At 68.9% G+C, this 57671-nt stretch carries 52 protein-coding genes (2 of these 52 only partly in view); 19 read left to right on the top strand and 33 right to left on the bottom strand.

Going from position 1 to position 57671, the window contains the following annotated elements:
* Together ACYQ5L_RS03815 and ACYQ5L_RS03820 are read right to left on the bottom strand one after the other, a co-directional pair.
* Window positions 1-869 carry the 5' portion of an oxidoreductase gene (locus tag ACYQ5L_RS03815; protein ID WP_459955505.1) on the bottom strand. It extends 13 nt beyond the left edge of the window, so only the first 869 of its 882 coding nucleotides appear in the window; its start codon is at window positions 867-869; its stop codon lies beyond the left edge, outside the window.
* A 91-nt stretch (window positions 870-960) separates the two neighbouring features.
* Window positions 961-2577, bottom strand: a complete 1617-nt coding sequence (locus ACYQ5L_RS03820) for a (2,3-dihydroxybenzoyl)adenylate synthase (RefSeq protein ID WP_459955508.1) — start codon at window positions 2575-2577, stop codon at window positions 961-963.
* 142 nt (window positions 2578-2719) lie between these two features.
* On the opposite strand from ACYQ5L_RS03820, the gene ACYQ5L_RS03825 reads away from it, so the two are divergent.
* On the top strand, window positions 2720-6460 hold the full coding sequence (locus tag ACYQ5L_RS03825) for a non-ribosomal peptide synthetase (RefSeq protein ID WP_459955509.1): 3741 nt from the start codon (window positions 2720-2722) through the stop codon (window positions 6458-6460).
* Between the two features lie 69 nt (window positions 6461-6529).
* Here the strand turns inward: ACYQ5L_RS03825 and ACYQ5L_RS03830 are convergent, their stop codons facing one another.
* Window positions 6530-7198, bottom strand: a complete 669-nt coding sequence (locus tag ACYQ5L_RS03830) for a disulfide bond formation protein B (protein ID WP_459955510.1) — start codon at window positions 7196-7198, stop codon at window positions 6530-6532.
* Window positions 7192-7356 carry a DUF5993 family protein gene (locus ACYQ5L_RS03835; protein WP_459955512.1) on the bottom strand — a complete coding sequence of 55 codons (165 nt, stop codon included), beginning with the start codon at window positions 7354-7356 and terminating at the stop codon, window positions 7192-7194. Before ACYQ5L_RS03835 ends, ACYQ5L_RS03830 begins: the two co-directional genes overlap by 7 nt.
* A 159-nt stretch (window positions 7357-7515) precedes the next feature.
* On the opposite strand from ACYQ5L_RS03835, the gene ACYQ5L_RS03840 reads away from it, so the two are divergent.
* On the top strand, window positions 7516-8400 hold the full coding sequence (locus ACYQ5L_RS03840; RefSeq protein WP_459955513.1) for an oxidoreductase: 885 nt from the start codon (window positions 7516-7518) through the stop codon (window positions 8398-8400).
* 9 nt (window positions 8401-8409) lie between these two features.
* Here the strand turns inward: ACYQ5L_RS03840 and ACYQ5L_RS03845 are convergent, their stop codons facing one another.
* Window positions 8410-9459, bottom strand: a complete 1050-nt coding sequence (locus tag ACYQ5L_RS03845) for a WD40 repeat domain-containing protein (protein WP_459955514.1) — start codon at window positions 9457-9459, stop codon at window positions 8410-8412.
* 405 nt (window positions 9460-9864) lie between these two features.
* Between ACYQ5L_RS03845 and ACYQ5L_RS03850 the strand changes: the two genes are divergently transcribed.
* Window positions 9865-10959: a 3-deoxy-7-phosphoheptulonate synthase gene (locus tag ACYQ5L_RS03850; protein ID WP_459955516.1), complete on the top strand. Its 1095-nt coding sequence runs from the start codon at window positions 9865-9867 to the stop codon at window positions 10957-10959.
* Between the two features lie 159 nt (window positions 10960-11118).
* Here ACYQ5L_RS03850 and ACYQ5L_RS03855 read toward each other — a convergent pair whose 3' ends face one another.
* Complete coding sequence (locus ACYQ5L_RS03855; RefSeq protein WP_459955519.1) at window positions 11119-11676, bottom strand: SAM-dependent methyltransferase; 558 nt, start codon at window positions 11674-11676, stop codon at window positions 11119-11121.
* 11 nt (window positions 11677-11687) lie between these two features.
* Window positions 11688-12269, bottom strand: a complete 582-nt coding sequence (locus tag ACYQ5L_RS03860; RefSeq protein ID WP_459955520.1) for a GNAT family N-acetyltransferase — start codon at window positions 12267-12269, stop codon at window positions 11688-11690.
* Window positions 12270-12361: 92 nt separating this feature from the next.
* On the opposite strand from ACYQ5L_RS03860, the gene sigJ reads away from it, so the two are divergent.
* Entirely contained in the window at window positions 12362-13282 is a 921-nt protein-coding gene (gene sigJ / locus ACYQ5L_RS03865; RefSeq protein ID WP_459955522.1) for an RNA polymerase sigma factor SigJ, read from the top strand.
* Between the two features lie 18 nt (window positions 13283-13300).
* Here sigJ and ACYQ5L_RS03870 read toward each other — a convergent pair whose 3' ends face one another.
* Entirely contained in the window at window positions 13301-13519 is a 219-nt protein-coding gene (locus ACYQ5L_RS03870) for a hypothetical protein (protein WP_459955523.1), read from the bottom strand.
* 172 nt (window positions 13520-13691) lie between these two features.
* Between ACYQ5L_RS03870 and ACYQ5L_RS03875 the strand changes: the two genes are divergently transcribed.
* On the top strand, window positions 13692-14879 hold the full coding sequence (locus tag ACYQ5L_RS03875; protein ID WP_459955525.1) for a pyridoxal phosphate-dependent aminotransferase: 1188 nt from the start codon (window positions 13692-13694) through the stop codon (window positions 14877-14879).
* Window positions 14880-15081: 202 nt separating this feature from the next.
* Window positions 15082-15726: a LysE family translocator gene (locus tag ACYQ5L_RS03880; RefSeq protein WP_459955527.1), complete on the top strand. Its 645-nt coding sequence runs from the start codon at window positions 15082-15084 to the stop codon at window positions 15724-15726.
* A gap of 4 nt (window positions 15727-15730) precedes the next feature.
* Here the strand turns inward: ACYQ5L_RS03880 and ACYQ5L_RS03885 are convergent, their stop codons facing one another.
* From ACYQ5L_RS03885 to ACYQ5L_RS03900, 4 genes are all read right to left on the bottom strand, one after another.
* Complete coding sequence (locus tag ACYQ5L_RS03885; protein WP_459955529.1) at window positions 15731-17110, bottom strand: M1 family metallopeptidase; 1380 nt, start codon at window positions 17108-17110, stop codon at window positions 15731-15733.
* A gap of 88 nt (window positions 17111-17198) precedes the next feature.
* Window positions 17199-17837: a LysE family translocator gene (locus tag ACYQ5L_RS03890; protein ID WP_459955530.1), complete on the bottom strand. Its 639-nt coding sequence runs from the start codon at window positions 17835-17837 to the stop codon at window positions 17199-17201.
* A 55-nt stretch (window positions 17838-17892) separates the two neighbouring features.
* Entirely contained in the window at window positions 17893-18570 is a 678-nt protein-coding gene (locus ACYQ5L_RS03895) for a DUF3239 domain-containing protein (protein ID WP_459955532.1), read from the bottom strand.
* 41 nt (window positions 18571-18611) lie between these two features.
* On the bottom strand, window positions 18612-20270 hold the full coding sequence (locus ACYQ5L_RS03900) for a DNA repair helicase XPB (protein WP_459955534.1): 1659 nt from the start codon (window positions 20268-20270) through the stop codon (window positions 18612-18614).
* Between the two features lie 263 nt (window positions 20271-20533).
* Here ACYQ5L_RS03900 and ACYQ5L_RS03905 point away from each other — a divergent pair, with 263 nt between their 5' ends.
* Window positions 20534-21895, top strand: coding sequence for an endoglycoceramidase I (locus tag ACYQ5L_RS03905; protein WP_459955536.1), 1362 nt, complete (start codon window positions 20534-20536; stop codon window positions 21893-21895).
* A 303-nt stretch (window positions 21896-22198) separates the two neighbouring features.
* Window positions 22199-22729, top strand: a complete 531-nt coding sequence (locus ACYQ5L_RS03910; RefSeq protein WP_459955537.1) for an LppU/SCO3897 family protein — start codon at window positions 22199-22201, stop codon at window positions 22727-22729.
* An 83-nt stretch (window positions 22730-22812) separates the two neighbouring features.
* Here ACYQ5L_RS03910 and ACYQ5L_RS03915 read toward each other — a convergent pair whose 3' ends face one another.
* The 4 genes from ACYQ5L_RS03915 to ACYQ5L_RS03930 form a co-directional block, all read right to left on the bottom strand.
* Window positions 22813-25161 carry a helicase-associated domain-containing protein gene (locus ACYQ5L_RS03915; protein ID WP_459955538.1) on the bottom strand — a complete coding sequence of 783 codons (2349 nt, stop codon included), beginning with the start codon at window positions 25159-25161 and terminating at the stop codon, window positions 22813-22815.
* A gap of 184 nt (window positions 25162-25345) precedes the next feature.
* Window positions 25346-25534 (bottom strand): hypothetical protein, encoded by a 189-nt coding sequence (locus tag ACYQ5L_RS03920; RefSeq protein WP_379192734.1) that lies wholly within the window; start codon window positions 25532-25534, stop codon window positions 25346-25348.
* A gap of 158 nt (window positions 25535-25692) precedes the next feature.
* Window positions 25693-26313, bottom strand: coding sequence for a transglycosylase family protein (locus ACYQ5L_RS03925; protein ID WP_459955540.1), 621 nt, complete (start codon window positions 26311-26313; stop codon window positions 25693-25695).
* A gap of 399 nt (window positions 26314-26712) precedes the next feature.
* Complete coding sequence (locus ACYQ5L_RS03930; RefSeq protein WP_379192738.1) at window positions 26713-26943, bottom strand: hypothetical protein; 231 nt, start codon at window positions 26941-26943, stop codon at window positions 26713-26715.
* A 187-nt stretch (window positions 26944-27130) separates the two neighbouring features.
* On the opposite strand from ACYQ5L_RS03930, the gene ACYQ5L_RS03935 reads away from it, so the two are divergent.
* Window positions 27131-27556, top strand: coding sequence for a cold-shock protein (locus tag ACYQ5L_RS03935; RefSeq protein ID WP_459963317.1), 426 nt, complete (start codon window positions 27131-27133; stop codon window positions 27554-27556).
* A 178-nt stretch (window positions 27557-27734) separates the two neighbouring features.
* Here ACYQ5L_RS03935 and ACYQ5L_RS03940 read toward each other — a convergent pair whose 3' ends face one another.
* The 3 genes from ACYQ5L_RS03940 to ACYQ5L_RS03950 all read right to left on the bottom strand — a co-directional run bounded on the left by ACYQ5L_RS03940 (window position 27735) and on the right by ACYQ5L_RS03950 (window position 31159).
* Window positions 27735-28304 (bottom strand): DUF2771 domain-containing protein, encoded by a 570-nt coding sequence (locus ACYQ5L_RS03940; protein WP_459955541.1) that lies wholly within the window; start codon window positions 28302-28304, stop codon window positions 27735-27737.
* Between the two features lie 20 nt (window positions 28305-28324).
* Window positions 28325-30262 (bottom strand): MFS transporter, encoded by a 1938-nt coding sequence (locus ACYQ5L_RS03945; protein WP_459955542.1) that lies wholly within the window; start codon window positions 30260-30262, stop codon window positions 28325-28327.
* Between the two features lie 102 nt (window positions 30263-30364).
* The gene (locus ACYQ5L_RS03950) at window positions 30365-31159 is read right to left on the bottom strand and encodes a glutaminyl-peptide cyclotransferase (protein ID WP_459955544.1); all 795 of its coding nucleotides are present in this window, start codon (window positions 31157-31159) and stop codon (window positions 30365-30367) included.
* Window positions 31160-31176: 17 nt separating this feature from the next.
* On the opposite strand from ACYQ5L_RS03950, the gene ACYQ5L_RS03955 reads away from it, so the two are divergent.
* Complete coding sequence (locus tag ACYQ5L_RS03955) at window positions 31177-32460, top strand: DUF3027 domain-containing protein (RefSeq protein ID WP_459955546.1); 1284 nt, start codon at window positions 31177-31179, stop codon at window positions 32458-32460.
* Window positions 32461-33155: 695 nt separating this feature from the next.
* The gene (locus tag ACYQ5L_RS03960; protein WP_459963318.1) at window positions 33156-36263 is read left to right on the top strand and encodes a sacsin N-terminal ATP-binding-like domain-containing protein; all 3108 of its coding nucleotides are present in this window, start codon (window positions 33156-33158) and stop codon (window positions 36261-36263) included.
* A 175-nt stretch (window positions 36264-36438) separates the two neighbouring features.
* On the opposite strand, the gene ACYQ5L_RS03965 is transcribed toward ACYQ5L_RS03960, so the two are convergent.
* On the bottom strand, window positions 36439-37053 hold the full coding sequence (locus ACYQ5L_RS03965) for a TetR/AcrR family transcriptional regulator (RefSeq protein ID WP_379192748.1): 615 nt from the start codon (window positions 37051-37053) through the stop codon (window positions 36439-36441).
* A 127-nt stretch (window positions 37054-37180) separates the two neighbouring features.
* On the opposite strand from ACYQ5L_RS03965, the gene ACYQ5L_RS03970 reads away from it, so the two are divergent.
* On the top strand, window positions 37181-39256 hold the full coding sequence (locus tag ACYQ5L_RS03970; RefSeq protein WP_459955548.1) for a neutral/alkaline ceramidase: 2076 nt from the start codon (window positions 37181-37183) through the stop codon (window positions 39254-39256).
* A 20-nt stretch (window positions 39257-39276) separates the two neighbouring features.
* Here the strand turns inward: ACYQ5L_RS03970 and ACYQ5L_RS03975 are convergent, their stop codons facing one another.
* Complete coding sequence (locus ACYQ5L_RS03975; protein ID WP_459955550.1) at window positions 39277-39516, bottom strand: DUF2530 domain-containing protein; 240 nt, start codon at window positions 39514-39516, stop codon at window positions 39277-39279.
* Between the two features lie 122 nt (window positions 39517-39638).
* On the opposite strand from ACYQ5L_RS03975, the gene ACYQ5L_RS03980 reads away from it, so the two are divergent.
* On the top strand, window positions 39639-40076 hold the full coding sequence (locus ACYQ5L_RS03980) for a MarR family winged helix-turn-helix transcriptional regulator (RefSeq protein WP_379192754.1): 438 nt from the start codon (window positions 39639-39641) through the stop codon (window positions 40074-40076).
* A 90-nt stretch (window positions 40077-40166) separates the two neighbouring features.
* On the opposite strand, the gene ACYQ5L_RS03985 is transcribed toward ACYQ5L_RS03980, so the two are convergent.
* The 5 genes from ACYQ5L_RS03985 to pdxH all read right to left on the bottom strand — a co-directional run bounded on the left by ACYQ5L_RS03985 (window position 40167) and on the right by pdxH (window position 45852).
* Entirely contained in the window at window positions 40167-40556 is a 390-nt protein-coding gene (locus tag ACYQ5L_RS03985; RefSeq protein WP_459963319.1) for a YccF domain-containing protein, read from the bottom strand.
* Between the two features lie 72 nt (window positions 40557-40628).
* Window positions 40629-41828 carry a GNAT family N-acetyltransferase gene (locus tag ACYQ5L_RS03990; RefSeq protein ID WP_459955551.1) on the bottom strand — a complete coding sequence of 400 codons (1200 nt, stop codon included), beginning with the start codon at window positions 41826-41828 and terminating at the stop codon, window positions 40629-40631.
* Window positions 41829-42175: 347 nt separating this feature from the next.
* Window positions 42176-43489, bottom strand: a complete 1314-nt coding sequence (locus ACYQ5L_RS03995) for a citrate synthase (protein ID WP_459955552.1) — start codon at window positions 43487-43489, stop codon at window positions 42176-42178.
* A gap of 157 nt (window positions 43490-43646) precedes the next feature.
* Window positions 43647-44948 carry an MFS transporter gene (locus ACYQ5L_RS04000; protein ID WP_459955554.1) on the bottom strand — a complete coding sequence of 434 codons (1302 nt, stop codon included), beginning with the start codon at window positions 44946-44948 and terminating at the stop codon, window positions 43647-43649.
* 178 nt (window positions 44949-45126) lie between these two features.
* Entirely contained in the window at window positions 45127-45852 is a 726-nt protein-coding gene (gene pdxH, locus ACYQ5L_RS04005) for a pyridoxamine 5'-phosphate oxidase (RefSeq protein WP_459955556.1), read from the bottom strand.
* A 101-nt stretch (window positions 45853-45953) separates the two neighbouring features.
* Here pdxH and ACYQ5L_RS04010 point away from each other — a divergent pair, with 101 nt between their 5' ends.
* On the top strand, window positions 45954-47096 hold the full coding sequence (locus tag ACYQ5L_RS04010; RefSeq protein WP_379192764.1) for a citrate synthase 2: 1143 nt from the start codon (window positions 45954-45956) through the stop codon (window positions 47094-47096).
* 107 nt (window positions 47097-47203) lie between these two features.
* Here the strand turns inward: ACYQ5L_RS04010 and ACYQ5L_RS04015 are convergent, their stop codons facing one another.
* Window positions 47204-47983: an RDD family protein gene (locus tag ACYQ5L_RS04015; RefSeq protein ID WP_459955558.1), complete on the bottom strand. Its 780-nt coding sequence runs from the start codon at window positions 47981-47983 to the stop codon at window positions 47204-47206.
* Between the two features lie 165 nt (window positions 47984-48148).
* Here ACYQ5L_RS04015 and ACYQ5L_RS04020 point away from each other — a divergent pair, with 165 nt between their 5' ends.
* On the top strand, window positions 48149-48322 hold the full coding sequence (locus tag ACYQ5L_RS04020; RefSeq protein ID WP_459963320.1) for a DUF1272 domain-containing protein: 174 nt from the start codon (window positions 48149-48151) through the stop codon (window positions 48320-48322).
* A gap of 15 nt (window positions 48323-48337) precedes the next feature.
* On the opposite strand, the gene ACYQ5L_RS04025 is transcribed toward ACYQ5L_RS04020, so the two are convergent.
* On the bottom strand, window positions 48338-49111 hold the full coding sequence (locus tag ACYQ5L_RS04025; RefSeq protein WP_459955559.1) for a hypothetical protein: 774 nt from the start codon (window positions 49109-49111) through the stop codon (window positions 48338-48340).
* A gap of 176 nt (window positions 49112-49287) precedes the next feature.
* Between ACYQ5L_RS04025 and serC the strand changes: the two genes are divergently transcribed.
* The 3 genes from serC (at window position 49288) to ACYQ5L_RS04040 (ending at window position 52852) form a co-directional block, all read left to right on the top strand.
* Entirely contained in the window at window positions 49288-50412 is a 1125-nt protein-coding gene (gene serC, locus ACYQ5L_RS04030) for a phosphoserine transaminase (RefSeq protein ID WP_459955560.1), read from the top strand.
* Window positions 50413-50613: 201 nt separating this feature from the next.
* Window positions 50614-51672 carry a septation protein SepH gene (gene sepH, locus ACYQ5L_RS04035; RefSeq protein WP_459955563.1) on the top strand — a complete coding sequence of 353 codons (1059 nt, stop codon included), beginning with the start codon at window positions 50614-50616 and terminating at the stop codon, window positions 51670-51672.
* Between the two features lie 355 nt (window positions 51673-52027).
* Window positions 52028-52852, top strand: a complete 825-nt coding sequence (locus ACYQ5L_RS04040; protein WP_459955565.1) for a DUF6928 family protein — start codon at window positions 52028-52030, stop codon at window positions 52850-52852.
* An 18-nt stretch (window positions 52853-52870) separates the two neighbouring features.
* On the opposite strand, the gene ACYQ5L_RS04045 is transcribed toward ACYQ5L_RS04040, so the two are convergent.
* Together ACYQ5L_RS04045 and ACYQ5L_RS04050 are read right to left on the bottom strand one after the other, a co-directional pair.
* Window positions 52871-53164 (bottom strand): DUF2537 domain-containing protein, encoded by a 294-nt coding sequence (locus ACYQ5L_RS04045; RefSeq protein ID WP_459955566.1) that lies wholly within the window; start codon window positions 53162-53164, stop codon window positions 52871-52873.
* On the bottom strand, window positions 53161-53964 hold the full coding sequence (locus tag ACYQ5L_RS04050) for a TrmH family RNA methyltransferase (protein ID WP_459955567.1): 804 nt from the start codon (window positions 53962-53964) through the stop codon (window positions 53161-53163). The genes ACYQ5L_RS04045 and ACYQ5L_RS04050 overlap by 4 nt, the downstream gene beginning before the upstream one ends.
* Before the next feature lie 47 nt (window positions 53965-54011).
* Here ACYQ5L_RS04050 and ACYQ5L_RS04055 point away from each other — a divergent pair, with 47 nt between their 5' ends.
* On the top strand, window positions 54012-54374 hold the full coding sequence (locus ACYQ5L_RS04055) for an FKBP-type peptidyl-prolyl cis-trans isomerase (protein ID WP_459955568.1): 363 nt from the start codon (window positions 54012-54014) through the stop codon (window positions 54372-54374).
* Window positions 54375-54786: 412 nt separating this feature from the next.
* Here ACYQ5L_RS04055 and ACYQ5L_RS04060 read toward each other — a convergent pair whose 3' ends face one another.
* The 3 genes from ACYQ5L_RS04060 to ACYQ5L_RS04070 form a co-directional block, all read right to left on the bottom strand.
* Entirely contained in the window at window positions 54787-55074 is a 288-nt protein-coding gene (locus ACYQ5L_RS04060) for a hypothetical protein (RefSeq protein WP_459963321.1), read from the bottom strand.
* 126 nt (window positions 55075-55200) lie between these two features.
* Window positions 55201-56361 carry a YhgE/Pip domain-containing protein gene (locus ACYQ5L_RS04065; RefSeq protein WP_459955569.1) on the bottom strand — a complete coding sequence of 387 codons (1161 nt, stop codon included), beginning with the start codon at window positions 56359-56361 and terminating at the stop codon, window positions 55201-55203.
* Window positions 56362-56387: 26 nt separating this feature from the next.
* On the bottom strand, window positions 56388-57671 hold the 3' portion of the coding sequence (locus ACYQ5L_RS04070) for a HAMP domain-containing sensor histidine kinase (RefSeq protein WP_459955571.1). 102 nt of this gene lie beyond the right edge of the window; 1284 of the gene's 1386 nt are visible here — the last part of the coding sequence; the start codon falls outside the window, past its right edge; the stop codon is at window positions 56388-56390.

The raw sequence follows: 57671 nt of genomic DNA on the forward strand, positions 1-57671 counted from the left end.
AAACGGAATTCGACGCCGGTCAGCTGTTCGGCGCGCTCCCACAATCGCTGTGCGGTCTTCTCGTCGTGGGAGGCCGCGCTGGAATCGACCCGCACCGGATGCCCGCGGAAGCCGAACCACTCGTCCGGGCCGTAGTAGCCGCCCGCCTCGACCTCGGCGGTCGCCGCGAAGAGCGTTGGCAGGGCGCCCATCTCGGCGCTCTGCGCGACCAGGCGGTTGCCCAGGCCGATGAACTGCTCGAACAGGTTCTGGGTCTTGGAGTTGATCTCGGTGGCCGCGTATCCCGGATGCGCGGCCAGCGCCAGCTTGCCCGATCCGGCGGTGAGCAGTCGCCGTTGCAGTTCGTAGGTGAACAGCAGCAGCGCCAGTTTGGTCTGCGCGTAGGCGCCGATTCCGGTGTAGGCGCGGCGTTCCCAGTGCAGATCGTCCAGATCGATGCGGCCGATGTAGTGCGTGTGGCTGGACACGTTCACCACCCGCTCGGAAATGCGGTCCAGCAGGAGGCCGGTCAGGGCGAAGTGGCCGAGAAAATTGGTGCCGATATGCGATTCGAAGCCGTCGGCGGTGACGCCCTTGGGCACCGCCATGACGCCGGCATTGTTGATCAGCCCGTCGGCCCGGTCCACGGTATCGGCGAAGGCGCGCACCGAGGACAGGTCCGCCAGATCGAGCGGGCGCACGTGCACGCGTCCGCCGATGCTCTTGGCGACGGCCTGCCCCTTGATCTCGTTGCGGCAGGCCATGATCACGTGTGCGCCCGCTCCGGCCAGCCGACGCGCGGTGGCCGCGCCCAGGCCGCTGGTCGCGCCGGTGACGATGAACGTCTTGCCGGTCTGGTCGGGAATATTCGATTCGTTCCACCCACCCATAGAAGAACTCTATGATGTGTGCGCCGCGGCGTCGCGCGGGAGAGCGGTGAGGAAACCCACACCCGCGCAAGGAGAATTGACGCGCGGCCGGTCAGGAATCGCGCAGGGCCTTCTTGTCGATCTTGCCGACGGCGGTGATGGGCAGCGCATCGGCCCGGCGCAGCACATCCGGCAGCTTGTAGGTGGCCAGCCCGCGCGCGGTGAGGAAGGTCTTGATCTCCGCGAGGGCCGGCATCTCGCCGTCGACAACCAGTACGGCGCAGACCTTTTCGCCCAGGGCCGCATCGGGCAGGCCGACCGCTGCCGCGTGCCGCACGGCCGGATGCGCCAGCAGGTGCTCCTCGAGCTCGTCGCAGGAGATGTTCTCGCCGCCGCGGTTGATCACGTCCTTGATGCGGCCGGAGACCATGAGGTGCCCGCTGGGCAGCCGGCGCACCAGATCGCCGCTGCGATAGAAGCCGTCCGGGGTGAAGGCGCGCGCATTGTGCTCGGGGGCGCGGTAGTAGCCGCGGATGGTGTACGGGCCGCGGGTGAGCAACTCGCCCTCCGCGCCCTCGGGGACCTCGTTGCCGTCGGCGTCGACGACCCGCACCTCGTCGGCGGGGGAGAGCGGGCGGCCCTGGGTGGTGCAGACGATATCGGCGGAATCCTCGCCGCGGGTGTAGTTGAGCAGGCCCTCGGCCATGCCGAAGACCTGCTGCAGGCGCACCTTCAGCGCGGGCTCCACCTCGCGGGCATTGACCTCGGCCAGGCGCGCGCCACCCACCTGGAGCAGGCGCAGCGTGGACAGGTCGGCCTCCTCCCATTCGACCGCGGCGCACCAGAGCTGGGCCAGCGGCGGGACGACGGCGGTGACGGTCACGCCGTGCCGTTCGATGGCGGCGAAGGCGTTCTCCGGGCTGGGATCGGTGGTGAAGGCCATGCCGCCGCCGGTGGCGATGGTGCCCAGAATGCCGGGGCAGGCGAGCGGGAAGTTGTGCGCGACGGGCAATGTCGCGAGATAGACGTCCTCGGGCCCGAGCTCGCAGACCGCGGCGCTGGCCTTGGCGTTGTAGGCGTAGTCGTCGTGGGTGCGGGCGATCAGCTTGGGCAGGCCGGTGGTGCCGCCCGAGACCAGCATGAGGGCGATATCGGCGGCGTCCGGTGCGGGCAGCGAAGTGCCGTCGGCGGGAACGGAATTCAGGGCGGTGTGGCGGCCGGGCTCGCCGAGCACCAGGATGTGGCGCAGCGTGGGCGCGGCGGCCGCGACCTCATCGGCCAGCACGCGATAGTCGAAATCGCCGACCCGGTCGGCGATCACGTACGCCACCGCGCCGGAAAGCGTGGTGAGGTGCTCGATTTCGGCCCGCCGGTGCGCGGGCAGGGTCAGGACCGGAATGATCCCGGCGCGCAGCAGGCCGAACAGCACCGCCGGGAATTCGGGCACGTTCGGCAACTGGACGACGACCCGATCGCCGGGGGCGATGCCGAGCGCCAGGAAGCCGTGCGCCATCCGATCCGCCGCCGCGTCCAGTTCGGCGTAGCTGGTGTGCTCCCAGTCGGTCAGCACCGCCGGGCGATCCGGCCACTGCCGGGCGGCGTCGCGCAGCAGGTCCCCGAGCGGGCGGCCCGCCCAGTACCCCGCCCGCCGGTAGCTCTCGGCGAGGTCGGCGGGGAAGGGCACGAAGCCGTCGCGGTGGCCCGCGGCGGCGGTACGGATCGAATTCACAGCTCTGGCCTCTGATGACTAAGGATGCAGTTACATAGGTTAGGCAACCCTATCTCAATCCAGTACGCTGCTGCCAAAGACTTCCGGAAATCCGGAAACCCAGCGGCGTGCCCGCCGCCCCGAACAAGGAGTACCAGCGGAAATGGAGTCAGCCCAGGCATCCGGATCGCCCATTGCCCTAGCGGAGATCCGCACCGCCGTCGCCGGTCACCTCGGCCTCGCCCCGGACGAGATCGCCGACCACGCCGACCTCATCCAGCTCGGCCTGGACTCCATCCGCACCATGAAGCTCGCCGGCTCCTGGCGCAAACGCGGCCTCGCCGTGAACTTCGCCCAACTCGCCGCCGAACCCACCATCGCCGCCTGGCACCGCCTGCTCGGCGGAACCACCGATGCGGGCAGCTCCGGCGTCGCGCGCGGGGAGGGACCCGCCGCGCCGGCTGCCGCCGCGGGCGTGGCGGAGAGCGCCGGGGCGGCCACCGCTGCGGCCGATGCCGCGGCCGACGGCCGAGCGGCCGCCAATGCGAGCGGCGTGGAGACCATTGCGGCGGCGGCCATTTCGTGCGACTCCGAGCCGCGCCCGGTGGACGGTTCGCCCATCCTCGTCGACGATGGCAGCCCGTTCGGGCTCGCACCGATGCAGCACGCATACTGGATCGGGCGTTCCGAAGGGCAGGAACTCGGTGCGGTCGCGGCCCACCTGTACGTCGAATTCGACGGTGCGGGCGTGGATCCGGACCGGCTGGGCACGGCTGTCGAGGCGCTGGTGCGGCGGCACCCCATGCTGCGCACCCGATTCCTGCCGGACGGCACCCAGCAGACCCTCGAACGGCCCGGCCGCCCGGTGTGGAGCGTCACCGATCTACGCGCCGCCGAGCCCGCCGCGGCCGAGCGAGCCCTGGAAGAGCTGCGGGACAAGCGCACTCACCAGCTGATGGCGGTGCAGGACGGCCAAGTCGTCGACATCGCCCTCACCCTGCTGCCGGAGGACCGCACCCGGCTGCATCTGGACGTGGACATGCTCGCCGCCGACGCCATGAGCTACCGCATCCTGGTCGCCGACCTCGCCCGGCTCTACCACGGCGAGCAACTGCCGCCGCAGACCTACACCTTCCGGCAGTACCTCGCCGAGCACGCCGCACCCGCTTCCGAGCACGAGGCCGACCATGCCTGGTGGCAGCAGCGACTGCCGGAACTGCCCGGCGCACCCGAACTTCCGCGCGCGAGCGCGCTCGCCACCGACGCCGCGGGAAATGCCGCGCGGACAGTTCGCTTCCACCGCTGGCTGTCGCCGGAGGCGAAGGGGCGCATGTTCGCCGCCGCGCATTCGCGGGGCATCACGCCCGCCATGGCGCTGGCTTCGGTGTTCGCCGAGACCATCGGCGGGTGGTCGGCGCAGCGGCGGTTCCTGCTGAATCTGCCGCTGTTCCATCGGGAACCGGTGCATCCGCAGGTGGACGGGGTGGTCGGCGACTTCACCTCTTCGGTGTTGCTGGAGGTCGATGTGACCGAGCCGGCCACCGTGACCGAGCGGGCCCAGGCGCTGCAGCGCGAATTGCATGCCGCCGGTGCGCATTCCGGCTATTCAGGGCTGGAAGTGCTACGCGATCTGGGTCGTCGGCGCGGGGAGCCGGTGCTCGCGCCGATCGTCTACACCAGCGCCATCAACCTCGGCGAGCTGTTCGCCGAGCAGGTCACCGACACCTTCGGCGATCCGGTGTGGATCATCTCGCAGGGCCCGCAGGTGCTCCTCGACGCGCAGGTCACCGAGGTGCGCGGCGGGCTGCTGCTGAACTGGGACGTGCGGGAGAACGCCTTCCCGGCGGGCATGGTGGAGACCATGTTCGCCCGCTACATCGACGCCGTGCTGCGGCTGGCGGGCACCGAGGAGACCGGCGCCGGTCGCGGCGGCGCGCGCGATGCGGGCTGGGATGCCGATGCCGCCGTGCGGATTCCGGTGGAGCAGGCCGTGATTCGCGCCCGCGCCAATGCCACCGACGGGCCGGTGACCGGACGCACCCTGCACGCCGGGCTGTTCGCCCACGCCGCCGCGAACCCTGATGCACCAGCGGTGATCTGGGAGCACGACGTGGAGGGGTACGGCTCGGGCGCTGCCGGAACGGGCGCGGTCACCCGTGTGCTGACCTACGGGCAGCTCGCCGCGGAGGCGCTGGCGGTGGCCGGTGCGCTGCGGGCGGCGGGGGTGCGGCCGGGTGATGCGGTGGCCGTGCAGTTGCCGAAGGGCCCGGATCAGATTGTGGCTACCGCCGGTGCGCTGGCGGCCGGTGCGGTGTATGTGCCGATCGGATTCGATCAGCCCGCGGCGCGGCGGGCCGAGATCGTGCGGACCGGTGGCGTGGTGGCGGCCTTGACGGCCGGGACCGAGGTGCCGGAGGTGCGCACGCTCGCGCTGGCAGAGGCCCGGGTGTATCCGGAACCGCTGCCGGAGCCGGTGTTCCCGGATCCGGAGGCCATTGCCTATGTGCTGTTCACCTCCGGATCGACCGGCAAGCCCAAGGGTGTGGAGGTGCCGCATCGGGCGGCCATGAACACCATCGACGATCTCAACGAGCGGTTCGACATCGGTGCGGCCGATCGCGCGCTCGCCTTGTCGGCGCTGGAGTTCGACCTGTCGGTGTACGACATCTTCGGACTGCTGAGTGCCGGCGGCGCTGTGGTCGCCCTGGACGAGGCGCAGCGCGGTGAGCCCGCCCGCTGGCTGGAACTGGTGCGGCAGCATCGGGTTTCGGTCCTGAACTGTGTGCCGAGCCTGCTGGACATGCTGCTGGCCGCCGCGGCCGGACAGGCCCTGGCGAGCCTGCGCATGGTGATCCTGGGCGGCGACTGGGTGGATGTGGCGCTGCCGAGCCGCGTGGCGGCGGTGGCCCCCGGGTGCCGGTTCGCGGGCTTGGGCGGGGCCACCGAGACGGCCATCCACTCCACCATCTGTGAAGTGGTGAATGCCGAAGTGCCGCAGGAATGGTCGGCCGTGCCGTACGGCACGCCGCTGCGGAATGTGCGCTGCCGGGTGGTCGGTCCCGCCGGGCACGACTGCCCGGATTTCGTCTCCGGGGAACTGTGGATCGGCGGTGCCGGAGTGGCCGCCGGATACCGCGGCGACGCCGAGCGCACCGCCGACCGATTCGTCACCCACGAGGGCGTGAACTGGTACCGCACCGGCGATCTCGCGCGCTACCTGCCCGACGGCGCCCTGGAGTTCCTGGGCCGCGCCGACCATCAGGTCAAGATTCGCGGCTACCGGGTGGAACTCGGCGAGGTGGAGAGCGCGCTGCGCGCCCTGCCGGGCGTCCGGCACGCCATTGCCGCCGTGATCGGTTCGGCCGCACCGAAACTCACCGCCGTGGTGGTGCCGGTGGACGGCGTCGCCCTCGACGTGGACGCGCTGCTGACCGCCGCCGCGGACCTGCTGCCCGCCTACATGATTCCCGCCCGGGTCGAGCCGCTGGCCGAACTGCCCTTCACCTCGAACGGCAAACCGGATCGCAAGGCCATCGCCGCGCTGCTGTCCGCGGGCGATCAGGCCGGTGAATTCATCGCCCCCCGAACCGATCTGGAGCGCGCGCTCGCCGATATCGTCGCCCTCGTCCTGGAGCGCGAGCAGGTCGGCGTGACCGACGACTTCTTCGCCCTGGGCGGCGATTCGGTGCTGGCCACCGCCGTCATCGCCCGGGTCCGGGACTGGCTGGATTCCCCCGACGCCGTGGTATCGGACTTCTTCGCCGCCCGCACCGTGGCGGGCCTGGCGCAGCGCCTGCTCGATCGCGAGCGGCGGGCGGGCGCGACCGGCCGCCTGGACGCGGTCGCGACCCTCTACCTGGAGGTGGCGGCCATGTCCGACGACGAGGTGCTCGCACACTCCTGAGCTCTGGAAAATGCGATCCCCGTGCCCTTTTCGCCGGGCACGGGGATCCGGGTGGCGCGGCGATCCGCCTCAGTGATCCTTGGGCAGCACGCAGCCGCCATCGAGAATGCCGAGATCGTGCGGCAGGCGATAGCAGGCCGGGTCGTCGGGCAGCACCCAGTGGAAGCCCTCCAGGAAGAACACCGCGACCAGGTTCACCACGAGGATCACCGCGCAGAACCCGATCGCCAGCTTGCCGATCAGGCGATGCGGCGACGCGGGAATCGTGGTGTGTGCGGTCGGGTACGAGAACACCTGCACCACACCGATTGTCGTGATGGCCGCCACGAACAGGATCAGCGCCCACACGTACAGGTGCAGGCCGAGCACGGCCCCGCCGTAGCCGGGATCGCCGGGCAGGATGTGCAGCATGGTCTGCCGCCACGCCGTGAATCCGCCGCCGAAGCAGCCCACGATCGCCAGGCCCCAGCCGACCGCGTAATCACGCGGCGCGATGGTCCCGGTCATGCCCTTGCGCACGATGTAGGCGCCGCCGAACGCGGCCAGGAACATGAAGTAGCGCTGGATCATGCACAGCGGGCACGGATAGTCCCAGGTGAGGAATTGCACGCCGAGCCCGCCGCAGACGACCCCGGTCCAGCCGAGGACGAAGATGACGGCGAGCCAGTACTGCAACCGGCCGAGGACCCCGCCGCCGTCCTCGACGCCCGCGCTCTCGTCCTTCGTGGCGCTCACCATGTCAGCCCCAATCCGAGGCCGCTGGTGATGTGGTACTTCAGCAGCGCGCACACGGCGAAGAACACGATCCACCAGCCCCACAGAATGGTTCGGCGGGGGCTCGGTTTGTAGATGAGGTACAGAACGCACAGCAAACCCGCGAGTATGAGCGTGTCCATAGCCGCGGACGCTACAGCTTGACCTGGTCAAAGCCATTGAAACCAGGTTTGACACGCCGTCGGGCCCGTGGTCCGTCGGCTCGGTCGGCAAGCCATTGGCAATCGAGGGTTTGGCGAGAGGCTCAGCGGTCGGCCGCATCCGCCCCTAGACTCGATCGCGTGAGCGGTTGGGACATCTCGGACATCCCCGATCAGAGCGGCCGGACGTTCGTCGTCACCGGCGCCAACAGCGGCCTCGGTGCGGTCACCGCACGGGCATTGGCCGGCAAGGGCGCCCAGGTGATCATGGCCTGCCGCAACGAGGTGAAGGCGCGGTCGGTGGCCGATGCCATCGGCGCGGGCGCGCAGGTGCGCCGCCTGGATCTCGCCGATCTGGCCTCGGTGCACGAATTCGCCGACTCCATCGACTCCGTCGACGTGCTGATCAATAACGCGGGCGTCATGGCGGTGCCGCTCAAGCGCACCGCCGACGGCTTCGAAATGCAGATCGGCACAAACCATCTCGGCCATTTCGCGCTGACCGGCCTGCTGCTGCCCAAGGTCCGCGAGCGCATCGTCACGCTGTCCAGCGGCCTGCACTCCATCGGCAAGATCGACCTGCACGACCTGAACTGGGAGCGCCGCCGCTACCAGCGCTGGGCCGCCTACGGCCAGTCCAAACTGGCCAACCTCATGTTCGCCTACGAACTGCAGCGCCGCCTGACCGCCTCCGGCTCGGACAAGCTGTCCCTGGCCGCCCACCCCGGCTACGCCGCCACCGACCTGCAATCGCACACCGAGTCCATCCAGGACAGGCTGATGGCCATCGGCAACAAGGTCTTCGCCCAGAGTGCCGAAATGGGCGCCCTGCCAACCCTTTACGCCGCCATCTCCCCCGACGTGCAGCCCGGCCGCTTCTACGGCCCCACCGGCTTCATGGGCCAGCGCGGCTATCCGGGCCCCAGCGGCTCCACCGCCGCCTCTCGCGACGAGGTGACCGCCCGCCGCCTGTGGGAACTGTCGGAGCAGCTGACCAAGGTCAGCTACTCCTTCAACCGCCGCTAGCAGCGGCCGTCAGCCGACGCGCCACACCTGAACAGTGTGGTCGTATCCGCTCGACGCCACATGCACACCGTCCGGTGCCCAAGCCAGAGAGTTCGGCAATCGCTGGCCGGTATAGGTGAAGATCTTCTCGCCGGTCACGCCGAACACCTCGACACCGTCGCGGCCGGCCGCCGCGATGCGCGTGCCGTCCGGGGACCAGGCGAGGGCGCGCGTTTCGGAGATGTCCGGCTCGTAGGTCGACGTCACCTCGCCCGCCGCGACATCGATGAATTGAATGCTGCCGTTGGGGCCGCTGTCGGCGGCCACTCGCGTGCCGTCGGGCGACCATGCCACCGTGTTCACCTCGAGTGCGCCGTTGTACACGGCCGCCGGAGCCGAGGGATCGGTCGCGTCCCAGATCTGTACCGAGCTGGCCGCGAACCCCTTCCCGCCGCCACCGCCGGAGGCTATCCGGGTGCCGTCGGGCGACCATGCCACCGCCGACACCAGATTCTCGTGCCCTCTGTAGACCCCGCCCAGCTCCAGGGTGGCGGCGTCGAGCAGCAGCACTATGCCGGCGGAGGTGCCGACCGCCAGCCGCTTGCCATCCGGAGACCAGTCGATCGACCACACGGACATGTCGGATGAGTCAGGCGTTACCGTGGTCTTTCCGGAGGCGGCATCGCAAATATGGAGCGTTCCTTTGGTATCCGCGCCCGCCACCCGGGTGCTGTCGGGCGACCAGGCCAGCGCGTTCACGAATGCCGGGAACTTTTCACACTCGACCACCTGCTCACCGTTGGTCGCGTCGTAGACGTGCAATGTGCCGTTCTGTCCGCTGGACGCGATGCGCTTGCCGTCCGGTGACCAGCGCACGGACAACGCCACGGCACCATGGCCGCGATAGGTGAACGGGGCGAATGCCGGAAGTTCATCGGCCTTGTCATCGTTTCGGAGCAAGACGACGGCAGCGACGGCCGCCACGATCAGGATCAGGGCGAATGCGCCGATGATCAGCGCCGGTTTCCCGCGCCGGCGTGAAACCGGTTCGGTGTCTTGCTCATTGGTATCGGTACTCATGCGAAATGATCGTGTCCGGACCCGGGAACGCAACCGCGGGGGTGTGATCTAGGTCTATCGCGCGGACTTGCGAACCCATCCGGGCGCGCTGCCGCAGTAGCGTGAATTTCGTGGACGCGACGGTGTTTCCGGGCAGTGCGCGAGTGTCCGATGAATGGACCTCTATCCCGGATAGTGAGACGACATTCCAAAATGTGTCGGCGCCCACACGCACGATTCGTCATTTCTGGTACTGTCCCGGGCATGCAGCGCGCGTATTTCTGGTTTAGCCAGCCGGCCCCGGGTGGGTCGAGCGGCGTGAACCTGCGCTGACTTCTTCCACCCCGAGCCGGACTACAAGACCGGCTCCGAGGGGTTTGTGAAGCTCTCATCCGTGGGCCGGCCTGAGAAAAGGAACCCACGATCATGACCCTCGCCGCCGATCTCGACTCGCATGCCGACCTCGACGACCAGCGCACTCTCAGCGTGAGCCCATTGCGCTCGCCGCGTGAGGTGCGCGCCTCCCATCCGATCAACGATCTGCTCGCCGAGACCGTGCGCGCCGGGCGCAAGGCCACCGTCGACGTGCTCAATGGCGATGACGACCGCCTCATGGTGATCGTCGGGCCGTGCTCGGTGCACGACACCGAGGCCGCCATGGAGTACGCGCGCCGGCTCGCGGTCAAGGCCGCCGAGGTCTCCGATCGGCTGCATGTGGTCATGCGTGTCTACTTCGAGAAGCCGCGCACCACGCTGGGGTGGAAGGGCCTGATCAACGACCCGCACCTGGACGGCAGCTTCGACATCAACACCGGTCTGGACCTCGGACGCCGGCTGCTGGTCGACATCACCGGGCTGGGTCTGCCGGTGGCGTGCGAGTTCCTCGATCCGATCACCCCGCAGTACATCGCGGACCTGGTCTCCTACGGCGCCATCGGCGCGCGGACCGCGGCCAGCCAGGTGCATCGCCAGCTGTCCTCGGCGCTGTCCATGCCGGTGGGCATCAAGAACGGCACCGACGGCGATGTGCAGGTCGCGGTGGACGGCGTGCGCGCCGCGGCGGCCAGCCACGTGTTCCCCGGCACCGATCTCGACGGGCGCTCGGCGCTCATCCGCACCGCGGGCAACCCGGACTGCCACGTGATCCTGCGCGGCGGCAGCAATGGCACCAACTACGACGCCGCCTCCTGCGCGGAAGCCCTGCTCCGCCTGGAGAAGTCGGCGCTGGCGCAGCGCCTGGTGGTGGACGCCAGTCACGGCAACTCCAACAAGGACCACACCAAGCAGGCCCTGGTGGTGACCGATATCGCCGAGCGCATCGCGCAGGGCGAGAACACGGTGGTCGGGCTCATGATGGAGAGCTTCCTGGTCGGCGGACGCCAGGATCTGACCCTCGGCCACCCGGAGGACCTGACCTACGGGCAGTCCATCACCGACGCCTGCCTGGACTGGGACACCACCGCCGCACAGCTCGACCGGCTGGCCGACGCCGTCGCCCGCCGTCGCGCCGGCAGCAACTGAAACCGGCAGCAACTGAAAGCAGAGGAACCGCAAGGCTCCCCCGCCTCCCCGGGACCTCAGCGCCCGGCGGGGAGCCGTCGACCGTCGGGAAGGCGTGCCGGCGGTTGGGAGCCGAGCCGATTTCGGGCGTACCCGACGAGTTACCCGGCCCGCACGAAATCAGTTGTCGCCTTTGGCTGCCTCGGCGCGCGGGGTGGCGATGACGCACAGCAGGTCGCCGGAGGAGACGGCGCGGGCGTCGAATCCGGCGGCTAGCAGGTGGCCGGACAGTTTGCCCGGCAAGGGTTTCGGGCTGGTGTCCGCGCCGTCCGGATCGCCGTAGCCGTAGGTGAGGTAGAGGGAACCGCCGGGGGAGAGCAGCTGCCGGATCAGGGCGAGTTCGGTTGCCGGGCTGCGGGTCCAGAAGAGATTCACATTGACGGCCAGGATCTTGTCGAAGGCCGGGACGGCCCCGCTCAGCACGTCCTCGGGGCGCAGGTCTTCCAGCGCGATCGGGAGCAGTCGCAGCCTGCCCGAATCGATCAGGGCGGCATGGCGTTTCGCGGAGCGGGTGACGGCGGTGACGGAGCGGTCGATGGCGGTGACCTGCCCGCTGGTGAGCGCCGCCGCGAGATGGGCCACGGAAGGGCTGGTGCCCGCGCCGATTTCGAGGATGCGGTCGGCGGGGCGCACCTGCATGGTCGCCACGATCCAGTCGAAGCGGGCTTCGCTTGCCATGCGTCCCTTCCTTACCCGCCGGCGGGCCAGTCCGTGGCGGGTCCCGGCGGATCGGTGAACAGGCGACCGGCGATCCAGCTGTCGCGGCGCACGCCGCGCTGCACGCAGCCGCCGCGGAGCAGGCCCTCGTAGTGGAATCCGGCCCGGCGGGCCACCGCGGCCGAGGCGTGATTGCCGACGATGGCGCGCCATTCGATGCGTTCCAGGCCCAGCCACCGGGGATCGAAGGCGGCCCGGCAGACCAGGTTCACCGCATGGGTCATGAGGCCGCGGCCGCGCACGGCGGGCGACATCCAGAATCCGATCTCGGACGATGCGTCGTCGCGGCGGGTTTCACTGGGGCCCAGGCCGATCATGCCGACCACCGGCGCGCCTTCACCCAGGCGCAGGGCCCAGGTGGGGCTGCGCCCGGCCCAGCCGGCGGTGACGATGTCGTAGACGAATTTCTCGGCGTCGGCGCGCTGATAGGGGACCGGCATGGTGGTCCACTGCCCGATCGACGGTTCCTGGCAGCACGCGGTAATGGTGTCGATATCGTGCACCGTCGGCGGCGACAGCCGGATCGCGTCGTTCCAGAGCGCTTGCGGGTCCATCGAGTCATGCTGTCACGGAACGGTGCGGCGGCGCATCGTGTTTGTCCGGGTCCGGTGCGGGCGGTCCGGGGCTCGGCCGTAGGATCGATCCGATGGTTGCCGCTCTTCTCGCCGACTTGTTCGAATCACATCGGCCGCATCTGCTCTCCGTGGCCTATCGGCTGACCGGCAGCGTGACCGATGCCGAGGACGCGGTCCAGGAGAGCTGGCTGCGCCTGGCCGTGGCGCGCCAGCACGAGATCGAGGATCTGCGCGCCTGGCTCACCACCGTGGTCGGCCGCATCTGCCTGGACCGGCTGCGCAGCGCCGCGGTGCGGCGGGAAAAGTATGTGGGGCAATGGCTCCCGGAACCGATCGTCACCTCGGCCCTGCCGTCCAGCAGCCCGGATCCGCTGGCGGCGGTGGTGCGCAAGCAGGACGCCCGCTTCGCGGCCCTGGTCGTGCTGGACACGCTCACTCCGCCACAGCGTGTTGCCTTCGTGCTGCACGAGGGTTTCGCCGTGCCCTACGACGAGATCGCCGAAATTCTGGACATCTCCACCGAGGCGGCCCGTCAGCTGGCCGCGCGGGCGCGCAAGGCCTTCGCCCGGACGCCGGACCCGGTGCCGGACGAGGAGCACGCCGCCGTGGTGGGGCAGTTGCTGGCGGCGCTGAACTCCGGTGATGTGGATGCCGTTGTGGCGCTGCTGCATCCGGAGGTGCACACGGTCGGCGATGCCAATGGCACCACGTCCACGGCCATCAATGTGGTGTCCGGGCCGGAGAAGAACGCCCGGCTGTGGCTGGGGCTGCGGACCAAACTGGGCTTCGATGTGCCGGAGCGCGCGTCCGGATTCGAATTCGTGCTCGTCAACGGGCAATTGGGGGTGCTGGTGCACGAACGTGCCCCCGAGCACGGCTATCCCGGCAATCCGATGCGGGTGTACGGGTTCACCGTGCACGAGGGCAAGGTCTGGGGCATCTACGATCTGGTCAATCCGGCGAAGCTGAGTGGAATCCGGTTGCCGCACTGACCATCTCGCTCGGAAGGGTCAGGGGTAGGTGACGCCGGAACCGGTTCCGCACTCCATGCCGCCGGAGAAGCTGACCGAACCGGTCGGCGTGCAGTTGCCGATGCCCGAGCCGGTGCCCGAACCCGAGGGCGGGAAGCTGGAGCCGAAGCCGGTGTCGCCGACGAACTGCACGATGACTTGGTGAACGAAATCGACCGCGAGAGCCGGATGCAGCAACAGGTCTATGAACGAGGGCATTTTTCGCCCCTTTCGCGAAAACCGCGGATAACGGTGTGAGATAAAACACCGGCAGGCTAGCTGCCTGCCGGGTAATGCGCAATTGGCCTGGTAGAGCGGGTAATTCAAATGTGAAACATAGATGTTCGCTATGATGGCGCAACCATTTCCGCCGGTGGACTATCCTCCGGACATGCCGTCGCACATCCCCACCGTCGCCCGCCTGCGCCCCTTCGCGTCGACGATCTTCGCGGAAATGACCGAACTCGCCGTCCGTCACGGCGCGGTCAATCTCGGTCAGGGCTTCCCGGACTCCGATGGCCCCGCCGGCATGCTCGAGGTGGCCCGGCAGGCCATTGCCGACGGCCTCAACCAGTACCCGCCCGGCCGCGGCATGCCGGTGCTGCGCCAGGCCATCGCCGCTGACCGCGCCCGCCGCTACGGCGTCACCTACGACCCCGACAGCCAGGTGCTGGTCACCGTGGGCGCCACCGAGGCCATCGCCGCCACCATCCTCGGCCTCGCCGAACCCGGCGACGAGGTGGTCCTCATCGAGCCCTACTACGACTCCTACGCCGCCGCCATCGCCCTCGCCGGCGCGCAGCGCCGCACCGCCCGCCTGGTCCCCGACGGCGACGGCTTCGCCCTCGACCTGGACAGCCTGCGCGCCGCCATCACCCCCAGAACCCGCCTGCTGCTGGTGAACTCGCCGCACAACCCCACCGGCGCCGTGCTCTCCCGCGCCGACCTCACCGCCATCGCCGAACTCGCCATCGAACACGACCTGTACGTCATGGCCGACGAGGCCTACGAGCACCTCGCCTTCGACGGCCACGAACACATCAGCCTGTCCACCCTGCCGGGCATGTTCGAACGCACCGTCACCATCTCCAGCGCCGCCAAAACCTTCAGCGTCACCGGCTGGAAAATCGGCTGGGCCTGCGCCCCCGCGCCCCTGCTGGACGCCGTTCTCGCCGCCAAACAGTTCCTCACCTTCGTGGGTGGCGGCCCCTTCCAGCCCGCCGTAGCCCATGCTCTCGACTACGAGCAGCAATGGGTGCAAGCCCTCCGAGACACCCTCTCCGAAAAACGCCTCCGCCTCTCCGCCGCCCTCACCGACGCGGGTTTCGCCGTAAAGCGCAGCGACGGCACCTATTTCGTCTGCGCCGACATCACCCCCCTCGGCGCCACCGACGCCTACGCCTTCTGCCGCGAACTCCCCGAACGCCTCGGCGTGGCCGCCGTCCCGGTCAGCGTCTTCGCCGACGACAAAGCCGCCTGGAACCGCCTGGTCCGCTTCACCTTCTGCAAGAAGGAAGAAACCATCGCCGAGGGCGTCCGCCGCCTGCGCGCCGGCCAGGTCGCCGCCTCCCCGCACTGAAACCGGCACTCGCGGCCCTCGAGGTGAGGACCGCAGTTGGACAGTCGATCACCGGGAATTGGTGGCGGCATTTCGCGAGTAGCCGCCGCCACCAGTTCCCGGTCGATGTCGTTTCGGACTACGGGCTGGATGCGAGGTGGCAGGCCAGCCGCTGTCGACTGGACCGCGACAGGGATGTGCGGGGTCGTCCACGATCGAAGGCATGATCGAGACGACTGCGGTGCTCGGAGTGGCGGCGGCGGCGCTGGGGATGGTGCTGACGCCCGGGCCGAACATGATGTATCTGGTGTCGCGCACCGTGTCGCAGGGGCGGCGGGCGGGGATGGTGTCGCTGTCCGGGGTGGCGGTCGGGTTCGCGGTGTATCTGGCCGCGGCGACGGCCGGGATCACGGCGGTGTTCGCCATGGTGCCCGCGCTGTACCTGGCCCTGAAGCTGGCCGGTGCCGCCTATCTCGGGTGGCTGGCCTGGAAGGTGTTGCGGCCGGGTGGGGTTTCGGCCTTCACGCCCACCGAACTGCCTGCCGATCCCACGCGGCGGCTGTTCACCATGGGGCTGGTGACCAATCTGCTGAATCCGAAGATCGCCATCATGTACATGGCGCTCATTCCGCAGTTCGTCGCGCCCGATCACGGGCAGGTGTGGTTGCAGAGTCTGGCGCTGGGGGCGGTGCAGATCGTCATCGCGCTCACGGTGAACTCGCTCATCGTGGTGGGGGCGGGGACGGTCGCCACTTTCCTTGCGGGACGGCCGCTGTGGCTGCGGGCACAGCGGTATGTCACCGGGTCGGTGCTCGGCGCCATGGCCGCGCTGGTGGCCACGGACAAGGCGCGGCCGGTGGCGGCCTGACGGGTTAGGCGTGCAGTGCGCCGGGGTAGAGGTACTGCTCGGCGGGTGGTTGCTCGGTGTCGAGCCAGGCGGTGAGGAAGCCGGTCAGGTCCTGAGTGGTCTTGGACTGCAAGAACTTCCGGAAGTCGGCCATGGAGGCGTTGCCGTACTTGTGTGACTCGACGAACTCGCGGATGGCGGGGAAGAAGACCTCGTCGCCGAGGGTGTGGCGCAGGGCGTGCAGGAACAGCGGGCCGCGGTAGTAGACCGAGGTGAATTCGAAGCCGACGCCGGGGTTGTCGAGCTTCACCTCCCAGAACTTGGGCTTGTCCAGGAACTTCGTCAGGGTCTCCCGGTACTGGTCGTCGACGTTGACGCCCTCCTTGCGTTCCTTCCACAGGTAGTCGGCGGTGTAGGAGGCGAAGCATTCGTTCAGGCAGATGTCGGACCACTGCTCGATGGACATGGAATCGCCCCACCACTGGTGGGCGATCTCGTGCACCACGGTGTCGAGTTCGGTCCACGGCGCGTAGATCGGCCGGGACTGCGTCTCCAGGGAGAATTCCAGTTCCGAATCCACATAGATGCCGCCCGCCACATCGAACGGATACGGGCCGTACAGCTCCTCGGAGAAGTCCAGGATCTCCGGCAGCCGCAGCTCCATCTCCTTGGCGTCCAGCGCCTGCGGCGCGAAGGCGCTCAGCAGCGGAGTTCCATTGGCGCGCCGCTGATCCAGGAATTCGAACTTGTCGATGGCAATGGTGGTGAGATAGCCGATGATGGGCTGGCGCATCTGCCAATCGGTGTGCCGCATGCCGTCGAGCACCACATTGCGCATGGGCACCCCGTTCGACATGACCTCCCACTCCTGCGGCACGGACGCGTGCAGGGTGAAGGTGGCCTTGTCCAAAGGCGTGTCATTGAGCGGATACCAGCTGGTGGCCGAATGCGGTTCGCCCGCAACGAAAGCGCCGCCGCTGGGCGAGAGCACCCAGCCCTCGCCGTCGGTATCGGTGACGGGACCCGCGTACTCCACCCGCACCCGGAACGGCAGGCCCGGCAGCAGCGGCAGCAGCGGGGTGATCACCAGCTCGTGCTCATCGGTGCGCTCGAACCAGGCGGGCAGGTTGTTCACCGTCACCTTCGACACCTCGGGCCCGCCGAAATCGAGGTTGAAGGTGCGCAGCGCCTGCGTGGCCACGGCATCGACCTCGGCCGCCCCGGTCAGGTGCCGCGCGGGCGGGTCGTAGGCGATGGTCACGTCATAGTGCCGGGCGTCGTAGCCGCCATTGCCGTCGAGCGGGTAGTACGGGTCGCCGAGACCGGCCGCGCCCGTGAACGGGTCGGTCGAATCCGCTTGCGCGGGTGCCGCACTCACCGCCAGGAGCAGCGCCGCTCCAGCCACCGGGTACCGCCACCAGCCGGACCTCATGCGTTCCAGGCGCCCCTTTCGGCGTATTCCCCCCATTTGCCGATGCTAGCCCTCCGGCGCGTCAGTGACCGGTGCCCGACACGGCCACGCTGGCGCCCAGTCCGATGATCATGACGCCGCCCGCGCCGCCGACCGCCTCCAGGCGCTTGGGCGAGCGCGCGAACCAATCGCGCGCCAGTCCGGCCGCCAGGCCCCACGCGCTGTCGGACACCAGCGCGATCAGCAGGAATACCAGGCCCAGAATCAGCAGTTGCAGCGGCACCGCGCCGCTGGCCGGATCCACGAACTGCGGCAGCACCGCGGCGAAGAAGATAATGGCCTTCGGATTGCTGATGCCCACCAGGAAGGCCTGTTTCAGCATGCGGCGATCCTGCGGCGGCTCGGTCCGCGACTCCCAGGCCTCGCGCAGCGACTTGCGCTCCCGGATGGACTGGATGCCCAGGTAGATGAGGTACAGCGCGCCCGCGAACTTGACCACGGTGAGCGCCACCGCCGAGGCCGCCAGCACCGCGCCGAGGCCGATGACCGTGAGCAGCAGGACGACGAGCACGCCGACGGAATGGCCCAGCACCGACAGCAGCGCCGCGCGCCGCCCGGACGCCAGCGCCCGGCCGATCACGAAAAGCACGCCGGGACCCGGAATTACGATGAGGATGGTGGCGGCGACGAGGAACGCCACCAGATTCGCCGCAGGGATCATCGGCCCAGCGTACGAGCGAATTCGAACAATGTCCCGCGTTTTTCCCGGGCGTGGGTCAGGTCGCGTAGCTGCGTAGTTCGTCCGGTAACTGCTGGGGATCCAGCAGCAGCCGCTTGGCGTCCACCCGCCGGACCTTGGCGGCCAGCTCCAGATTGTCGGTGAGCAGCTGCCACTCCACCTCGCGAATGGCCTTGCGGGCCCGCTCGATGATGTTCAGATCGCGGGTGGCCCAGGCGATCGGTATGGCGCTGACCGTCTGCCGCAGATCGCCCATCGAGGTCGGCGCGCGATCGATCCGGACGGTCACCGCCGGCACCCGCTCACCGGGCCGGCCGTGATGACCGGGCAGCGTGCGCACGGTCCGGGTGACCAGCGCATAGCGCGGGCCGTCGGAATTCGGCTTGGCCAGATCCACCAGTGCCAGCAGCGTGGTGGCCTTGTCGCTGGTCTCCGACACCACCGCGGGCACCAGCTCGCCCACGGTGTACAGCTTGTCCACGCGGCCGCGATGCGGCGTCCACAGGCCGATGAACAGGGCCGTGGCCGCGCCCAGGGCGAAGGCCACCGCCAGCAGATACGACCAGGGGTGGTTGAGCCAGACCAGGTATCCGGTGCCGACGCCGAACAGCCCGGCGGCGGCGAGGGCCAGTACCCGCAACCGGCGCAGGTCGGCGACGATTTCGTTGACCGCCCTGGCATGCTCACGGTCGACCGCGAATTCGAAGCGCCGCACGTGCGTTCCCTCCCGCCCTCTTTCGGAGGATCGTCCTCCATTTATCCTATCGTCGGCCCCAACAGGTCGTCCGCATCGGTGATGCGATAGGCATACCCCTGCTCGGCCAGGAAACGCTGCCGATGGGCGGCGTATTCGGCGTCCAGCGTGTCACGTGCGACCACCGAATAGAAGTGAGCCTGACCGCCATCGTGTTTCGGCCGCAGCAGCCGGCCCAGGCGTTGCGCTTCCTCCTGACGGGAGCCGAACGTGCCCGAAACCTGGACGGCCACAGACGCTTCCGGAAGATCGATCGAGAAATTAGCGACTTTGCTGACCACCAGCACCGGAATTTCCCCGCGCCGGAAGGCATCGAAGAGCTCCTCGCGCTCCTTGGTGCGGGTGGAACCCTGGATGACGGGCGCGTTCAAATGCTCGCCCAGCTCGTCCAGCTGATCCAGATACGCGCCGATGACCAGGCTCGGCGCATCCTTGTGCTGGGCCAGAATCGATTCCACCACAGGCAGTTTGGTGCGCGCGGTGGAGCACAGCTTGTAGCGCTCCTCGGGCTCGGCCACCGCGTAGGCCATGCGCTCGGCGTCGGTGAGCGTCACCCGCACCTCGACGCAGTCGGCCGGCGCGATCCAGCCCTGCGCCTCGATGTCCTTCCACGGCGCGTCATAGCGTTTGGGGCCGATGAGCGAGAACACATCGCCCTCGCGCCCGTCCTCGCGCACCAGGGTGGCCGTCAAGCCCAGTCGCCGCCGTGACTGCAGGTCCGCGGTCATGCGGAAGACCGGCGCGGGCAGCAGGTGCACCTCGTCGTAGATGACCAGGCCCCAGTCGCGGCTGTCGAACAGCTCCAGATGCCGGTACTCGCCCTTGGTCTTTCGCGTGATCACCTGATAGGTGGCAATGGTGACCGGCCGGATCTCCTTGCGCTCACCGGAGTACTCGCCGATCTCGTCCTCGGTGAGCGAGGTGCGCGCCAGCAGCTCCCGCCGCCACTGCCGCCCGGCCACGGTATTGGTGACCAGGATGAGCGTGGTCGCCTTGGCCTTGGCCATGGCCGCCGCGCCGACCATGGTCTTGCCCGCGCCGCAGGGCAGCACCACCACGCCGGACCCGCCGGCCCAGAAGGAGTCGGCGGCCATCTCCTGATAGTCGCGCAGATGCCACTTGTCGTCGGTGTAGTCCAGCTCGATGGGATGCGCCTCGCCGTCCACGTACCCCGCGAGGTCCTCGGCCGGCCAGCCGATCTTCAGCAGCATCTGCTTGATGCGGCCGCGCTCGGAGGGATGCACCGTGACGGTGTCGTCGTCCAGGCGGGCGCCCAGCATCGGGGCGATCTTCTTGTGCCGGAGCACCTCCTCCAGCACCGCGCGGTCCAGGCTCACCAGCGTGAGCCCGTGCGCCGGATGCTTCACCAGCTGCAACCGCCCGTACCGGGCCATGGTGTCGACAATGTCCACCAGCAGCGGCTGCGGGACGGCATAGCGCGAATAGGTGACCAGCGCGTCGACGACCTGCTCGGCGTCGTGTCCCGCGGCCCGCGCGTTCCACAGCGCCAGCGGCGTGATGCGGTAGGTGTGCACGTGCTCGGGCGCGCGCTCCAGCTCCGCGAACGGCGCGATGGCCTGGCGCGCCGCATCGGCCGACTCGTGGTCGACCTCCAGCAGCAGGGTCTTGTCACTCTGCACGATCAGCGGACCGTCGGTCACGGCACCTCCTGGCTTGTCTGGGCCCGTCCCCGCCGGACCGTCGTCCATTCTTCCTGACGGCACCGACAGCGCGATGACGGGTATTTCCGCGAAAACCGTCAAGCCCCGAATTCCCGTGGCTACGATCACACGTCTTGGACGATTGTCCATTTTGGCTTGATTCGATTGATTGAACGGGGATGAGTATGCGCAAATTCCCAGGCAGAGCTCTTGCGCGTGCGGCGGCGTGCGCTGTCGCGGCACTGCTGGCAGGAGCGTTGACCGTGACCGCGCCGATCGTGCGGGCCGAACCGGCTGCGGCCGGATCCGTGCGGATCGAGGGTGATCGGTTCATGGACGGGCACGGGCGGGTCGTGTTGTTGCACGGGGTCAACAATGTGGACAAGGACGCTCCGTACGTCGAGGTGGGCGATGGGTTCACCCTCACCGCGGACGATGCGGCGCTGCTGGCCGGGCACGGATTCAATACGGTGCGGCTGGGCGTCTCCTTCGACGGGCTCATGCCCAGCCGGGGCGTCCTCGACACCGCGTACATCGATCGAGTCGTCGGCGTCGTGGACACCTTGGCGCGGTACGGGATTCACACCCTGCTCGACCATCATCAGGACGGGCTCTCGAAGATCTGGGGCGGCAACGGGTTTCCCGAATGGTCGATCCGGGCGCGGCCCGGGGCGCTGGAGCCGAATCCGTCGTTCCCGCTGTACTACCTGATGCCCAGCATGAACAAGGGCTGGGACGAGGTGTGGAACAACAGCTACGGCGTGCTCGACCACCTCGGCGAGGCGCTCGGCGCGCTCGCGGCGAAGCTGAACGGCCGGGCCGGGGTGCTGGGGCTCGAGCTCATGAACGAGCCGTGGCCCGGGACCGCCTTTCTGAGTTGCTTCCCCAATGGCTGTCCGGGATTCGACGCCAAATATCAGGCGGCCATGCAGCGGCTGACCGATGCGGTACGGGGGCGCAATGGCGACATCAATGTGTTCTGGGAGCCGAATGTGACCTGGAACGAGACGATGCCGACCAATCTCGGCAAGAATCCGCCGATCACCGCGCCGGGTATCGCGTTCGCGCCGCACGATTACTGCATTCCGAGTCAGCTGGCGATCTATCTGGGGCTGCCCGAATTCCTGCGCGGACTGTGCCCGGTGCAGCACGACAAGACATGGTCGAATATCGACGCCTTCGCAAAGAGGACGCGTCTGCCGACGCTGATCACCGAATTCGGCGACGGCGATCCGGATGTGCTGAGCAATACGCTGACCCGGGCCGACGAGCGGTTCATCGGCTGGCAGTACTGGCACTATTCGTCGCGCTTCGGGGCCGGCGGACCGCGGCCGGATCCGTTCCTCGGCGATATCGGGCGGCAGCTGGTGCGCACCTATCCGCGGGCCACCGCCGGTACGCCGGAGCGCATGAGTTTCGACCCGGCTACCGGGGACTTCAGCTATCGGTACACCGCGCGGCCGGGTGGCGCGCCGACCGAGATCTATGTGTCCGATCTGCACTACCCGCAGGGCTATCGAGTCCGGGTCGAGGGCGGTCGGGTCACCTCCCCGGCGGAGGCCCGGGTGGTGACGATCGAGGCCGATACCACGGCGGCGGTGCGTGTGTCCATTGCGCGTGCATAGCCGAAAGTCGTTGATGCCCTTAGATTTCCCTTATGTAACGTCAACCGGGGGCGGAGCGACTACAGTGTGCAGCGCACGTATCTGGACGAGCGCCCAGATTGAAAGGGAACACCGTGACAGTCTTCAGCCTCCAGCTCCTCAACAGCCTGCTGCCGGCCATCCTCAACTACTCCATCCTGGGCATGCGCGGCCTGTCGATGATCTGAGATCATCCGCCGCGCTGATGCGGTCCCCGGTCACCCACGGGTATCCTCACCGCGTTCACGGCAGCCGTGAACTGTTCGGTGAGAAAGGTTTTCGCAGGTGAAGTTCACAGGAACGAGGGCGATCGCGCGCCTCGTGATCGCCCTCGTGGCGATGGCCGTGGCCGCGCTGGCCGTGACCGGGTGTTCCATGATCGAGGACGCCAGCAAATCCGATACCGCCAAGGCGAAAGTCGGCGACTGCATCAACGTCATCGAGGGGTCCACCGTCGATTCCAAGACCGAACCGGTCGACTGCGCCAATGAGAAGGCGGTCTACCGGGTGGTCTCGGTATTCGATACCAAGACCGACTGCAAGGAGGAGCAGACCTCCTACGAGGAAACCCTCAATGGCGGCACCACCGCATTCCTGTGCCTGACGCCCAATTTCAAAGAAGGCGCGTGCTACAACGAATCGTCGACCACCGGCTACAAGTTCGTGGATTGCACCGCGCCCGAGGCTTCCTTCAAGGTGGCCAAGCGCATCGACGGCCAGGCCGACGAATTCCTTTGCGATGCGACCACGGCCATCGGCTTCCGCGTTGTTCCGGAGCCGAAGACCACTTTCTGCTTGAGCAGCCCGAAGAGCTGAAAACACCTCGGGGGCCACGCCCTCGAAACCCGGATTGGAAAGGGGCGCGGCTCGCGGAGTCGCGCCCCTCTTCTATTGCGCGCCTATTCGACCAGCGCCACCGATGCGATCCGGTGCAGGGTGAAGTGCCGGATCGCGCCGGTGACCGGGTCCAGGGCGTCCAATTGGCCGCTGCCGACCTTCAGCGGTTCCACCACCCGCTGGGTGGCGATGCCCGAGGCGTCGACATAGCCGATGTGGACCGGGCGGCGGGTGCGCGCCGCCAATTGCAGCAGGTTCAGGGTCGCGGCGGTGGTGGTGCGGCTGCCGTCGCTGCGGACCGCTTGGCCGGGCCGGGCGGTGGCGGCGCGTTCGCCGGCGCGGAGTTCGGCGACCAGGGACCGCAGCTGTTCGGTGCTGGGCGGGTTCGGACGCCAAGTGGGCTTGGGCTGCTGGCGGGCGGAGATGCGCGCGCCGCGGGCGCGCAGGTCGACGATGGCGCCGGAGGAATCCTCGCCGGCGGGGCTGAAACCGGCGGCCCGCAGGCGTTCGAGGACCTCGCCCAGGGGCGCCTGGGAGATGGCCACGGTGGGCGCCACCGCCCGCAGCGCCAGCTCGCCCGCCACGGGGGCGGCCAGGACCTCGGCCAGCAGAGTGGGATCCTCACTGCGGACGAAGGATTGGGCCATTCCGGCGCGCAGGCGACCGTGCCGGCGGGCCACATCGTCGATCAGGTAGGTGAGCGACTGCGGGACCGGGGTGCGCGAGTGCGTGGTGAAGAGATTGTGCAGCTCGGCGGCCGTCGCGCCGGCGTCCAGGGCGCGCCGGACCGAGGTCTCGCCGATGCGGTACACCGTTGCGGCGCCCGCGGATTCGACATCCGCCACGAGCGCGACGCGCTCGGCCAGGTCGGGGGTGAGCGGGCCGGGGGCGATGACCGTCAGATCCGCCTGCACGAGAATGTGATCCACCGGCTCGGGCAGCGCCGTCGCCATCTCCGATTCGGCGTCCTCGGGGCTGCCGTGCAACAGCGCGCGGCCCGCGGAGGTGACCGCGCCGCGCGCGATCAGGCCCAGCGCCTCGGCCTCGGCCAGGGTGCGCTCCACCGCCTCCAGGCGGTAGTGCCGCCGCCAGCGCGGCTGCCGCCAGGCCAGGACGCGGCCCAGATCGGCGGCGGAGATGGCGGTGCCGGTGGGGAATTCGGCCAGCACGCCGAGAATGGCGCGGCGGTCGCGGACGGCGTGCACGACGCGGAGTTCGGCCGACAGCGCCGCGAGGGGTTTGTCATTGGCGTCGCGCAGGCCGATCATCCACGGGAAGCGGTCGAGTTCGAGCCAGGCGTGGGCGAGGACGGCCCAGCGGTGCGGCGGGACGACCGCGAGCCAGGCGTCGGCGGTGGTGGTGGGCGCCCAGTAGTCGTCGGCGCTGTCCGGTTCGGGCAGCGGGTCGGGGGAGCCCTTGTCCAGCAGCCGGGCCGCCGCCAGCACCTCGGCGAGCAGGCCGACGCGGTTCTCGTCGATACCGGTCTGTTTGGCGAGGCGGCGGATCTCGCGCACGCCCAGGCCGCCCGAGCGCAGGGCGGGCGCGGGCGTCTGCCCGAGCACCTCCAGCACGGCGGCGCTGTGCCGCAGCAGTTCTCCCACCTCGCCCGCGGCGGCGGCATTCACATCGGCGGGAGCGTGCTTGGTCTGATCCGGCTGCGGCGGGGTCAGCGCGTGCGGATCGGTGACCGGTTCCCCGCGCAGCACCTGCCCGACCGAGACGGGCAGCTCCACCGTCTCCTCGTCGATCCAGTTCAGCAGTCGCTTGTGCAGCAGGCGCTGCACCGGCCGATCGTCGGGGGTGCCGGGCGCGGCGTCGCGAGTGCGGCCGCGCGGGCCGGTGGTGGCCAGCTTCTCCAGCAGTCCCCGCTCCTGCTGGGTGAGTTCGCCCAGGGCGGAGGTGATCTCGGGTTCGGTGAGCGCATCGGGCAGCTCGGTGGTGCTGCCCAGCGGCCACGGCAGCGCCTCCTGCGCGGCGGCGGTCAGCCGCAGGCCCGCGTCCGGGCCCCAGACCAGGGCGCGATCGCGCAGTTTGTCCACGGCCGCGTCGATGGCCGTCGTGGCCACGCGATCGCCGAGCAGCTCGTGTAACCGGGTGCGCGGGACCGGTTCCGCCTGGCGGCCGTCGGCGGCCCCTTGCACCACAAGGGTTTCGATGACAGCGAAGTCGAGGGTGTCCAGTTCGTCGGTGGCGCGCAGCACCGACGCCCGCTGCTCGGTGCGCGCGGCCAGCACCGCCATGGCGGAGGGCAGCGGGACGGCCAGATCGGGGCGCAGCTGCAGCAGCGTGACGAGCTCGTCGTCGGCGCGGGCCGACAGCCATTCCGGCAGGGTGAGTTCGGCCGCGGCCCGCTGGGCGGCCCTTGTGGATTCGGCGGACTTACCGGTGGCCTTCGCGGGGGTATCGGTCACTTCATCCGATCCAGGCTGGAGCGTGCCGTCCGTCCCGGCGCCCGCGTAATCGGGCCCCGGGCACGGCGAGATGGCGGGATGGGACGCGGTTCAACGGCCGCCGCGGCGACGAGAGCCGGGTGCGCGGCGGCCGCTGCACAGCAGGCCGCGCCATCGACCGCATGGTGTCGGTTCGAGAGGCGTATCAGCGGTTGATGACCGTGCGCGGGTGCACGTAGGGCAGCTGATCGACCGGAAGCGGGAACTCGGTGTCCTCACCGTAGGGGGAGAGGTTGCCGGAGCGGGTCGACGACAGCTCGGTGACGGCGTGCTCGCCATCGCTGACCTCGGGCCAGCCATTGTCGACATAGGGCTTCTTCGTTTTGTTCACCACGCGCTCATTCTGGCATGACCGCTCCGGCAACGCCCCTTCCGGCACCCCCGAAGTTAGCCGGTGCGCACGGCGTTCCGGCGGCAAACCCGGTCCGGCGCACATGCAAACGCCCCGCATCGCCATTGATGCGGGGCGTCCGGATGCGCGAACGCGGGGTTCTAGCTGGGCAGCAGGCCCTTGTTCGCCTGGTAGAAGTTCACGATATTGGGGTCGAGCTGACCGCCGGCCTTGGTGGCGTTCAGGAAGTCGAGCACCGGCTGGGGGATGTTCACGCCCTGCTGCTGGGCGATCTCGACGGCGCGGTCGACGGCCTGGAAGACCTCCTGGGTGCCGTCGGCGGCCTGCTGCTGGCCGCCCGGGTTCGGGTTCCAGCGCGGGGTCTCCGGAGCCGGCGCGGTGCGCTCGGTGGGGCCGCTGGAGAGGCCGAGGCTCGAGGAGCAGGACGGCCACGCGCCCCAGCCCTGGGTGGCGAGCACCTTCTCGGCGATGACGATCTGTTCTTCGCGGGTGGCCTGGTTGGCGGTGGGGGCGAATTCGCCGCCGCCGTGGGAGATCCAGGTGCTCGGCGAGAACTGCAGGCCGCCCTGGTATCCGTTGCCGGTATTGATCTGCCAGTTGCCGCCGGCTTCACACTGAGCGAGGCGATCCCAGTCGGAGTCGGGTGCCGCGCTGGCGTTTCCGGCCAGGGCCACTCCGGCTCCGCCGACGATCGCTCCGGTCAGGGCGACCTTGGCGACGGTGCGGCCGGTGTTACTCGGCTTGCGATGGCGTCCACTCATGTTCGGGTCGTTCCTCTCGTACGCGCCTGCGAGGCCGACTACCGGGGTCGAACTGAGAGGTCGTCCGGCCCGGCGCGCTGCTGCGCGCTATCCCTCGCTCTCGCCCCTCGTTCCAGTTGGGGGTCCGTACCCGCGGGGCGAGATTCGGTGCGGCGGGCCGGTGGCGCCGGGGTGACCCGGCTGGTGAGAGACCTTACGACGGTCGCCGCGAAAAATCACCATTTGGTAACCGCCGTGTCTGTCCGGGTCACCAACCGGCGCAAGGTGTTCCGCTTCACGTCTTTGCTGGTGGTCACGGCGAGTCCCGGCCGATAGGGGTCTGTCACCGCGCTGTGACCATTCTGTTATGTGATGAAGATCACATGTGTACGCGGGTAACAGAAGGGGAATCCGGGCGTGTCAGCGTGCGCGTCGCCCGGACCACAGGGCGAACACGATCGCCAGCAGAAATCCGAGCGGCGCGGCCATGGCGAGCAGATACAGCCACAGCCCCGGATCCGAATCGGTCAGGATTCCGATGCCGAAGATTGCGACAATCGCCAGCAATCCTGTTGCGAACAAGACCATTGCGACATTCAGCAGCCAGCTCCCGGACCTGCGCGGCGGCTGCTTCGGGGATGTGTCGGACACCTGTAGACCGTAAAACTGATGTGCTCGCGCTATTCACACCGGGGTAGACTCGATGGCAATCGCGTCCTGCATAGCTGTGTGGGGCGCGTTCTTTTCGCAAACGGAACGGTTGGCGGACTTGCACGTCCGACAACCACGACTGTGCCCGGCAAGGCCCGGGCATCGAAACAACGAACGGGTGAGCGCAGTGCCGACCGGCAAGGTGAAGTGGTACGACGTCGAAAAGGGCTTCGGCTTCCTTTCCCAGGATGAGGGTGAGGACGTCTACGTTCGATCGTCGGCGCTGCCCGCGGGTGTGGAAGCGCTCAAGCCGGGGCAGCGCGTGGAATTCGGCATGGCGGCCGGGCGGCGTGGGCCGCAGGCGCTGAGCCTCAAACTGCTGGAGACCCCCTCGCTGCGCAATGAGCGCGGTGGCGAGCGGCGGGGCGGTAAGAGCGAAACTCCGGTCACCCGTAAGGAACCCGATGAGCTGCACGGGCTCATCGAGGACATGATCACGCTGCTGGAGACCAAGGTGCAGCCGGATCTGCGGCGGGGGAAGTACCCGGATCGCAAGATGGCGCAGCGGATCGCCGAGGTCGTGCGCGGGGTCGCGCGCGAGCTCGACCACTAGGTCGCAAGCAAAGGGGCCCCGGCGAGCAATGCTCGCCGGGGCCCACTGCTGTTGCGGGGGGAGGATATTGGGGGTTTCACCCTCAAACCCCCGAAGAGGAGAGGCGGGGGCTAAGCCCCCGGACCCCCTTGGGCTGCGCCGCCGGGTCGCTGCGGGCTGCGCCTTCAGACCTGGCCTCTTAGACCTGGGTGCGGACCGACCAGGCGGCGTGCGGCATGTAGCCCTCTTGGCCGGTGGTCATATCGCGTGTCAGGATGGGCAGCTGGATTTCTACCCCGACCAGGGGGAGCTTCGGCACCGAGGGGATGGTGACCGCGGCGGTGCCCGCGTCGAAATCGCGGTGGGTGAGCTGGTTTTCGAGGATCCGGCCGTCCGGGGCGCGGTAGAGGGCCACGATCAGCCAGGGGCTGTCGATGACTTCCTTGGGAAGTGACAGCTGGAGGGGGTAGCCGGCGGGGACCTCGAGGTCGTTGGACCGGCCGGTGTGGCAGTTCTCGCCCTCGGGGCAGGTGAGCTGGGCGGGCAGGCCGATGTCCTCCTGCGGCAGCACGCGGCAATCGTCCATGCGCACACCGCAGTACAGGTACGGCTGCACCGTGATGGACTTGCCGTGCGCGTAGGCGGTGACCGTCGGCTCGGGCTTGTCCGCATTGCGGGCGAGCAGGGCGATCGCGCCGAAGTAAGCGACGGCCGCGACTAGGAGCACCGCCAGCAGGGCTGCGATCGTGCGGGCGTTCGGTTTGGTCACGGGGCTGCGCTTCCTGTCCGTCAAGTGGGATCCGGGACGCCGTGCGCGCCCGGAACCTCCTGCTTCGCGTGCTGGGGTCGATTGCCGCCCAAACCGGGCAGCAGCGAATGTCCACGGTAGCTGACCACGGTTTGGATCAATCCGAGCGCCATGACACCGGCGACGATGGCGAAGCCTTTCCACCAGTCGGTCGGCAGCAGTACGCCCATGGCGCCGCCGACGACCCACGACAGCTGCAGCACGGTTTCGGAGCGGCCGAAACCGGAGGCAATGGATTCGGCCGGGAGGTCGTCCTGGATGGAGGCGTCCAGCGACACCTTCGCCAGGGCGCTCGCGCCCGCCGCGACCAATGTGGCTACCGCCGCGCCGATCAGATTGTTGAGCAGGGCCGCGACAATGGCGACGGCGACACAGCCGATGGTGCAGTACAGGACGATCAGCGTGGGACGGCCGAGTTTCATGCGCGCGCCCGTGGCATTGCCGGTGAAGTTGCCGATGGCGGCGGCCGCGCCGACCACACCGAGCATCGCGGCCTGCTGGACCGGCCGGTGTTCGGTGGCCTTGGCGACGAAGGCGACATAAAAAGTAAGGAAACCGGTCAGTACTCGAACCGTGCCGTTACCCCACAACCCGGTCACCACCGAGCGGCCGATGGGCTGGCGGCGTTTGCGCGGCGGCACCTTGGCGGCCTGGTTGGCATCGAGGACCTCGGTGTGCCCGTCGTCGCCGTGATAGCCGATGGTGGCCGGGACCTCGCCCTCGGTGACCTCCACCCAGCGCGGGATCTTCAAGCTCAGATACGCGCCGCAGCCGGCCAGGAAGGCCGCGAACAGCAGCGCGCCCATGGAACCGGTGACCGAGGCGATGAGCCCGGCGATACCGCCCGCGCCCAGCGTGCCGCCCACCAAGCCGAAGACGGTGAGCCGGGAATTGGTGCGCACCAGATCGATTCCCGGCGGCAGTACGCGCGGCGTCACCGCGCTCTTGAGCACCGAGAACGACTTGCTCATGATCATCATGCAGAGCGCGAGGGGATACAGCGCCCAGGTGTCGATATTGAAGATCAGCAGCCCGGCGACGAAGACGCGCACCGCGAAGGACGCCGCGAGCGCCACCCGGCGACCGTGCTGCAGGCGGTCCAGCATCGGGCCGATCAGCGGCGCGATCACCGCGAACGGGGCAATGGTGATCAACAGGTAGAGCGCCACTTTGGATTTGGATTCCGCGGTGGCGCTGGCGAAGAACAAGGTGTTGGCGAGGGCCACCGCGACCGCCGCGTCGGTGGCGAAGTTGGCCATGGTGGCGTAGACCAGCGCGGTCAGGCCCGACTCCTCCGCGCCGTCGGCCTTGGCCGCACGCTGGAAGGTCGCGAAGCCGCGCTCGGTGAGCTCGATACTGCGCCGCGCCGCCACCCGGGTGACGGTCAGCTTGCGCGGCGGCTTGTTCAGCCCGGGACTGGGCTCCGTCTGCGGCGTGGCGGCGTGCCCGGCGGTTTCGTCGGCGGAATGCGCTTGCGGCCGGGTGGGTTCCGAGCGGTTGCGCGGCGGTTCCGGACGGGTGGCGGGATCATCCCGCTGCGGCCGCCGCGCGGGCGGCTGCGCCTCGCGCCGCGCCTGCGGGCCGGACGGCTGCCACGGTTGCGTTTCGAACGGCCGGGTCGGCGGTGGTCCGTCCGGGCGGATCTCCGGCGCCTCGTCGCGATGACGGCGCAGCGACCATCGGGAGCGTCCGCGCGGTTGCCCGTCCGCGGCCTCGGACCCGGGCCTGGCGGAGTCGAGCGGGCGCGTGCGCCGGGCCAGGAACTCGGGCAGATCGGGTTCCGGTGCGCGCGGCGGCTGCGGCCGCCGGGGCGTGTTCGCCGGGGGATATCTGTCGTATCCAGGGTGTCGTTCGATGAGCGGAGACTCCTCGTCGCCCCACCGACCGGATTCGGCGCCTGGGTCACGGGGAGAAGTCACGCAGTCAATTGTTGCAGCGTCGAACAAGTGCGGCTTCACTACGGGCGGTGTGCGATGCCACAGATTCCCGCGGTGTTCACCCGGAGCTGGCGATTCGCGCGGTCAGGCGGGGACGAAACGGACCTCGTAGGTGGTGGGCCAGTTCTTTCCGGTGAGCAGGAAACGGTCGGTGCCGGGCAGGTGAGCGATGCCGTTGAGGACATCGGTATCGGGGGTGCGGGCGCTGCTCGGCAGCAGGCCGGAGGCGTCGATGACGTCCAGCACGTCCCCGGTGTCCGGGTCGATGCGCAGGATGGTCTCGGTGGGCCAGGCATTGGCGTAGACGGAACCGTCCGGGGCGCAGTCGAGTTCGTTGAGCCGCGTATCGGTCCGGCTGGTGAGTCGCACGGAACCGGTGGGCGCGAAGGTTTCCGGATCGCGGAAGGTGAGGGTGGCGCTGCCGTCGCTCATGACGATGCGGCCGTCGCGGGTGCACAAGCCCCAGCCCTCGCCCGCGTAGGAGGCGCGGCGGATCTCGGCGAGGGTGCCGGGATCGCGCGCGATAGCTAGGCCGTCGTGATAGGTGACCTGCCAGAGCAGGTTTCCGGCCCGGGTGATGCCCTCCCCGAACAAGGGGACGGGCAGGTCGGCGCGGGCGAGTTCGGCGCCGGTGGCGAGGTCGGTGGCGCGGACGTACGACGTGCCGGTCAGGCCGGTGCTCTCGTACAGCACCGAGCCGTCGACCTCGAGTCCCTCGGTGAACGCGCCGGTGTCGTGCGGGTGGGTGGCGACCACTTCGGCGCGCAGCCGCGGCGTGTCGTCGCTGGTCCCGCACGCTGCCGTCGTGGCGGCCAGGCACAGGGCCGTGGTCAGCAGGATCGGGGCGGCCGCTACCGGTGCACAGGGTTTGCGCTCCATACGGCAAAATGTAGGGCGTGAGCGCGGTTGGAGTTTCGGAGCCCGGTGTTCGGCCCATCCTGGCGGAGGCGGTCGACCTGGCAAGGCGTGCGCTCCTGGAGTTGGAGCCGGTCGGCGTCGGTGCGCATCTGGGCGTCACCGCTGAGGACGAATCCTCGGCCACCCACCATTTCGAGGCCACCCTGCCCGGCTATCGTGGCTGGCAGTGGGCGGTGGTGGTGGCGGCCCCACCGGAGGCCGAGCACGCCACCATCAGCGAGTCGGCGCTGCTGCCCGGCCCCGACGCCCTCGTCGCCCCCGATTTCATCCCGTGGGATCAGCGCATCCGCCCCGGCGATCTCGCCCCCGGCGACCTGCTGGCCCCGCCCCCCAACGATCCCCGCCTCGTTCCCGGCTACGTCGCCACCGGCGATCCGGCGATCGACGACGTCGCCCTGGAACTCGGCCTCGGCCGCACCCGGGTCCTCAGCCGCGAGGGCCGCGAGGAGGCCGCCGACCGCTGGTACTCCGCCTTCGGCCCCGATACCGATATGGCCCGCTCCGCCCCCTCCACCTGCGGCCTCTGCGGTTTCTTCACCCCCCTCGCCGGCTCCCTCCGCGCCGCCTTCGGCGTCTGTGCCAATGCCATGGGCGCCGACGGCCACGTCGTCCACAGGGAATACGGCTGCGGCGCCCACTCCGACACCGTCGTCCCCACCGGCAGCGGCTCCCCCCTCTACGAGCCCTACGACTCGGCCGCCGTGGAAGTCGTTCCGGCAGAGGACCTCCGCAAACCCGAAACCCCCGAAGCCACAGCGGATACCGATATCACCGCCGAGACCGGCGCGGACGTCGAGATCGCCGCGGACACCGCCGTGAACGCCGCCGCCGAGCAGGATTCGCCGGTCGCCGCCGAGCGGACCGAAGCGGGTCCGGTGGACAGCGCCGACACGGTCGCCGATGACACGGCCGTCGCCGACGTCGAGATCGCCCCCGCCGCGGAAACCGCCCCCGAGCCGGCTGCCGAGTACATCGCCGCTGAGCCGGCGGTCGACAACGCCGCCGCCGAGCGGGTCGTGGAGGACGGTGCCGCTGAAGCGGAGGCCGGGAACGACACTCCCGCTACCGTTTCCGCGGACACGAGCGCGGAAGCCGATGCCACCGAGGCCGAGGCCACCGCGTCGGACAATGGCGCGGCCACGCTGTTCGAGGTCGACCCGGATGCCCGCTACGACGACGCCTGGGCAGTGACCGCCGTGCGCGTCGAGCCGGAAACCGGTGCCGCACAGCGGGAGGAGCCCGAGGCCCCGGAATCCAACTGACGCCCGCGATCAGGGCCGTCTGGGGAAAGGCTGCTAATCCGACTCGGGGCGAGCCGATGAGCAGCGAAGGCCGCGCGTGAGGTCGAAGGTCGTGGGCCGGAGACGACCGCTGGGCCGCGCAGGACGACGATGGCTACCGCCGCCTCGTCTGTGTCGCCAATGCCGCGGAAGCCCCTGGTGCGGTGGCTATGTGGGGCGAGTTCGCCAGAACTGCACGGTGGGTGTCGTGCGGCGACCACCGCGATTCGATCTTCGCGATGCGCTGTAGTGCGCCCGGGGCGGAGGCGGCGTCGAGCCCGGAGGATCGGGGCAGTGGTCTCGGCTGGGGGCGAAGGTGCCAGGAGGACCTCGGAGTCGCGGTTGGCGGCGGACCGCGGACCACAGCAGTCCGGGCAGCTCGGCTGGAACATTGCCGGCGTACAGCCGAGATCGTCTCGGCGGCCGTTGCTCATCCTGCGTTCGCGGCTGTCGCTTCTCCAGATCGGTGATGGCGTGCGGGAATCGGAGTGATGCCGAAGCCAATGGTGCGGTGGCCGATGCGAGGACCTGGCGGTTCTGGGGTGATCGGGTTCGCGGTGTTTGCCGGTTGTCGGGGGTGAGTGGGCGGCGGGGGTGGTGGGGTGGGGCGGTAGCGTCTGGGCTTCGGAAGCGTCGTCGGTGTCGGCCGTACTCGGAAAGGTTGTGGATCGGTGGCTATGGGTGTGGGGGATCCGTTCGGGACCGAGGCATTGCGGGCGGGGGTGCTGGCGGCGTGGCGGGGGTCGCCTACGCGGTTGCGGGAGGATGCGGCTACCGAGGCGGATCTGGTGCGGGCGGGGTATCGGGATCGGGTGCTGACCGAGCTGGCGCAGAATGCGGCGGATGCCGCGGCCAAGGCGAAGGTGGCGGGGCGGGTTGCGGTGTGGGTGGTGGGGCGGGACCTGCATATTGCGAATACCGGTGTGGGGCTGGATGTTGCGGGGGTGCACGCGTTGACGGCGCTGCGCGCGTCGGCCAAGTCGGGGGCGGATGCGGCCGTCGGGCGGTTCGGGGTGGGGTTCACCGCCGTGCTGAGTGTTTCCGATGAGATCGAATTCCGGTCCACGGGTGGGTCGGTGCGGTTCTCGCGGGCGGAGACGTGGGCGTTGCTGGGGGAGCAGGGGATCGAGATTCCGGAGGGGGAGGCGGAATTCCAGCCGCCGGCGCTGCGCTTGGCGTGGGCCAGCGATGAGAAGCCCGCGGGCGGGTTCGATTCCGAGATCGTGCTGAGCTTGCGCGAGAACGTGGACATCGTCGAACTGCTGGCGGGGATGCGGGACGAGGCGGTGGATCTGCTGCTGGAATTGCCCGCATTGCAGAGCATCCGGGTCGGGGACGACGAAATCGTGAGCGCGGTGGCCGATCTCGCGGACGGCATCCAGGAATTGCGGGTCAGCGGGCCGGACGAGGACGACCGCCGGTGGTGGCAGTACCGCACCGAGCGGGCGCGCTGGCTGCTCCCGGTGCGGGACGGCCGCCCGGTCGCCGCGCATCCGGATGTGCTGCGCGCGCCGACCCGTTCCGATGAGGAACTGTCACTGCCGGCCCTGTTGATCGCCGACATCCCCATGCAACCGGACCGGCGGCGCCTGCTCCCCGGCGTGCACGTCGCCGAATTGGCCTCCGGCTACGCTGATTTCGCGCGCGCCCTGCCGCCGCGCGATCGGTTGGTGCTGGTGCCCACGCCCGGTTTCGCCCGCAGCGAGACCGACAGCCTCCTGCGCGAGGCTCTCGTCGCCGAGCTGCGCGAGCACGCCTGGCTCCCGATCCTGGTGGTACGCGGCGCGGGCGATCCCGCCCCCGTGCTGGGCAATGCGACCGCTGTGGGTGATGCTGTTGCCGTCCCGGGTGAGCACGCCACTGCGCGTGGACCCGGCATCGCGCCCGCAGGCGCCGCTGCGGTCGAAGGCCAGGCCACACTGTTCGATATCGACCTGGAGCATCCGGCTGATTCGCGTCGCGCCGAGGTGGCGGCGGATACCGACCAGGCCCGCTCGGAGGCTGTCGACCGGGTCGCCCTGGGGACCGCGGACCTGGTTGCCCCGACAGGCGCTGAAATCGGCGGCCCGGCAGGTGATGTCATAGGCGGCAGCGTCGGCGCTGACGTCGAGGGACAGACTGTCGAGCGGCCGGGGCGGGTGAGCGCCTTCACCGGGGTGACGCCGGAATTGGCGGAGCTGCTGGCGGAGATCGTGGGTCCGCTGGTCATCCCGGAGTTGTCGGGGCGGATGCAGGCCGATGCGCTCTCGGTGCTGGATGTGCATCGGATCGGGCTGGCGCGGATCGCGGAATTGTCGAGCAGCGTGGAACGGGCGCCGAAGTGGTGGTATTCGCTGTACGACGCCCTGGAGCCGTTCGTCACCGATCCGCTGGCGGTGGAGGAGCTGGGGGCGCTGGCGGTGCCGCTGGCGGACGGGCGGCTGGTGACGGGACCGCGGACGGTGGTGCTGGATGATCGGCTGGAGACGGCGATTCCGGTGCACTGGGCGCGGCTGGTGCATCCGGAGGCCGCGCACGAGCTGCTGGGGCGGCTGGGGGCGCGGGCCGCGTCGCCGGAGGATCTGCTGAACGATCCCGGCCTGCAGGCGATCCTGGAGGACGATCCGGGTGATCCGGATACCGTGGCCGCGGTGCTGGGGCTGGCCGGGCACGCGTCGGCGGCTCCGGGATCGCTGCCGTCCTGGCTGGGCTCGATCGAATTGCCGGATGAGACCGGTGCATTGGGTCCCGCCGACGAGCTGCTGCTGCCGGACGCGCCGCTGGGGCGGGTGCTGGTGGCGGATTCGCCGTTCGGGACGGTCGCCGCGGAGACGGTGCGGCGCTACGGGACCGAGGCCCTGCGCGCGGTCGGTGTGGGCTGGGGTTTCACCGTGGTGACGGAAGCGGATCCGACCGGACCGGATCATCACCTCGACGACGAGGAGTCGTGGTGGGAGGGGCTCGCCGAGGATCCGGCGGAGCTGGCGGCCGTGCGCGATCTCGACCTGGTCGACGACGGGGAGTGGCCGGAAGCCTTGCGGCTGTTGCTGTCCGATCCCGCCACGCGCCCGCTGCTGGCCGATCGCGACGGCTACACGGCCTGGTGGCTGCGGCTGCACGCACATATCGACGGCATCCAGCTGGGCCTCATGCGCCATCCCGACGACGTCCTGTTCGCGGGCCTGCTGCCGCAGCTGCCGGGCTTCTCGGCACCGGATCTGGCGGTGCTGCGCGGTGTGCTCGCGGATCCGGAGGTGATGACGGCGCACCTGGCCGAGGAGCTGCTGGACGCTCTCGCCGATCCGGCGAGAATGCCCACCCCCGAGGCGATTTCGCACACCCACGTCCGGTTGGCCGAGGCCGTCGCCGCCGGTCTGCTGGACATGGACGACCTGGACCTGCCGCCGCACGTGCGGGCCCTGTCCGGCGCGGTCATCGACACCGCGGACGCGCTGGTACTGGACCGGCCCTGGTTCGGCCCGGCCCTGCCCGCCGACCGCCTGGTGGTCGGCGATATCGCCACCGCCGCGGCGCTCGCCGACCTGCTCGACATCCCGCTCGCCTCGCAGGCCGTCACCGCCGAGGTGGTCAGCGCGGGCCGCGAGACCACCTGGGGCGCCGACCCGCTCGGCGTGCTGCTGCGCCTGCAATTCGGGCTGCCCTCGGCCACCGGCGAACTCGTCGTCCACGACGAGCTGCGGGTGCGGCTGTCGGGCGCCTACGAGGCGACGGTCGCCGTGCCGTGGTGGGTGGACGGCGATGTGACGCATGTGCAGGCGCCGCGGCACGTCTCCGCCCACGACTGAGATCGATCGACGGCCCGCCTGCGTCATTCCGGCGCAGGCGCGCCCTCGTCATTCCGGTGCGCTTCTTGGCCGGAATCCACCACGCCGTGGGAGATCCCGGCCAAGAGCACGCCGGGATGACCAGCGGGTCGCACGCCGGACGGACCGGCGAATCAGACTACGACGGACCGGCGAATCAGGCGGCGTACGAGGTGATCATGGTGGCGAGCACGTCCAATTGTTCACGGACGGCGGCGCTGTCATTGTCGACCAGCCAGCGCAGCACGATGCCGTCGATGGTGGCGAGCATGAAGCGGCTCAGGGTGCCGACGCCGACGGTCCACTGGGTGCCGGTGGCCTCGCGGGCGTGCTCGATGATGTCGGCGACGGTGGAGTCGTTGAAGGTGTACTGCTCGCGGGCAATAGCGAGTTTTGCCGGAGTTTGTTCACCTTCGCGTAGTGCGTAGGTGGTCGTTTCGTAGGTGAGCAGCTGGCGTTCCGGTGTGGCTTCTATGTTCAACCACATCAGTTCCAGACCGGCGCGCACCAATTTTTGAAGCGCTTCTTTTCCAGTTCCGACGTCTTGCCATACCGCTTCGTTGGCATCGACGGAATCTCGCAATTCCATCGAGAGGGCCTTGACCAGCTCGGTCATGAGCTGGTCCTTGTTTTCGAAACAGTAATGCACCACACCGAGGGAAACACCGGCTGCCTGCGCCACATCGCGCGTGGTAACTCCTGCCACGCCCTTTTTTTCGGCAAGGCCGATGGCTGCCTCGATAAGGTGGGCCCGTCGTTCTTCGACGCTCAATCGGGAGGACACCCCGCAGAGTTAAGCGCTCGCGGCGCGTGCAGTCAATTCGCACGCTCCGAAAATCTCGCCTGGACGTACGTCCAGTTCTGTGGTTCGCTCGCATCCAACACGTGAGGAGGCGCGAATGGCGGTGCCGGACAAGGAAACGGCCGAGCGGGAACACACCGGTTCGGTCTCGCGACGAACGGTGCTGGCCACAGCGGCCGCGGGCACCGCCGCGCTCGCCGCCGCGGGTTCCCTGGCCCTCCCGAAAAGCGAGGCTCGTGCGGATTCGGGCGATTACCTGATCGGCGTGGGCATTTCCGACATCACCGGGCCCGCCGCCGAATGCGGCATGATGGGCTACTCGCAGTTCGGGCAGGACACCGCCGGAATCCATCTGCGCCCCCGGGTCCGCGCCTACGTGATCGCCGGCGGCGGGCAGCGCATCGTCTACGCCATCGCCGACAACGGCATGATCTTCGGATCCGTGCACCGCGGTGTCATGGAAGCCCTGGCCCGGCGCTTCGGGGATCGCTACACCGAGCAGAACGTGCTGCTCACCTCCACGCATTCGCACGCCACCTGCGGCGGCGCCGCCCACGACTACGCCTACAACCTCTCGATTCTCGGCTTCCAGCAACAGGTGTACGACATCGAGGTGGCGGCGATCGTGGAGGCCATCGCCGCCGCGGACGCCGATCTCGGACCCGGAACCTTGCATATCGGGCGCAGCGAATTGCACGACGCCAGTGTGAATCGTTCCCGAATCGCCTTCGAGCGCAATCCCGAAGCCGACAAACAGTATTTTCCGAATGCTATCGATCCGGCCGTCACGGTGCTGTCGCTGCACAAGGGTGGCCGACCGGTCGGTGCGATCACCTGGTTCGCCACCCACAACACCTCGATGAGCAACAAGAACCGGCTCATCAGCGGCGACAACAAGGGTTACGCGTCCTTCGCGTTCGAACACGGCGAGCACGGCGTCCGATATCTGGACGGCTGTGATTTCATTGCCGCCTTCCCGCAGACCAACTCCGGCGATATGTCGCCGAATCTGAACCTGAGCCCCACCTCCGGGCCCACCGACAACGAGTTCGAGAACACCCGCATCATCGGTGAGCGCCAATATCGCGCCGGGAAGGCCGCGCTCGCCGCGGCGCGGCCGCTGCGCGGACCGGTGGGCGGCCTGCTCTGCTACATCGATATCGCCGATATCGAGGTGGACGCGCGCTGGACCGGCACCGGCGGGCCGCGGCACACCGCACCCGCCTGTGCGGGCGTCGCGCTCATTGCCGGCAGCACCGAGGACGGGCCGGGCCTGCCGGGCGTGCCGATTCCCGAGGGCGTGCGCAATCCGTTCGTGGACGCGCTCGGGGGCGTGAACCAGCCGGTGCCGGACTGGCTCACCGACGCCCAGGCCCCCAAGGCCATCGTGGCGCCGCTGGGCCTGCTGCCGCCCGCCGGCTGGGTGCCGAATGTGGTGCCGATTCAGATCGTCCGCATCGGCGAGCTCTACCTGGCCTGCGGCGGTGCGGAATTCACCATCGTGTCCGGGCTGCGCATCCGGCGCACCGTGGCGGCGGCGCTGGACGTGGACCTCGAGCAGGTGCTGCTGCAGGGCTACGCCAATGGCTACCACGAGTACGTCTCGACGCCCGAGGAATACGACGCGCAGCAGTACGAGGGCGGCTCAACCCTGTACGGGCGGTACACGCTTCCGGCCTATCAACAGGAATTCCACAGGCTGGCAACGGCATTCGCCGCCCAGCAGACGGTGCCGCGCGGTCCGGCGCCGCGTGACATCTCGAATATGCAGCCGAATTTCGTGGCCGCCCCGGGACCGGACGCGACCCTGCCCGGCACGGCCTTCGGCGATGTCCTCACCCAGCCCGCCGGATCCTATGCGCGCGGTGAGCAGGCGGCGGTGGAGTTCGTCTCCGCGCACCCCAAGCACAATCCACGGCGCGGCGGCACCTTCCTGGAAGTGCAGCGCGCCGCCGGTTCCGGCTGGTCGCGGGTGGCCAACGAGGGCGAATGGGCGGTGAAGTTCTTCTGGAGCAAGCGCGACGGGAATGTCTCGGTCGCCCGCTTCACCTGGGATATTCCGGTGGACGCCGCGCCCGGACGCTACCGGTTCCAGCATTTCGCGGATCAGCTCACCGGGGACGGGACGCTGCGCCCGTTCACCGGCGTCAGCGCGGAGTTCGAGATCCGCTGATCGATCCGGCCGCGTCCGGATCAGTCCAAGCCGAGTTGCGCGCCCTTGTCGCCGCGGCGCGCACCCCGGCGCTGGATGGCGTAGATGGTGTAGCCGAGCAGTCCGACGGCCAGGCCCATCAGGCAGACCGGCCGGGCATCGGCCCAGCTGTCGTTCAGCCACACCGCCACGGTGGCGATGGCGAAGGCGAGCGTGCCGATAGCCAGCACCGGCCGCGGATCGGTCAACCGGGGCGGAATCTCCGGAACGGGGGGCGTCACCCTTTCACCCTAGGCCGACCCGGCCGGCCCGGCGCGCCGAGGATCCCGCCGCGGTGAGTCGGCGGAGGTGGAGCGGGCGAACAGGCGTCCTGCTCGCGCATGGTCCCGTATCGTTTGCCTCTGTGACAACGCCTTCCGATATTCGAGCGCTCGCTGGTGAACTCTCACTGGCGGTGGTGCGCTTGACGCGACATTTGCGGGGTAGGCGCGCCGATGCCCAGATTTCGCTGACCCAGCTGTCGGCTCTCGCGACCCTCAATCGCGAGGGCGCCATGACGCCGGGCGCGCTGGCCGCGAAGGAGCGCGTGCAGCCCCCGTCCATGACCCGGGTGATCGCGTCGCTGTCGGAAATGGATCTGGTGGAACGCAAACCGCATCCCACCGACGGGCGGCAGATCATCGTGTCGCTGTCGGAGGCCGGGCGCCACCTCATCGCCGACGAGACGCACGCCCGCGAGGCGTGGATGACCGAACAGCTCTCGGGCCTGCGCCCGGATCAGCTGAAGGTGCTCGACGAGGCGGTCGCCATCATGAAGCAGATCGTCGACGAATCCGAATAAGAAGCCCAGCTCTCGGGACTCTCAGGGGCTTCGCCCCTGAAACCCCCGCCCCTGAAACCCCCGCCCCTGAAACCCCCGCCCCTGAAACCCTTACGCCCCGAAAGCGCGGTCGCTGGAGACGATTTCGCGGCCCAGCGGGAACAGTGAGACGGGGACCAGCTTCAAATTGGCCCAGGCGAACGGGATTCCGATGATCGTGATGGCCAGCGCGATACTCGTGAAGATGTGCCCCAGCGCCAGCCACCAGCCGGCCACGATGAACCAGACCACATTGCCGAGCATGGACGGCACGCCCGCGCCCGGCTTCTCCACCGCTTCCCGGCCGAAGGGCCACAGCACGAACGAGGCGATCCGGAACGAGGCGATGCCCCATGGGATGGTGATGATCAGGATGCAGCAGATCAGCCCGGCGATCAGGTAGCCGACAGCCATCCAGAAGCCGACCAGGACGAGCCAGAGGACGTTCAGTACGAGCTGGATGGGTTTCACGCCTTCCAGGATGCCAGCCGCCCAGGCGGCCGGCATCAGGGATAACCCTTAATCAGGGACTTCTCAGAAGAACCAGCCCAGCTCGGCGTCGCGATCGGTGGTGAACGCCTCGTCGAAGGAGCGCAGCACGGTCGCGTCCTTGGCCTGGATGCGATTGGCCGCGGCGAACACGCGCGCCCGGTGCGCGCCGAAGTAGAGGCTGCCGAGCACGTCGATGCCGAGCTCCAGATCGGGTGCCGCGTCGGTGCGCTCGCATTCGGCCACGCCGTCGCGCACGCGCAGCGCGAAGGCGCCGCCCGCTTCGCGGAACGGGTCCACCACGGAGACAACGACATCCAGATCGGCGCGGTAGCTGCGCGCGGTGAGCGCCGCGGGCACGTCCATGACGCGCGTCCACATGCCGTCGTAGCGGTCGGTCACCTTCACCAGCCGCGGATCGGTCACCAGGTAGGGGAGCGGATCGTTCTCGGTGAGGCTGCCCTCGACCTTGGTGCACAGATCCAGGCCGAGCAGCACCCGCCACAGCGCGATGTGCGCGTCGGGGGTCACCGCGCAGAATTCGGCCACACCGGCGGTGTTCTCGCCATTGTCGCCCCACTTGCGCCGGTAGAGCACATAGCCGTCGGGATGGGTGAGTACGAACAGCCCGGAGGCGCCGTCGCGGTAGCGCTCCGGATCGGCGAACCAGAGCTGCCAGTTGGCCTCCGGGCGGACCTGCGCGCCGGGGACCAGCCGGCGCCAGCGGTCGTACACCGCGCGCAGATGGTCCTTGGCGTCATCCAGCAGCTCGATCCGCACGCCGCCGGGATCCGGTGTGCCGGGCCGGAATTCGGCCCTGCGGCGGTCGATGGAGATTTCGTGGCGGATGGTCGAGGGGCCGTAGCCGAAGCGGCCGTAGATGGTGCCCTCACTGGCGGTGAACATGGTGAGCGGCAGGTTGTCGGCCTCGGCGCGGCGGTGCAGCTCGGTGTAGAGCTGCCGCAGAATGCCGCGGCGGCGATGGGTGGGCGCCACGCCGACGGCGGAGACGCCGCAGGCCTGCACGGTGTTCAGACCGGGCACGGTGACGGTCATGGTGCGGTCCACGGTGTGACCGACGATCTGGTCGCCGTCCACGGCGAGGATGGCGCGTTCGATGGGGAAGAGTTCGGCGGCGTGCTCGTGCTCGGAGGGGTCGGAGCGGGATCCGAAGCAGGTGGACAACAGCTCCCGGATGCGGGGGCGGTCCTCGGGGGTGGCAGAGCGCAGGGTGATGGATGCCATTGGCCGACCATCCCATGAATCCGGGGACCGACGCATCTGATTTTCACCGGGCACGCCACTGGGGGACCGGTACCTGCCACCCCCTCCGTGGCAGGTACCGATCCCCGTCCCCCCGGGAGTCCCTCTCTCCCTTGACAAGAACTATGCCGGTGGGGGCTGGTGACTTCCTTAAAGATTCCTTGCGGAGGAACGCAACTCTCGGACTCTCAGGGGCGAGCCCCTGAGAGTCCGAACTCTGATCTCTTGGGGTTTCAGGGGCTCGCCCCTGAGAGTTACGAGAGTTGTTCTTCCCCGGAAACGACGGAACCCGCTCTCGATGAGAGCGGGTTCCGTCGTGTGCGAAGCGATCAGCGCAGGGTGATGCCGTTGTAGTCGCGCTCCTCGTAGCCGGTGTAGATCTGGCGCGGGCGGCCGATCTTCAAAGGCTCGCGGTGCATTTCGCGCCAGTGGGCGATCCAGCCCGGCAGGCGGCCCATGGCGAAGAGCACGGTGAACATGCGGGTCGGGAAGCCCATGGCCCGGTAGATGACGCCGGTGTAGAAGTCGACGTTCGGGTACAGGCGGCGCTCGATGAAGTAGTCGTCGGTGAGCGCGGCTTCCTCGAGCGACTTGGCGATGTCGAGCAGCTGGTCGTCGCCGCCGATCTTGGCCAGGATCTGGTCGGCGACCTTCTTGACCAGGGTCGCGCGCGGGTCGTAGTTGCGGTAGACGCGGTGCCCGAAGCCCATGAGCTTCACGCCGTCTTCCTTGTTCTTGACCTTGCGGACGAACTCCTTGACGTCACCGCCGCTGGCCTTGATCTCGTCCAGCATCTCCAGCACGGCCTGGTTGGCGCCGCCGTGCAGCGGGCCCCACAGCGCGTTGATGCCGCCGGAGACGGAGGTGAACAGGTTGGCGTCGGAGGAGCCCACCAGGCGCACGGTCGAGGTGGAGCAGTTCTGCTCGTGATCGGCGTGCAGGATGAGCAGCATGTCCAGCGCGGCGGCGACCTCGGGATCGACCTCGTACGGCTCGGCCGGGAAGCCGAAGGTCATGCGCAGGAAGTTCTCGACCAGGCTCAGCGAGTTGTCCGGGTACAGGAACGGCTGGCCGACCGACTTCTTGTAGGCGTAGGCCGCGATGGTGGGCAGCTTGGCCAGTAGTCGGATGGTGGACAGTTCGACCTGCTCGGGATCGCGCGGGTCGAGCGAGTCCTGGTAGTAGGCCGACAGCGCGTTCACCGCGGAGGACAGCACCGGCATGGGGTGCGCGTTGCGCGGGAAGCCGTCGAAGAACCGCTTCAGGTCCTCGTGCAGCAGGGTGTGCCGGCGAATCCGGTTGGTGAAGTCGTCCAGCTGCGCCTGGGTCGGCAGCTCGCCGTAGATGAGTAGGTAGCTCACCTCGATGAAGGTGGACTTCTCGGCCAGCTGCTCGATCGGGTAGCCCCGGTAGCGCAGGATGCCCGCTTCACCGTCGATGTAGGTGATGGCCGACTTGGTCGACGCGGTGTTCATGAACCCGGGGTCGTAGGTGACGTACCCGGTGCTGGCCAGCAGCTTGCCCAGGTCGATCCCGTCGTTGCCCTCGACAGCCTTGGCGACGGTCATCGGGTACTCGCCACCGGGGTATGTCAGTACCGGCTTGGCGTCGTCGTCGACGTTGATGATGTTCTCAGCGGGCACGGAAGGATCCCTCTCAGGCTTGAAACCGTAGGCATCGGACGCGGTGGCGTACGACGCGCTTGCCGTCAACGCTAGCCGCTGTCCGGATGGCCCGACTAACGAGGGTCGCCAATAACTACCTCACAGTCACATCGTTGTGAGGTGAGGCGCGGTGCGGTCATGTGTTATTGGCATGACCCGCGATTTGTACCTCCGAATGGGCTCGTGAAACCCGGTATCGGAGGAATGCCGGGAAGACCAGAGCCGAGATGATCATGCCGATGACCACCAGCAGGCCACCGCCTGCGGCGGCCGCGGCCGTACCCACGGCGGCGGCCGCGAAACCGTGCGCAACATCACCGATGCGGGGGCCGCCCGCCACCACCACGATGAAGACTCCTTGCAGGCGGCCGCGCATTTCGTCGGTCGCCACGGACTGCAGCATGGTGGTGCGCAGGGCCGCGGAGAACATGTCGACCGCACCGCCGAAGGCCAAGCAGGTGAAGGCGACCCAGAGCGCGACGGTGGCGCTCAGCGGGCCGCCCGCGCCGCCGACGGCCAGGCCGAAGCCGACCATGCCCAGGCCCCACAGCACGATCAGCCAGATCACGGCCAGGCCCTGGCGGCGGACGCGGGTGAGCCAGCCGGAGAAGATGCCGCCGAGCACCGCGCCGACGGACATGGCGGCGAACAGGATGCCCAGGGCGGTGCCGCCGCCGTCGGAGCCGGGGAAGGTGTCGGAGGCGATCTCCGGGAACAGGGCGCGGGACATGCCGAAGACCATGGCCACGATGTCGACGGCGAAGGAGGCCAGCAGGATTCGCTGGGTGGCCAGATAGGCGAAGCCGTCGAAGACCTCGCGCAGGCCGGCGCGGCGGGATTCGCCGGTGGGCGGGATGGCCGGGAGTTTCCAGGTGGCCCAGAGCGTGGCCAGCAGGGCCACGGCGTCCAGCAGGTACAGCGTGGACAGCCCCGTCACCGGGATGAGCATGCCCGCGGCGACCGGTCCGGCGATGGCGCCGAACTGGAATACCGTCATGCTCAGCGAATTCGCCGCGGGCAGTTGTTCGGCGGGCAGCAGGCGCGGATAGATGGCGGCGCGCGCGGGCTGGTTCACCGCGAAGAACGCCTGCTGCACGGCGAAGAGCACCAGGATGAGCCACTCGTTGTTGAGGTTCGCGGCGGCCTGCGCCCAGAAGGCCAAGGCGGTGAGGCCGGTACCGCTGCCCGTGATGAGCAGCAGCTTGCGCCGGTCCATCACATCCGCGAGCGCGCCGCCCCACAGGCCGAACACGATGAGCGGAACCAGGCCGAACAATCCGGCCAGGCCGACATAGGACGAGTTGTGGGTGATGTCCCACAGCTGCTTCGGCACCGCTACCACCGACAACTGCGCTCCGATGACCGTGACTACGCCGGTGGTCCACAGGCGGCGGTAGTCGGGGTTCCGGAGCGGGGTTATGTCGGCGAGCAGTTTCACTGACTGCACATTAATGGGATGAATTGTGTTGGAACCAGCCTTTTTCGGCGGTCATCCCATGTATCGGCAGTGATGCATGACACTTCAGGGGTTTGGGGGCGCAGCCCCCGATGGGGGCCTTGGGGGCTGGCCCCGACCACCGGGGGTCCGGGGGCAGAGCCCCTGGGATAAACACAGCTCAGGGCTGCAAGCGCTCGACTTTCATGGCCGCGATATCGGTGTTGCCCGGCTCCAGCAGCACCCGGATGCGGTTGTGCATGCGGCTGCGCCGGCCCTGCCAGAACTCCACGGTCTCCGGCTCGATCAGGAAACCGCCCCAGAACGGCGGCACCGGAATGTCTTCGACGTCGGCGAACCGGCGCTCGAATTCATCCATCTGCCGGTCCAGCTCCGCGCGCGAGGCGATGGTGCGCGACTGCTGGGAAGCCCAGGCGCCGAGGCGGGATCCGCGCGGCCGCGACTGCCAGTACACGGCGGTGACCTCGGGGGCGACCTGGCGCACCGGTCCGCGCACCGTCACCTGCCGGCCCAGCATGGTCCACACGAAGGTGGCCGAGGCGTAGGGAGTGGCAATCAGCTGGCGGCCCTTGAAGGATTCGTAATTCGTGTAAAAAGTCACACCCTCGGGCGAGAGCCCCTTGCACAGCACCGTGCGCGAGGACGGCCGCGGCCCGGACTCGGTCACCTCCACGGTGGCCAGCACCATGGCATTGGGATCCCGCACGCCCGCGCTGGTCGCGTGCTCGATCCAATTGCGCAGCAACGGCTCCCAGCCGCCCGCCAGCCAGCTCTCGTCGAGGTCGGTTTCCAGGCCGGGGTGATTGTCGCCGGCGTCCACGCCGTACTCCACGCGCAGGGCCGCGAGATCGAGGTCGGAAGTGGCGAATTTCTCCTGGTCGCGCATGGGCCAGACGTTACTCCTGGGTAATCCGCGCGTTAAGGTCTAACTGATCGGCGTGGCCGCCCCTCAAATCGGGCGGCCCGATTTGCAAGGAGAGTCACACCATGACTGCCAGCGCTGCGGTTCCCAGCCCTGCCGTCCCCGCCGACTTCGTCAGCGGCCTCGAAGGCGTGGTGGCATTCACCACCGATATCGCCGAACCGGACAAGGACGGCGGCGCGCTGCGCTACCGCGGCGTCGACATCGAGGACCTGGTCGCGAACCGGGTCACCTTCGGCGATGTCTGGGCCCTGCTGGTGGACGGCGAATTCGGCCGTGGTCTACCGCCCGCCGAACCGTTCCCGCTGCCGGTGCACACCGGCGACGTACGCGTGGACGTGCAGGCCGGCCTGGCCATGCTGGCTCCGATCTGGGGGTATCAGCCGCTGCTCGATATCGACGACGACACCGCCCGGGAGAACCTGGCGCGCGCCTCGGTCATGGCGCTGTCCTATGTGGCGCAGTCCGCGCGCGGCATCTACCAGCCCGCGGTGCCGCAGAAGAAGATCGACGAGTGCACCACCATTACCGAGCGGTTCATGACCCGCTGGAAGGGCGACCCGGATCCGGCGCACATCGAGGCCATCGACGCCTACTGGGTGTCGGCCGCCGAGCACGGCATGAACGCCTCCACCTTCACCGCCCGCGTCATCGCCTCCACCGGCGCGGATGTGGCGGCCTCGCTGTCCGGCGCCATCGGCGCCATGTCCGGCCCGCTGCACGGCGGCGCCCCGGCCCGCGTGCTGCCGATGATCGAAGCGGTCGAGAAGTCCGGGGACGCACGGGCTCTGGTCAAGGGCATCCTGGACCGCAAGGAAAAGCTCATGGGCTTCGGCCACCGCGTCTACCGCGCCGAGGACCCGCGCGCCCGCGTGCTGCGCGCCACCGCCAAGCGCCTGAACGCCCCGCGCTATGAGGTGGCCGCCGCACTGGAGCAGGCCGCCCTCGCCGAGCTGCGCGAGCGCCGCCCGGATCGCGCCATCGAGACCAATGTGGAGTTCTGGGCCGCGGTCATCCTCGATTTCGCCGAGGTGCCCGCGCACATGATGCCCGCCATGTTCACCTGTGGCCGCACCGCAGGCTGGTGTGCGCACATCCTGGAGCAGAAGAAGCTGGGCAAGCTGGTGCGCCCGGCCGCCATCTACACCGGCCCGGCCCCGCGCAAGGCGGAGACGGTCATCGGCTGGGAGAACGTGGTCCGCAAGTAACAGAGCGCTGAAAGCAGGTGGCCCGCAGCGGAATCCGCTGCGGGCCACACTGCTGTCCGGGCCGGCCGAACGGGAACGCCCCGCTCCCGCCGGTCAGCCGCGAACGATCAGGCCTTCACCACGATGGATTTGACGATCTTGTCGGCGAAGGTCTGCTTCTTGGCGTCCCACAGCGGCCACAGGTAGCCGATGTAGCACGGCAGGCCGTCCACGATATGGGCGAACTTGCGTCCCACGCCCGCGCCGGCGCCCAGGAGCTGACCGTCGGCCTCGCGGATGGTGCGCAGGCCGACCACCTTCTTGCCCGGGGTCTGTCCGGTGCTGCCTTCCAGATAGCCCAGGTAGATGGTGCCGCCGATGGCGATCAGCCAGCCGAGCAGCATGAGGATCATGCCGACCGCGGAGTATCCGCCGCCGGTGCAACCGGTGCTGTACGAGCTGCTGAAATCGCATTCGATCGGCTCGGTGCCGACGGTCGCGGCCAGGCCGTACAGGATGCCGGCGGGCACGCCGACGATCAGGTAGTCGAGCAGGAACGAACCCGCCCGCTGGCCCCAGCTGGCATAGGGAGCCTGCGGAGCGCCGTACGGCGCGTAACCGCCCTGCGGGGCGCCGTACTGCGGTTGGGGTGCGCCGTACTGCGGCTGGGGCGCGCCGAACTGCTGCTGCGGTGCGCCGAACTGCTGCTGGGGCGCCCCGAACTGGGGCTGCTGCGGTGCGCCGTAGCCGGGTTGCGGTGCGCCGTAAGCGGGTTGCGGCTGCTGCTGCGGCGCGCCATAGGCGGGCTGGCCGTACTGCTGCTGCGGTGCGCCGTACCCCGGCTGCTGCGGCGGGTAACCGCCCGGCTGCTGCGGCTGCTGCGGGTAGGGATTATTCGGGTAGGTCATTCGGGTCCTAGCTGAAGTTGGAGCAGACAATGCGGACGTGTTGGGCGACCGCACCGCGCTACAGTCTGGAGCATTCCGGCTCATAACGTGAGGCGGATGCCGGATGCCCCGGAATCCATGGGCGTCCGGAGGGATTCGGCACGGAGGTGAACGGTGGCACTCGAGATGCGGACTCGCTGCGAGCGATGCGAGGTTGCCGAGTTACCTGCTGACGGTGCCGCCCTGATCTGCTCATACGAATGCACATTCTGTGAAACATGCGGTCGAACAATGAATTACCAATGCCCGAACTGTGGTGGCCAGCTGGTTGCCAGGCCCCGCCGGATCGCTCAGGGGTGAATCGGGCTCCGGCCCTTACGCATTGCCGTCGGCCGACGCCGCCCAGTCCACGGCCACGGATTCGCCGCGATCGACGGTGAAGAACGCGACTTCCAGGTGCCTGCCCAGATCCACCAGTTCCAGTGCCGCCAGCGGGACGGGCTGCACGAGGCGAACCCGCCACGCGGACGGTTCGTCCCAGGCGTGTAGTTCCAGATCCAGCCGCAGGATGGGATCGTCGCGGCCGGTGTAGTCGGCGGCGAGCGGGGCGGCGGCGAGCACGGTGGCGCGGGCGCGGCGGCCGTCGCTGAGGATCTTCGCGATATTGGTGCGGGTGGTCTCGCCCGGCGGCGGGACGAACAGGACGACGCGATCGCGGTCGCCCGGATCCACCCGGCAGGCGACCTCGTCACCGGGCCGCATCCACTCCGCATCGGCCGCGGTGACGCGCTGGCGCACGCGGGTCTCGTAGGGATGCCGGCTCTCCAGCTTGATGCGCACCCAGAATTCGCAGCCCGGCTCCGGTCCGGCAGCCGGCGCGGTGCTCGCGCTCCGCGCGCCGGAGCGGACGCTGAGGATGGTGGCGGTGCCCTCGGCACCGTGCATGAGCAGTTCGCGGCGCGCGGCATCATCGAGCGCGGGACCGCGGCGCGACAGGCCGCGCGAGCCGAATTGCGAGGACAGGCGGGTGAACAAGCCCGGGCGCGGACCCTCGTCCGCCGGGTTACGGCCTTGCGCGCGTCCGGATTTCGCGGGAGACCCGGAATCGTCGGAATCGGTGTCAGGTCGCTCGTGCGCGGCCATGTTCATGGCCGTACACCGTAATGGCTGTGTGGCCCCCGACACACCATTACTCGCATGCCGGCTCGTCGATCGAGAGTTTTGTTCGCGGGCTATCGAATGTCGAGATGAGCGTTGGCCGCTGCGGGTCGGCAGTGGCTACCCACTCGCGTGCGCGGATACACCCAACCTCTACCCTTGTCGCCATGACCTCTGCGTTCCCGACCATCCCCGACGATCTCAAGCCCGCCGACGGACGGTTCGGCTGCGGACCCTCCAAGGTGCGTCCCGAACAGCTGCAGTCCCTGGTGGATACCGGCGCTTCCGTGTTCGGCACCTCCCACCGGCAGAAGCCGGTCAAGGATGTGGTGGCCCGCGTGCGCTCGGGTCTGCGCGAATTGTTCGCGCTGCCCGACGGTTACGAGGTCGTCCTCGGCAATGGCGGCACCACCGCGTTCTGGGACGCGGCCGCCTTCGGCCTGATCCGTGAGAAGTCGCTGCACCTGAGCAATGGCGAGTTCTCCTCCAAGTTCGCCTCGGTCGCCAAGGGCAACCCGTTCATCGGCGATCCGATCGTGGTGAAGGCCGAGCCGGGCAGCGCGCCCGAGCCGACCTCCGATCCCTCGGTCGACCTCATCGGCTGGGCGCACAACGAGACCTCCACCGGTGTCGCCATTCCGGTGTCCCGCCCGGCGGGTTCGGAGAACGCGCTGATCGCCATCGACGCCACCTCCGGCGCGGGCGGTCTGCCGGTGAACATGGCCGACGCCGATGTCTACTACTTCGCGCCGCAGAAGTGCTTCGCCTCCGACGGCGGTCTGTGGATCGCGCTCATGAGCCCCAAGGCGCTGGAGCGCGTGGAGGAGATCAAGAACTCGGGTCGCTGGACTCCGGAATTCCTGTCGCTGCCCATCGCGGTGGACAACTCCACCAAGGACCAGACCTACAACACGCCGGCGCTCGCCACGCTGTTGCTGTTCGCGAATCAGATCGAATGGCTCAATGGCAACGGCGGTCTCGATTGGGCCGTGAAGCGCACCGCGGATTCCTCCTCGCGGCTGTACTCCTGGGCCGAGACCAGCGAATTCGCGACCCCGTTCGTGGCGAATCCGGCGCACCGCTCGCAGGTGGTCGGCACCATCGACTTCGTGGATTCGGTGGATGCGGCGCAGGTTGCGAAGATCCTGCGCGCCAACGGAATCGTGGACACCGAGCCGTACCGTAAGCTGGGTCGTAACCAGCTCCGCGTCGGCATGTTCCCGGCCATCGATCCCGAGGACGTGTCGCAGCTGACGCGCTGCATCGACTGGGTGGTCGGCCAGATCGGCTGATGCCGAACCACACAAGCTAATGCGGCGCGGGAGTCTGGCGACAGATTTCCGCGCCGCGTGTCTTGCCCCGTGATTCACAGAAGTGCACTACTGTTCCAGAACGTGGGCGGTATTCCCGGGGACGGACCGACGGTCGCGAGCCCGGCGATATAGCTGTGATGGACGCAGCGCTGTGTGTGATGCAGTGATAAGGAGGTAACGGTGCGTGAACTTCGAGTAATCGGATTGACGCCCGATTCCGCGCATATCGTGTGCATCGATACCGAGTCCGGCCAGAAGTACCGGCTGGCCGCCGATGACAAACTGCGTGCCGCCGCCCGTGGAGACCTTGCCCGATTCGGCCAGATCGAGATCGAAACGGAAGCCACCATGCGTCCTCGCGATATCCAGGCTCGAATCCGTGCCGGTGCCTCGGTGGAGCAGGTGACCGAGGAATCCGGAATGCCCTCCAGCCGCGTGGAGCGCTTCGCGTATCCCGTACTGCTGGAACGGGCCCGGGCCGCGGAGCTGGCGCAGAAGGCGCATCCGGTCCGCAATGACGGTCCGGCGGTGGAAACTCTCATCGACATCGTATCGGCGGCCTTCGCCGAGCGCGGCCACAATATCGAGGTCGCCGAATGGGATGCCTGGAAGGACGAGAAGGGCTACTGGGTGGCCCAATTGCAGTGGCAGGCCGGTCGTTCGGTGATCGCCGCGCACTGGCGCTACCAGCCCGACGCGCACGGCGGATCGGTGGTCCCGCTCGATGATCCGGCCGGCGATCTGATCGATCCCGATTTCGGCCGGGCCCTGCGCGGCCTGGCGACCATCCTGCCGGATCAGTCCGAGCCCGCGGTCGCGGAACCGCCCGCGCCGCGCGCCCCCGCGCCCGCCGCGCGGGAGGAGCGGGCCGAATACGCCGCGCCCACCCGGTCGGCGAATCAGGAGAGCCTGGACGGCTATTTCGAGCAGCGCGCCGCCGTCGGCGACGGTACGGTGCCGGTGCCCACGGCCGCCGCTCCGGCTCCGGCCCCCGCGCCGTCGGCCCCCGTCGCGCCCAAGGCGCCGAATCCGCCCGCGACGCCCGAGCATTCGGTTCCGGCTCCGGCGGTTCCGGCCGCGGCCGAACCGGCCGCCGCTGCCGCCGAACCGGCGCCCGCCGCGGAGAAGCCGGCCGCCAAGCCGAACGCGCAGAAGCCGAATCGCGCCAAGCGCGGCGGCAAGGCCCCCATGCCGTCCTGGGAGGACGTGCTCCTAGGCGTGCGCAGCTCCGGACACTGATTTCCGCGCGAAATTTCCGGACGCTGAAAGTTCGCTGAACCGCTGATCCTGTTGCGCGCCGGTTGCTGTGGCCCCGTGCGGGCGGGGGGATTGCCGAATCGATGCGGGTATTCGCCCCGAGCTGGACGCCCTGTTCGATCTTTGACTGTTTCGTCCGAACCTAATGCGCGGTCGCGAGTTCGCCGCGCCGAGAACCGGCTCGAGCAACAGCGACATTTCCGGCCGTGGTGGGGGTAGATTTTGTACTGGTGGCGGTGATTGCCCGGGCGATCCGACGCCGAGGCGCACACACGGCCGCCGAGTGTTGCTCAAGATTTGCCATCTTGACTACAAGCAATTCGGGAGGTGCCGGACCGTGCCATCCACAGTGTCGTCCATCTGGTACGTCGACGCCCCCGATCCGGTCGCCGTCCTGCGCGCACACCCGGGACCCGATCCCGAAGCCGCCTGGGCCCTGGCCCGGCAGCTCAATCCGGACCGCGATGTGGTGCCCGCCGCCTCCGGCACCATGAAGGTGTGGGCCGGGCCCGATCCCGAATCCGTCTATATCGGCTGCTATCCCGGCGTCACCGTGGTCTGCTCCACCCAGGCCGCGCTGCCCCGGCCGACGAAACTGCCCGAGCTGCTGGTGCGCCCGCTCGCCTCCGAGCACACCTTCCTCATCTCCTACGACCTCTCGCTCGGCTGGGGCGCCTTCGCCCATTGGGAGCGCGGCGAATTCCGCCGCTCCTTCAGCGCGACGCGGGTGAACATCCTCGAGGACGCCGGGCTGCCGCTGGTATGGGAACGGCCCTACTGGGCGGGTGAGCATCCCATCGAACTCGCGCCGGGCGAATTGCCGGATCCGCAACTGCTGCCGTTCGATCCGCCGGATTTCGCGGACGCGGCCAATGCCATCTGGCTCGGATTCCGGTATCGCGGCGGCGTTTCCGTCGACACCGAACCCCAGGGCCCGCCGCCGGATATCGAGATGACCATGCCCGACGGCGAACCCATCGATCTGGACGCGCCGCCGCCCGACCGGACGCCCCTGCGGGCGGAGGAGATCGAGGTCTGCGGTTTCTCGCTGTTCCCCAAGGGTGAGGCGCCCGAACCGGAGGCGCCGCCGGAGACCCAGGTCGAGCACAATGGCAGACGCGGCCTGTTCAGCTGGCTGCGCGGCCGCGACCGCGTGTCCTGAGACCTGGTGTCCTGAGACCTAGCCGAAGATCAGCGAGAACCAGCCGAGCAGCACGCCGGCGGCGAGCCCGGCGATGACCCACCGGGTCACCGGCGCGAATCGCCACCGCCAGGCCGTCGGCGCCGCGCCGCCCACCGCCACCAGATTCACCAGCACCGCCACCACCGGATGCACCTCCGACAGCGCCGCGCTGAACGCGTAGACCCCGCACGCCGTCAGCACCGCCACGATCACCACGACCATGATTCCGGCCGCCCAGGGGGTCGGCTCGGAATACCCGTATCCGTAGGGACCGTCCGGCGGGTAGCTCACTGTGCTCGCACTCTTTCGTAGAAGGCCATGGCTGCGGCGGTGGCCACATTAAGCGAATCGGTGCCCGGTGTCATGGGGATGCGGGCGCGAATATCGCTGGCCGCCATGGTCTCCTCGGTCAGCCCCGGCCCCTCCGCGCCGAGCAGCAGCGCCACCTTGTCGCCGGTCATGGCGGTGGCGAGGGTCCCGGCCTTGGGATTCGGGGTGAGCGCGATGATCTGGAAACCCCTGTCGCGCAGCATGTCCAGACTGCCCGGCAAGCCCGGCAACTGGGCGAACGGCACCCGCAGCACGTGGCCCATCGACACCCGCACCGCCCGCCGGTACAGCGGATCGGAGCAGCGGTCGCCGAACAGCACCGCATCCGCGCCCAGCCCGGCGGCGTTCCGGAAGATCGAGCCGAGGTTCTCGTGATCGTTGATGCCCTCCAGCACCGCCACCGTGCGAGCCTCGGCCAGCACCTCTTCGGCGGTGAGCTCCCGCGGCCGCCGCGCCGCCGCCAGCACGCCCCGGTTGAGGTGGAACCCGACGACCTCCGCCATCACCTCGGCGGATGTCCGGTAATACGGCGCATTCACCCCCGCCAGATCCTCTTCGAGCTGCTCGAACCGCCGCGACACGCCGAGCAGCGCGAACGGAGTGAACCGCGAGGCGAGCATGCGCTGCACCACCACCACGCCCTCCGCGATGACCAGGCCCTTCCCGCCCGGGAGGTCCGGGCGCCGGTCCGCGGAATTGAGGTCCCGGAAATCCGCGATCCTCGGATCCGCGGGGTCGTCGATATCGATCACTTCGGCCACCGCCTAAGGTTGTCACGACCGCGATCCCCTAAAGAAGAGGACAGTCCATGACCAAGCCCGAAGTCGAGTTCCAGGAGGGCCCCGCCCCCACCGAGCTGGTGATCAAGGACCTCGTGGTGGGTGAAGGCGCCGAAGCCAAGCCGGGCGACACCGTCGACGTGCACTACGTCGGCGTCGAGTTCGACAGCGGCGAGGAGTTCGATTCCTCGTGGAAGCGCGGCGAGTCCATCACCTTCCCGCTGCGCGGCCTGATCCAGGGCTGGCAGGAAGGCATCCCCGGCATGAAGGTCGGCGGCCGCCGCCAGCTGACCATTCCGCCGCACCTGGCCTATGGCCCGGCAGGCTCGGGTCACCCGCTGTCGGGCAAGACCCTGGTCTTCATCATCGACCTGCTCGACGTCCTCAGCTGAGGACGGAAAGAACTTGGGGGCTGCGCCCCCAAACCCCTGGAAGGGAATGTGGGGGGAGAACTCGGGGGCTGCGCCCCCAAACCCCTGGAAGGGAATGTGGGGGGAGAACTCGGGGGCTGCGCCCCCAAACCCCCGGAAGGGAATGCGGGGGGAGAACTCGGGAGCCGAGCCCCCGAACCCCCCCGGAAGGGAATGCGGGGGCCAGGCCCCCGACCCTCCACTCGAACGGCTCCAGCCCTCCAGGCTGGAGCCGTTGTCGTGCTCGGCCCTTGAACGCTTGTGTCTTTTGGGGGCTTGGAGGCGCAGCCCCCAATGGGGGTCTTGGGGGCTAGCCCCGACCACCGGGGTCCGGGGGCGGAGCCCCTGGGAAAGATACAGCGCCCCGCTTCTTCAGCCGAGAAACTGGGCTACCTCACCCTCCGACCACGGTATTCATGATCGTTCCCGCGCTGGTGGCCGTAGCACCGCCGACCATGGCGTTGGCGATCATCTTGGGGGACTGGAGGCCGCCGCCGCCCCACTTCTCCCAGGCGAAGCGTCCGCCGCCGTAGGTGATGGCGGCGATGCCCGACATCTGGGTGAACCAGGTGAAATAGCGGAACAACTTCATGAGCTTGTCCGCCACGGGCGGGGTTTCGGCGGTGGGGTTGCCCATCTGGGCCAGGACCGTGCCGTACATGTCGTGCGCGGCCAGCAGCATGCTCACGATCGTTTCCTCTCCGATGCGGTTCAGGAGCACAGTGAAACGGGCGATCAGAGCAATTAGAGCTATTCGGACACGATTGTAACCAAGCGAACCGCCGATTGTTGCTGATTGTTTGCAGACTTATTTGCGAACGATCTCCACCGGATCGGCGAGCATGGACGAGATCAGCGACTGCTGCGGCACGCTGCGCGCGGGCAGCGAGTTCAAGGCCTGATTGGCCTGGGCGCCGAGGGTATTGGTGACCGCCTGCAGCTGAGTGACCCCCGTGGTCAGCGCCTGCATGGCGGTCAGTAGCTGCGTACTGCCCTGATCGGCGATCTGCGGAATCTGCTCGGCCAGCTGGGCCCCCTGGCTCAACTGCGCCCCCGCATCGCTCAATCGCGTGGCGGCATCGCGCAGCAACTGGCTGATCGTGGTGTCGGCGGTGACCTCGGTCCCGGTGATCTGCCCGACCCCGCTGAGCTGCCCGCCCGCCTGATTCGCAATGGTCTGCAAGCTCTGCATCTGCTGAATGATCGAGGCCAGCTGCGGATCCCCCGCGAACGGCAGGGCCTGCAGCAACGGCACCACGGTATTGATGCCGTCGCTCAGCGAGGTGGTCGCGCCGGTGATCTGCCCGACGGTCACCCCCGTCGCCGCCAGCGCGTCAGCGAGCTGATTGGCCTGCGCGGTCGCCGCCGCGACGGTGGTATTCAGCTGCGCGATGGCCGAGGTCATCTGCGCCGCACCGACTTTGGCCTGCTCCAGGAACGACAGCAGCTGATCGGCCCCGCCGCTGAACTGCCCCGCCCCGTCCGCCGCGGCCTGCACCCCGGCGCTGAGCAGCTGCGAAGTGAACGCGACCTGCGAAACCTGCCCCCGCGCCGAGTTCATGGCCGCGAAGAACGAATCCAGCCCCGCGGCGCTGATCTGCTTGGTCACCTCGTTCACCGCGTCATTGACGGTGCCGGCGTCGGCCCGGTCGTGGGTGGTCACGGTGACCTGCGCCTGCTGCGGTTTGTCCGTGGCCAGCGAGGAAACCGACGCGGACAGGTCTTCGGGCAGCGTGATGATGGCGGCGTAATCGGCGGTGCTCGCCTCGTCCACCACGTCCCATTCCCGGGTCCCGCTGTCCTGCAGGGCTTTCACCACGCGCTCGCCGGTGGGCCCGGTATCGGCGTTGATCAGCGCCACCCCCGTCGGCGCGGGCGAGAGCCGCAGGAGCGCGACCGCACCCGCGGCGACCGCGGCTGCCAGCAGCAGTACGAACAGGGCCCAGCGGGTGCGTTTTCCGAACACCATTCAGACCGTAGAGGTACCGAATGGCGCTAGCTCTGGCGTTTGTCTGAGAGTTCCGTAAATGGTTCGGGCCGCGGCGTGTTGCGGTCCGGCAATTCCAGGACCAAACGGACACCACCCAGTAGACCGTCATCGAAATAGGCTCGGCCGCCGTGCAATTGCGCCTGCTGCGCGACCAGCGCCAGACCCAGCCCGGAACCGCCCTTGCTGGCCTGACTGCCGCGGAAGAACCGCGCGAACACCGCATCGCGTTCCGCCGCCGGAATGCCGCGCCCATTGTCGTCCACGGTGAGGACGATGTGCCCGTTCGGCGCGCGATGCGCCGACAGCAGCGCCTCGGTGGCCTTGCCGTGCCGCGCCGAATTGGCCAGCGCATTGTCGATGGCCAGCCGCAGCCCGGTCGGCAGGCCGCGGGTGAGCAGTTCGGCGTCGGTGTCGATGCGCACCTTCAGCTCCGGGAAATGCCGCATGGCGTCGTGCGCGGCGGCATCGCAGACCTCGGCCACATCGGTTTCCACATGATCGCGCTCATTGGTGAGATCACCGGCGGCGAGACGCTCCAGGGCGGCCAGGGTGGCCTCCACCCGATTCTGGCTGCGCTGCAGATCGGCCAGGATCTCGATGCGCTGCGCCTCATCCAGATCGAGGGTGCGCAGCACTTCCAGATCGGTGCGCATGGCGGTGAGCGGGGTGCGCAGTTCGTGCGCGGAGACGGCGGCGAAATCGCGGGCGGTCTCCAGGGCCGCGGCGGTCTCGGCCTGCGCCCTGTCCACGCGTTCCAGCATGGTGTTGACGGCCTCCGCGAGCTTGTCGGCCTCGCGCACCCCGGATCCGTCCACCGGAAGCGGCGCGTCCGGATCGCCATTGGGCCCGCGCCGGTCCAGCTGCCGGGTGAGGCTCACGATGGGCCGCACCGCCCGGCCGCCGAACAGCCAGCCCAGTCCCGCGGCCGCCGCCACCGACGCCAGCGCCGCCCACAGCACCCAGCGCCGCTGGGCGGCGGTGGCCTGTTCCGTCGCGGTCATCGGAAGCCCCAGGGACACAACGCGTCCCGTCGGCTGATTCTCACTGGTGGTGAGCACCCGATAGGTTTCCCCGCCCACGGTCACGGTCTGCTTGCCGGTCGGCAGTTCGGGCAGCTGCACCGAGGTGCTGGCCAGGGATCCGTCGGTATTGCGGACGGTCACGGCCAGATCATTGCTGGGCCCCAGCACATTCAGCACCGTCACCGCGATCACGGGCTCGATGAGCACCACCCGGGAGGCCACCGCCAGCTGCTGATCGGCATTGGTGATGTTGTTGCGCTCGATGGC

This window comes from Nocardia sp. IFM 10818 (assembly GCF_054655275.1).

Excerpts from the sequence above, each read along its gene's own strand:
- ACYQ5L_RS03835 (WP_459955512.1), bottom strand. The coding sequence starts at position 7,356 with ATGGACACGCTCATACTCGCGGGTTTGCTGTGCGTTCTGTACCTCATC.
- ACYQ5L_RS04055 (WP_459955568.1), top strand. The coding sequence starts at position 54,012 with ATGACCAAGCCCGAAGTCGAGTTCCAGGAGGGCCCCGCCCCCACCGAG.
- ACYQ5L_RS03970 (WP_459955548.1), top strand. The coding sequence starts at position 37,181 with ATGGCGGTGCCGGACAAGGAAACGGCCGAGCGGGAACACACCGGTTCG.
- ACYQ5L_RS04060 (WP_459963321.1), bottom strand. The coding sequence starts at position 55,074 with ATGCTGCTGGCCGCGCACGACATGTACGGCACGGTCCTGGCCCAGATG.
- ACYQ5L_RS03830 (WP_459955510.1), bottom strand. The coding sequence starts at position 7,198 with ATGGTGAGCGCCACGAAGGACGAGAGCGCGGGCGTCGAGGACGGCGGC.
- pdxH (WP_459955556.1), bottom strand. The coding sequence starts at position 45,852 with ATGCGCGACCAGGAGAAATTCGCCACTTCCGACCTCGATCTCGCGGCC.
- ACYQ5L_RS04015 (WP_459955558.1), bottom strand. The coding sequence starts at position 47,983 with ATGACCTACCCGAATAATCCCTACCCGCAGCAGCCGCAGCAGCCGGGC.
- ACYQ5L_RS03880 (WP_459955527.1), top strand. The coding sequence starts at position 15,082 with ATGATCGAGACGACTGCGGTGCTCGGAGTGGCGGCGGCGGCGCTGGGG.
- ACYQ5L_RS03950 (WP_459955544.1), bottom strand. The coding sequence starts at position 31,159 with ATGGAGCGCAAACCCTGTGCACCGGTAGCGGCCGCCCCGATCCTGCTG.
- ACYQ5L_RS03845 (WP_459955514.1), bottom strand. The coding sequence starts at position 9,459 with ATGAGTACCGATACCAATGAGCAAGACACCGAACCGGTTTCACGCCGG.
- ACYQ5L_RS03990 (WP_459955551.1), bottom strand. The coding sequence starts at position 41,828 with ATGGCATCCATCACCCTGCGCTCTGCCACCCCCGAGGACCGCCCCCGC.
- ACYQ5L_RS03855 (WP_459955519.1), bottom strand. The coding sequence starts at position 11,676 with ATGGCAAGCGAAGCCCGCTTCGACTGGATCGTGGCGACCATGCAGGTG.
- sigJ (WP_459955522.1), top strand. The coding sequence starts at position 12,362 with ATGGTTGCCGCTCTTCTCGCCGACTTGTTCGAATCACATCGGCCGCAT.
- ACYQ5L_RS03870 (WP_459955523.1), bottom strand. The coding sequence starts at position 13,519 with ATGCCCTCGTTCATAGACCTGTTGCTGCATCCGGCTCTCGCGGTCGAT.
- ACYQ5L_RS03825 (WP_459955509.1), top strand. The coding sequence starts at position 2,720 with ATGGAGTCAGCCCAGGCATCCGGATCGCCCATTGCCCTAGCGGAGATC.
- ACYQ5L_RS04025 (WP_459955559.1), bottom strand. The coding sequence starts at position 49,111 with ATGAACATGGCCGCGCACGAGCGACCTGACACCGATTCCGACGATTCC.
- ACYQ5L_RS04010 (WP_379192764.1), top strand. The coding sequence starts at position 45,954 with ATGACTGCCAGCGCTGCGGTTCCCAGCCCTGCCGTCCCCGCCGACTTC.
- ACYQ5L_RS03850 (WP_459955516.1), top strand. The coding sequence starts at position 9,865 with ATGACCCTCGCCGCCGATCTCGACTCGCATGCCGACCTCGACGACCAG.
- ACYQ5L_RS03960 (WP_459963318.1), top strand. The coding sequence starts at position 33,156 with ATGGGTGTGGGGGATCCGTTCGGGACCGAGGCATTGCGGGCGGGGGTG.
- ACYQ5L_RS04065 (WP_459955569.1), bottom strand. The coding sequence starts at position 56,361 with ATGGTGTTCGGAAAACGCACCCGCTGGGCCCTGTTCGTACTGCTGCTG.
- ACYQ5L_RS03925 (WP_459955540.1), bottom strand. The coding sequence starts at position 26,313 with ATGAGTGGACGCCATCGCAAGCCGAGTAACACCGGCCGCACCGTCGCC.
- ACYQ5L_RS03860 (WP_459955520.1), bottom strand. The coding sequence starts at position 12,269 with ATGGACCCGCAAGCGCTCTGGAACGACGCGATCCGGCTGTCGCCGCCG.
- ACYQ5L_RS03890 (WP_459955530.1), bottom strand. The coding sequence starts at position 17,837 with ATGATCCCTGCGGCGAATCTGGTGGCGTTCCTCGTCGCCGCCACCATC.
- ACYQ5L_RS04020 (WP_459963320.1), top strand. The coding sequence starts at position 48,149 with ATGCGGACTCGCTGCGAGCGATGCGAGGTTGCCGAGTTACCTGCTGAC.
- ACYQ5L_RS03875 (WP_459955525.1), top strand. The coding sequence starts at position 13,692 with ATGCCGTCGCACATCCCCACCGTCGCCCGCCTGCGCCCCTTCGCGTCG.
- serC (WP_459955560.1), top strand. The coding sequence starts at position 49,288 with ATGACCTCTGCGTTCCCGACCATCCCCGACGATCTCAAGCCCGCCGAC.